This window comes from uncultured Imperialibacter sp. (assembly GCF_963974565.1).
GTDB lineage: Bacteria > Bacteroidota > Bacteroidia > Cytophagales > Cyclobacteriaceae > Imperialibacter > Imperialibacter roseus.
This window is the reverse complement of sequence record NZ_CAXBCJ010000014.1, coordinates 1-57,671: the sequence shown is the minus strand read 5'-3', so window position 1 is coordinate 57,671 and position 57,671 is coordinate 1. Positions and strand designations below refer to the sequence as shown.

General features: G+C 47.3%; 48 protein-coding genes, 1 rRNA gene and 1 pseudogene (1 of these 50 running past the window's edge). 32 read left to right on the top strand and 18 right to left on the bottom strand.

The window, feature by feature from the left end; genetic code table 11:
- Nucleotides 1-657: the final stretch of a family 78 glycoside hydrolase catalytic domain gene (locus tag AAC052_RS18745; protein WP_339815003.1), read on the top strand. 3,003 nt of this gene lie to the left of the window's left edge; the window shows 657 of its 3,660 coding nt (coding positions 3,004-3,660); the start codon falls outside the window, past its left edge; it ends in the stop codon at nt 655-657.
- A gap of 26 nt (nt 658-683) precedes the next feature.
- Here AAC052_RS18745 and AAC052_RS18740 read toward each other — a convergent pair whose 3' ends face one another.
- Genes AAC052_RS18740 through AAC052_RS18725 form a run of 4 tightly spaced genes read right to left on the bottom strand, consistent with a single transcriptional unit; the run spans nt 684 to nt 3,017 of the window.
- Nucleotides 684-1,025: a hypothetical protein gene (locus AAC052_RS18740; protein ID WP_339815002.1), complete on the bottom strand. Its 342-nt coding sequence runs from the start codon at nt 1,023-1,025 to the stop codon at nt 684-686.
- Nucleotides 1,022-1,669 carry an alpha/beta hydrolase gene (locus AAC052_RS18735; protein ID WP_339815000.1) on the bottom strand — a complete coding sequence of 216 codons (648 nt, stop codon included), beginning with the start codon at nt 1,667-1,669 and terminating at the stop codon, nt 1,022-1,024. The genes AAC052_RS18740 and AAC052_RS18735 overlap by 4 nt, the downstream gene beginning before the upstream one ends.
- A gap of 40 nt (nt 1,670-1,709) precedes the next feature.
- Nucleotides 1,710-1,925 carry a hypothetical protein gene (locus tag AAC052_RS18730; RefSeq protein WP_339814999.1) on the bottom strand — a complete coding sequence of 72 codons (216 nt, stop codon included), beginning with the start codon at nt 1,923-1,925 and terminating at the stop codon, nt 1,710-1,712.
- A 60-nt stretch (nt 1,926-1,985) separates the two neighbouring features.
- Complete coding sequence (locus tag AAC052_RS18725) at nt 1,986-3,017, bottom strand: GntR family transcriptional regulator (RefSeq protein WP_339814998.1); 1,032 nt, start codon at nt 3,015-3,017, stop codon at nt 1,986-1,988.
- Nucleotides 3,018-3,259: 242 nt separating this feature from the next.
- Between AAC052_RS18725 and AAC052_RS18720 the strand changes: the two genes are divergently transcribed.
- From AAC052_RS18720 to AAC052_RS18680, 9 genes are all read left to right on the top strand, one after another.
- The gene (locus AAC052_RS18720) at nt 3,260-5,368 is read left to right on the top strand and encodes a bifunctional aldolase/short-chain dehydrogenase (protein WP_339814997.1); all 2,109 of its coding nucleotides are present in this window, start codon (nt 3,260-3,262) and stop codon (nt 5,366-5,368) included.
- Nucleotides 5,369-5,473: 105 nt separating this feature from the next.
- The gene (locus tag AAC052_RS18715) at nt 5,474-6,748 is read left to right on the top strand and encodes a TIM barrel protein (protein WP_339815065.1); all 1,275 of its coding nucleotides are present in this window, start codon (nt 5,474-5,476) and stop codon (nt 6,746-6,748) included.
- A 1-nt stretch (nt 6,749) separates the two neighbouring features.
- Nucleotides 6,750-8,132, top strand: coding sequence for an FGGY family carbohydrate kinase (locus AAC052_RS18710; RefSeq protein WP_339814996.1), 1,383 nt, complete (start codon nt 6,750-6,752; stop codon nt 8,130-8,132).
- A gap of 3 nt (nt 8,133-8,135) precedes the next feature.
- Nucleotides 8,136-8,876 (top strand): (Fe-S)-binding protein, encoded by a 741-nt coding sequence (locus AAC052_RS18705; RefSeq protein ID WP_339814995.1) that lies wholly within the window; start codon nt 8,136-8,138, stop codon nt 8,874-8,876.
- The gene (locus AAC052_RS18700; RefSeq protein ID WP_317489717.1) at nt 8,873-10,237 is read left to right on the top strand and encodes a lactate utilization protein B; all 1,365 of its coding nucleotides are present in this window, start codon (nt 8,873-8,875) and stop codon (nt 10,235-10,237) included. The genes AAC052_RS18705 and AAC052_RS18700 overlap by 4 nt, the downstream gene beginning before the upstream one ends.
- A complete protein-coding gene (locus AAC052_RS18695) occupies nt 10,234-10,809 on the top strand; it encodes an LUD domain-containing protein (RefSeq protein WP_317489716.1) in 576 nt (191 codons plus the stop codon). Before AAC052_RS18700 ends, AAC052_RS18695 begins: the two co-directional genes overlap by 4 nt.
- Nucleotides 10,810-10,909: 100 nt before the next feature.
- On the top strand, nt 10,910-11,230 hold the full coding sequence (locus tag AAC052_RS18690) for a nucleotidyltransferase domain-containing protein (protein ID WP_339814994.1): 321 nt from the start codon (nt 10,910-10,912) through the stop codon (nt 11,228-11,230).
- A 205-nt stretch (nt 11,231-11,435) separates the two neighbouring features.
- Nucleotides 11,436-11,624, top strand: a complete 189-nt coding sequence (locus AAC052_RS18685; RefSeq protein ID WP_339814993.1) for a hypothetical protein — start codon at nt 11,436-11,438, stop codon at nt 11,622-11,624.
- A gap of 149 nt (nt 11,625-11,773) precedes the next feature.
- Nucleotides 11,774-12,391, top strand: a complete 618-nt coding sequence (locus AAC052_RS18680; protein ID WP_339814992.1) for a DUF2202 domain-containing protein — start codon at nt 11,774-11,776, stop codon at nt 12,389-12,391.
- A gap of 103 nt (nt 12,392-12,494) precedes the next feature.
- Here the strand turns inward: AAC052_RS18680 and AAC052_RS18675 are convergent, their stop codons facing one another.
- Both AAC052_RS18675 and AAC052_RS18670 read right to left on the bottom strand, forming a co-directional pair.
- On the bottom strand, nt 12,495-13,952 hold the full coding sequence (locus AAC052_RS18675) for an aldo/keto reductase (RefSeq protein WP_339814991.1): 1,458 nt from the start codon (nt 13,950-13,952) through the stop codon (nt 12,495-12,497).
- Nucleotides 13,953-13,960: 8 nt separating this feature from the next.
- Nucleotides 13,961-15,457, bottom strand: a complete 1,497-nt coding sequence (locus tag AAC052_RS18670; protein WP_339814990.1) for an APC family permease — start codon at nt 15,455-15,457, stop codon at nt 13,961-13,963.
- A 319-nt stretch (nt 15,458-15,776) separates the two neighbouring features.
- Here AAC052_RS18670 and AAC052_RS18665 point away from each other — a divergent pair, with 319 nt between their 5' ends.
- On the top strand, nt 15,777-16,271 hold the full coding sequence (locus tag AAC052_RS18665; protein WP_317488151.1) for a methylglyoxal synthase: 495 nt from the start codon (nt 15,777-15,779) through the stop codon (nt 16,269-16,271).
- A 101-nt stretch (nt 16,272-16,372) separates the two neighbouring features.
- A complete protein-coding gene (locus AAC052_RS18660) occupies nt 16,373-17,851 on the top strand; it encodes an FGGY family carbohydrate kinase (protein WP_339814988.1) in 1,479 nt (492 codons plus the stop codon).
- Between the two features lie 55 nt (nt 17,852-17,906).
- Here the strand turns inward: AAC052_RS18660 and AAC052_RS18655 are convergent, their stop codons facing one another.
- Complete coding sequence (locus tag AAC052_RS18655) at nt 17,907-19,421, bottom strand: hypothetical protein (protein ID WP_339814987.1); 1,515 nt, start codon at nt 19,419-19,421, stop codon at nt 17,907-17,909.
- A 281-nt stretch (nt 19,422-19,702) separates the two neighbouring features.
- On the opposite strand from AAC052_RS18655, the gene xylA reads away from it, so the two are divergent.
- Together xylA and AAC052_RS18645 are read left to right on the top strand one after the other, a co-directional pair.
- Complete coding sequence (gene xylA / locus AAC052_RS18650; RefSeq protein WP_317488154.1) at nt 19,703-21,031, top strand: xylose isomerase; 1,329 nt, start codon at nt 19,703-19,705, stop codon at nt 21,029-21,031.
- 106 nt (nt 21,032-21,137) lie between these two features.
- The gene (locus tag AAC052_RS18645; protein ID WP_339814986.1) at nt 21,138-22,223 is read left to right on the top strand and encodes an aldose epimerase family protein; all 1,086 of its coding nucleotides are present in this window, start codon (nt 21,138-21,140) and stop codon (nt 22,221-22,223) included.
- Nucleotides 22,224-22,532: 309 nt separating this feature from the next.
- Here AAC052_RS18645 and AAC052_RS18640 read toward each other — a convergent pair whose 3' ends face one another.
- The 3 genes from AAC052_RS18640 to AAC052_RS18630 form a co-directional block, all read right to left on the bottom strand.
- Nucleotides 22,533-22,997 (bottom strand): RES family NAD+ phosphorylase, encoded by a 465-nt coding sequence (locus AAC052_RS18640; protein WP_339814984.1) that lies wholly within the window; start codon nt 22,995-22,997, stop codon nt 22,533-22,535.
- Nucleotides 22,998-23,489, bottom strand: a complete 492-nt coding sequence (locus tag AAC052_RS18635; RefSeq protein ID WP_317488157.1) for an antitoxin Xre/MbcA/ParS toxin-binding domain-containing protein — start codon at nt 23,487-23,489, stop codon at nt 22,998-23,000. It abuts the gene before it with no gap.
- 116 nt (nt 23,490-23,605) lie between these two features.
- Nucleotides 23,606-24,478 (bottom strand): AraC family transcriptional regulator, encoded by an 873-nt coding sequence (locus AAC052_RS18630; RefSeq protein ID WP_317488158.1) that lies wholly within the window; start codon nt 24,476-24,478, stop codon nt 23,606-23,608.
- A 255-nt stretch (nt 24,479-24,733) separates the two neighbouring features.
- Between AAC052_RS18630 and AAC052_RS18625 the strand changes: the two genes are divergently transcribed.
- From AAC052_RS18625 to AAC052_RS18615, 3 genes are all read left to right on the top strand, one after another.
- Nucleotides 24,734-28,210: a PVC-type heme-binding CxxCH protein gene (locus AAC052_RS18625; protein ID WP_339814983.1), complete on the top strand. Its 3,477-nt coding sequence runs from the start codon at nt 24,734-24,736 to the stop codon at nt 28,208-28,210.
- Between the two features lie 152 nt (nt 28,211-28,362).
- Entirely contained in the window at nt 28,363-29,214 is an 852-nt protein-coding gene (locus AAC052_RS18620) for a sugar phosphate isomerase/epimerase family protein (protein ID WP_317488160.1), read from the top strand.
- A 114-nt stretch (nt 29,215-29,328) separates the two neighbouring features.
- Nucleotides 29,329-30,444 (top strand): Gfo/Idh/MocA family oxidoreductase, encoded by a 1,116-nt coding sequence (locus AAC052_RS18615; RefSeq protein ID WP_339814982.1) that lies wholly within the window; start codon nt 29,329-29,331, stop codon nt 30,442-30,444.
- A 65-nt stretch (nt 30,445-30,509) separates the two neighbouring features.
- On the opposite strand, the gene AAC052_RS18610 is transcribed toward AAC052_RS18615, so the two are convergent.
- Genes AAC052_RS18610 through AAC052_RS18595 form a run of 4 tightly spaced genes read right to left on the bottom strand, consistent with a single transcriptional unit; the run spans nt 30,510 to nt 36,031 of the window.
- Nucleotides 30,510-31,703, bottom strand: coding sequence for a hypothetical protein (locus AAC052_RS18610; protein ID WP_339814981.1), 1,194 nt, complete (start codon nt 31,701-31,703; stop codon nt 30,510-30,512).
- A 2-nt stretch (nt 31,704-31,705) separates the two neighbouring features.
- Nucleotides 31,706-32,515 carry an outer membrane beta-barrel protein gene (locus AAC052_RS18605; RefSeq protein WP_339814980.1) on the bottom strand — a complete coding sequence of 270 codons (810 nt, stop codon included), beginning with the start codon at nt 32,513-32,515 and terminating at the stop codon, nt 31,706-31,708.
- Between the two features lie 34 nt (nt 32,516-32,549).
- Nucleotides 32,550-34,250: a DUF1501 domain-containing protein gene (locus AAC052_RS18600; RefSeq protein WP_339814979.1), complete on the bottom strand. Its 1,701-nt coding sequence runs from the start codon at nt 34,248-34,250 to the stop codon at nt 32,550-32,552.
- Nucleotides 34,251-34,252: 2 nt separating this feature from the next.
- Entirely contained in the window at nt 34,253-36,031 is a 1,779-nt protein-coding gene (locus AAC052_RS18595; protein WP_339814978.1) for a DUF1800 family protein, read from the bottom strand.
- Between the two features lie 270 nt (nt 36,032-36,301).
- Here AAC052_RS18595 and AAC052_RS18590 point away from each other — a divergent pair, with 270 nt between their 5' ends.
- From AAC052_RS18590 to AAC052_RS18525, 14 genes are all read left to right on the top strand, one after another.
- Nucleotides 36,302-37,918 (top strand): sodium:solute symporter, encoded by a 1,617-nt coding sequence (locus AAC052_RS18590; protein ID WP_339814977.1) that lies wholly within the window; start codon nt 36,302-36,304, stop codon nt 37,916-37,918.
- A 120-nt stretch (nt 37,919-38,038) separates the two neighbouring features.
- Nucleotides 38,039-39,352 carry an L-fucose:H+ symporter permease gene (gene fucP, locus AAC052_RS18585; RefSeq protein WP_339814975.1) on the top strand — a complete coding sequence of 438 codons (1,314 nt, stop codon included), beginning with the start codon at nt 38,039-38,041 and terminating at the stop codon, nt 39,350-39,352.
- Nucleotides 39,353-39,362: 10 nt separating this feature from the next.
- Nucleotides 39,363-39,716, top strand: a complete 354-nt coding sequence (locus tag AAC052_RS18580; RefSeq protein ID WP_317488168.1) for an L-rhamnose mutarotase — start codon at nt 39,363-39,365, stop codon at nt 39,714-39,716.
- Nucleotides 39,709-40,473: an SDR family oxidoreductase gene (locus tag AAC052_RS18575; RefSeq protein ID WP_339814974.1), complete on the top strand. Its 765-nt coding sequence runs from the start codon at nt 39,709-39,711 to the stop codon at nt 40,471-40,473. The genes AAC052_RS18580 and AAC052_RS18575 overlap by 8 nt, the downstream gene beginning before the upstream one ends.
- Nucleotides 40,474-40,477: 4 nt before the next feature.
- A complete protein-coding gene (locus tag AAC052_RS18570; RefSeq protein WP_339814972.1) occupies nt 40,478-41,332 on the top strand; it encodes a fumarylacetoacetate hydrolase family protein in 855 nt (284 codons plus the stop codon).
- Nucleotides 41,333-41,344: 12 nt separating this feature from the next.
- Entirely contained in the window at nt 41,345-42,178 is an 834-nt protein-coding gene (locus tag AAC052_RS18565) for an amidohydrolase family protein (RefSeq protein ID WP_339814971.1), read from the top strand.
- Nucleotides 42,179-42,429: 251 nt separating this feature from the next.
- A complete protein-coding gene (locus tag AAC052_RS18560) occupies nt 42,430-42,870 on the top strand; it encodes a hypothetical protein (protein WP_339814970.1) in 441 nt (146 codons plus the stop codon).
- Nucleotides 42,871-42,926: 56 nt separating this feature from the next.
- Nucleotides 42,927-43,706 (top strand): SDR family oxidoreductase, encoded by a 780-nt coding sequence (locus AAC052_RS18555; protein WP_317488172.1) that lies wholly within the window; start codon nt 42,927-42,929, stop codon nt 43,704-43,706.
- Between the two features lie 100 nt (nt 43,707-43,806).
- The gene (locus AAC052_RS18550) at nt 43,807-44,817 is read left to right on the top strand and encodes a zinc-binding alcohol dehydrogenase family protein (RefSeq protein ID WP_339814968.1); all 1,011 of its coding nucleotides are present in this window, start codon (nt 43,807-43,809) and stop codon (nt 44,815-44,817) included.
- A gap of 67 nt (nt 44,818-44,884) precedes the next feature.
- Nucleotides 44,885-46,366, top strand: a complete 1,482-nt coding sequence (locus AAC052_RS18545) for a tagaturonate reductase (protein ID WP_339814967.1) — start codon at nt 44,885-44,887, stop codon at nt 46,364-46,366.
- A 9-nt stretch (nt 46,367-46,375) separates the two neighbouring features.
- Nucleotides 46,376-48,028, top strand: a complete 1,653-nt coding sequence (locus tag AAC052_RS18540; RefSeq protein WP_317488175.1) for an altronate dehydratase family protein — start codon at nt 46,376-46,378, stop codon at nt 48,026-48,028.
- Nucleotides 48,029-48,112: 84 nt separating this feature from the next.
- Nucleotides 48,113-49,153 carry a sugar kinase gene (locus AAC052_RS18535; RefSeq protein WP_317488176.1) on the top strand — a complete coding sequence of 347 codons (1,041 nt, stop codon included), beginning with the start codon at nt 48,113-48,115 and terminating at the stop codon, nt 49,151-49,153.
- A gap of 66 nt (nt 49,154-49,219) precedes the next feature.
- Nucleotides 49,220-49,876, top strand: coding sequence for a bifunctional 4-hydroxy-2-oxoglutarate aldolase/2-dehydro-3-deoxy-phosphogluconate aldolase (locus AAC052_RS18530; protein ID WP_317488177.1), 657 nt, complete (start codon nt 49,220-49,222; stop codon nt 49,874-49,876).
- A 27-nt stretch (nt 49,877-49,903) separates the two neighbouring features.
- Nucleotides 49,904-51,661 carry a glycoside hydrolase family 9 protein gene (locus AAC052_RS18525; protein ID WP_339814966.1) on the top strand — a complete coding sequence of 586 codons (1,758 nt, stop codon included), beginning with the start codon at nt 49,904-49,906 and terminating at the stop codon, nt 51,659-51,661.
- 44 nt (nt 51,662-51,705) lie between these two features.
- Here AAC052_RS18525 and AAC052_RS18520 read toward each other — a convergent pair.
- The 3 genes and pseudogenes from AAC052_RS18520 to AAC052_RS18510 all read right to left on the bottom strand — a co-directional run.
- A pseudogene (locus AAC052_RS18520) lies at nt 51,706-51,963 on the bottom strand (sulfatase/phosphatase domain-containing protein); the annotation flags it as partial.
- Nucleotides 51,957-53,195: a sulfatase-like hydrolase/transferase gene (locus AAC052_RS18515; RefSeq protein WP_339815064.1), complete on the bottom strand. Its 1,239-nt coding sequence runs from the start codon at nt 53,193-53,195 to the stop codon at nt 51,957-51,959. The gene AAC052_RS18515 and the pseudogene AAC052_RS18520, both read right to left, overlap by 7 nt.
- Nucleotides 53,196-53,414: 219 nt before the next feature.
- Nucleotides 53,415-55,862 carry an ABC transporter permease gene (locus tag AAC052_RS18510; protein ID WP_339814965.1) on the bottom strand — a complete coding sequence of 816 codons (2,448 nt, stop codon included), beginning with the start codon at nt 55,860-55,862 and terminating at the stop codon, nt 53,415-53,417.
- Between the two features lie 243 nt (nt 55,863-56,105).
- On the opposite strand from AAC052_RS18510, the gene ygiD reads away from it, so the two are divergent.
- A complete protein-coding gene (ygiD, locus tag AAC052_RS18505) occupies nt 56,106-56,930 on the top strand; it encodes a 4,5-DOPA dioxygenase extradiol (RefSeq protein WP_339814964.1) in 825 nt (274 codons plus the stop codon).
- A 500-nt stretch (nt 56,931-57,430) separates the two neighbouring features.
- Here the strand turns inward: ygiD and rrf are convergent.
- Nucleotides 57,431-57,542: ribosomal RNA gene (rrf, locus tag AAC052_RS18500) — 5S ribosomal RNA — on the bottom strand.
- Nucleotides 57,543-57,671 lie beyond the last annotated feature (129 nt).

Genomic DNA, 57,671 nt, shown 5'->3' with positions numbered 1-57,671 from the left:
ACTATTGAACGCCAAAACACCGATGACGGTGGAGCCACCCGACCAGCTTACTCGCTCATGACCGGATTTATTGGCACGGCCTCACTCACCGAAGCGCTTTCAGAAAACGGCAGGAGTGACCTGGCTTACAAGCTACTGCAGCAAACCAGTTACCCTTCCTGGCTCTATTCTGTCGTCAACGGTGCCACCACCATCTGGGAGCGGCTCAACTCCTACACTGTGGAAAATGGCTTTGGTGGCAACAATAGTATGAATTCCTTTAACCATTATTCATTCGGAGCTGTGGGTGCGTGGATGTACAACTATTCTCTTGGCATCCAAAGAGACCCCGATAGCCCGGCTTTCAAGCATTTCATTCTACAACCCACTCCTGACCCCACCGGGCAAATGACCTGGGCGAAAGGATATTATGACTCGATGTATGGAAGAATTGAAAGCAGCTGGAAAGTGGAAGGCAACAAACTCAGCTACACCACTACCGTGCCCCCTAACACTTCGGCAACACTCTATTTGCCTACCAACTCATCAAAAGACATTACAGAAGGAGGAAAGTCGATCAACAAAAACACAAAAGGGGTAACTTTTGTGAAAATGGAGAATGGAAAAGCGGTGTTTGAATTGGGTTCGGGCAGCTATGAGTTTGTGATTGCTAAATAGCTAGTTTACAACGATTAGCTAAAGCTCTATTTGCTGACAAATCTAAAAAGAAACGACAAGGCCAGACAAAAAAAGCCGAGGGTAGGGTAGGCGAAGGCTTCGCTTATAGAACCGGCCACCAATGATGGACTAATGTCTCCTGCACTCTCAATTGCCTCCATAGCTTCACGATATTTTTGAATACATGCTATAATGCCGATCACTGATGCCGCTGCCCCCAGATAGACAATCCTGGCGGGGTTGTCAGCATATGGCTCCTTCCTTATTCTGAGTACAAAAAAAGCCTTCATCCCCAAATAGAGGATGTAAAAAAGTAGGAGATAAAGCAACGGCGAAAAGCCCATCTCAATAATGGGGGGAAATTTCATAGTTGTTGGCTCGTTAGTGTTTTCAATATTATTCGCCCAATCTGATCCCCCTTACTCACAATCATTAAATGCCCACCACCACTAATCGTAAAATCGGCTGTTTTCAAAGGCAAAATCCTGTCTCTATCTCCGTGAATGTGGTAAACCCCTTTCACAAGAGTCTCATTCTGCCAGTTTACAATTTTATCGACTGCCCAACGTAAAAATTTAATGTTTGTATCGATTATAATTCCTCGTAGTAATTCCTTTTCACCTCTCGTCTCTACCCCAAAGAGCCAAAAAGCAAGCGCATTAACTTTTGTCAAAAAAACAGAAGGAATAAGTCTATTGATATTTAATCGTCCAATCCACCTAAAATAGAAAGGGATATCAAGCCTTGTTTTGGCTGACGAAATAAGAATTATCTTCTCTGTATCAATTAGCTTACCAAGCTCAATTCCAATTATCCCACCAAAAGACACACCAATCAAAACTGGGCAGGGATCATTAATCTGAGTTAATAGCCTTCTTGCGTAGTCTTCAATTGCCTCGTTACCCAGAGGTTCGATCCAATTTATATGCTTGACTTTGAAGCCAGAAAAATCAACAAACTCGAATACTCTCTTGTCAGCTCCCAGCCCACTTAGTAGATAAATCTCATTCATTGCGAATTGCCATCATGGAGAAGCTGTCTACGCAATCGAACTAAGACTCATCCTCCAATTTACCTACTCTTTTGGAGAGTTTGAATATCTCCTGCATCAGCGCCTCTTGTCGTGAGTTGGTTTGATTAAAATCACGTCGGAGTGATACCATTTCTTTATTGAACGATTCCATTCCCTCTTTAAATTCCTTCTCCATCTTATCGGTTCGGGAGATGTACTCCATCAAAAGCTCGATTATCTTATCTTCATTTTTCATCTTAAGAAGTCAAAACCGAATTGAATAAACTTAAATATAGAAAAAAAACTAACCTCAACCTCACACCGATTTCCTCTCTATAAACCGAAAGTCGTTCTTCACCTCAATAGGCTTATTCTCCAACATCGCCTTCGCCGCCAGCTGCCCCATTTTCCGAAAATCGGTCGTAATCACAGAAATTCCGTCGCTAAGCACTTCTTTCAACGGGGTGTCATTATAAGAAATGATGCCAACATCTTTGGCCAGCTCCATCCCATTGGCCCGCTGAACCTTGATCAGGTTGACAAGATCACTTTCTTCAATGACCACATAAGCCGTGTTGCTTTCAATGTCGTCTTCGGAACCTACCTCACTGATAATCTCATGGGGCACATTGCTGAACCCACAAAACCTTCGGAAACCAGTGACAATATCTCTGGTGTAGGGGTATGTCTCGTTTTCAGGAAACACAAGAATAAGCTTTTTGTAGCGGCTCAGCTTTTCTTTGGCTTCCGACAGGGCATTATAAATATCCATTTTGAAGTCCTGATAAACGCAGCCACTAAAGTGATTTACTCCTTCTATGCGGTTATCCAGAATGATTATTTTCTCCCTGGGTATTTTGGATAGCAAAGAATTCAGCTTTTCCACATTCAGGTCGGCAAAATGAGGCATTATCACAAAATAGCTGTAGCCAGTGAGGTGCTCTGTAAGTATCTTCTCGAAAAGTTCGAAATCGCAGTGGTAAACAAAAAAATCAATATGCGCCTTTTCCCCCAACTCCTGTGCAATGGAGTTGTATATCTCCTTCTTATAAGTACTCAACTTATTGAAGAGCATGAGCACCTTGAGTTGCGATTTAGGTGCCGAGTTGCTGATATAGTATCCCTTGCCCTTCACAGCCGCTATCACGCCAAGCTCTTTCAGTTCATTGTATGCCTTCTCCACTGTATCCCGGGCAAGAAGGTAATCGTAGCTCACCTGATTGATGGATGGCAGCTTCTGTCCATACTTGATTTTGCCAGCTTCAATACTGGAAATAACGCTGCCTACAATCTGCTTGTACTTAGGCACACTCGACTTCTCTCTGATATCCAGCAATAGCTCTTCCAACGCACTATTAGGGTTTATTCACCAACAATCAATGTTACAAATATATTAAACACAAAAAAACCACCCATGCAGTATAGTGCATGACAGTGATACAGCCACAGATGTTGACTTTTGATGTACAATGTCCCAAAACGGATGTCATGCTGCGCCTGTCGAAGCATTTTCTTCACGACAGCGCTTACGGCAAACTGAAACCGACATTACTTAATTTGTTTGTATCAAATCACACAATTCGAAATACAATGAGTGCACCCGCAAAAACATTCAAGCATGTCAACTACCTATGGGACGACGCCAAAGCGGCCCAGCTAAAAGGCGATGAAGTTGCCCTCCTCCTGTATCGCTCCAACATTCTCGGTGCCGACCTGCGCATCACCAACTACGGCGGCGGCAACACCAGTTGCAAAACCATGGAGAAGGATCCGCTTACTGGAAAGGAAGTGGAAGTGATGTGGATCAAAGGATCCGGCGGAGACATAGGCACGCTTACACGCAGTGGATTGGCCGGGCTTTACAACGACAAGCTCCGGTCACTCGAAAATGTATACCGCGGCCTTGAGTTCGAAGACGAAATGGTGGCACTTTTCAACCACTGTATCTACGACCTCGACTCCAAAGCACCTTCCATCGATACGCCACTGCACGGCTTCCTGCCTTTCAAACATATAGATCACCTGCACCCCGATGCAGCCATAGCCATCGCAGCATCGAAAGACGGAGAGCAAATAACCAAAGACCTTTTCAAAGGGCAGATTTCGTGGGTGCCATGGCAGCGACCCGGTTTCGACCTGGGTCTGCAGTTGAAGCAATCGCTGGCAGACAACCCTGGCATAAGAGGCATTATGTTGGGCGGCCACGGGCTGTTCACCTGGGGCGACACAGCCTATGACTGCTATATCAATAGCCTTGAGGTAATCGACATGGCCAGCGAGTACCTGGAGCAGAACTACGGCAAAAAAAGACCAGTTTTTGGTGGGCAAATACTGGAGTCCCTTTCTCCTGAAAAGAGAAAAGACCAGGCAGCGCAACTAGCCCCGGTGTTAAGGGGCCTTGCGTCAAGCTATGATCGCATGGTTGGCCACTTCACTGATGATGAAAAGGTGCTGCAGTTTGCCAATAGCAAAGACCTTGAGCGCCTGGCTCCTCTCGGCACCAGCTGTCCCGACCACTTCCTGAGAACCAAAATCAGGCCGTTGGTGCTCGACTTACCAAAAGACGCAGACCTGAGTGACAAAGCGGCCATCAAAAAGCAATTGGAACCCTATTTCCAGGCGTACAGAGAGATGTATGCGAAATATTACAATGAACACAAGCGCAGCAATAGCCCGGCCATGCGTGATCCAAACCCGGTCGTTATTATCTGGCCTGGCGTGGGCATGTTCTCTTTTGCGAAAAACAAGCAGACAACAAGGGTGGCATCGGAATTTTATATCAACGCTATCAACGTGATGCGTGGGGCCGAAGCCATTTCTGAGTACGTAGCCCTGCCTTTGCAGGAGGCTTTTGATATCGAGTACTGGCTATTGGAAGAAGCCAAACTGCAACGCATGCCTAAAGAGCAGCCCATGTCCCGCAAAGTGGCGCTCATTACCGGAAGTGCTGGCGGTATTGGAAAAGCCATTGCTGACAAGTTGGCCGCCGAAGGCGCCTGTGTGGTCATCACTGATATCGACGAAGACAGGGCCGCCGCAGCCAATAAAACTTACAAAAGGGACGTGTCGACCTACGCAAAAATGGACGTCACAAATCCAGAAAGTATCAAAGTGGCGTTCAAAAAAGCGTGCCTGGAATTTGGAGGCGTTGATGTTATTGTGAACTCAGCTGGATTGGCGATCAGCAAGTCAATAACTGATACATCGGAGCAAGACTATGACCTGCTGATGGACGTGCTTACCAAGGGACAGTTTTTGGTGTCTCAAGCGGGTGTCGACATTCTGCGTGCACAAGGGCTAGGCGGCGACATCGTGAATATTGTCAGCAAGAACGCACTGGTTTCCGGACCAAACAACGTAGTGTATGGCTCCGCCAAAGCAGCGCAGGCACACATGAGCAGATTGCTTGCCGCAGAGCTTGGGCCTGAGAAAATCAGGGTAAACGTTGTGAACCCGGACGCTGTAATTGAAGGCAGCAAAATATGGGAAGGCAAATGGGCTGAAGGCCGTGCGAAGGCCTACGGCGTAACGGTAGAAGAATTGCCTGCTTTCTACGCTAAGCGTACTTTGCTGAATGAGATCATCGGCACGGTAGACATTGCCAATGCAGTCTTCGCATTTACCGGCGGCTTGCTTAGCAAGAGTACCGGCAATATATTGAACGTCGACGGCGGCGTGGCTGCTGCTTTCGTCAGATAAAAAGTAAAACCCTCCAAGGGTTGTAACCTCTTGGAGGGTTAGCAAATCGACATTTCGAATTAGGCCTTTCCAACCAATCTCGTAGGGATGACATATTGGTACCCCATGATCACAAAAAACAATATCCTCGAAAATAACACGGCCAAAAAAGCCCTCCACCAAAAGCGCTTCACTCCCCTCGCCGGTACTCTGACAGACCAGGGCATCGACGTCAAATCTGTTTTAAAAAAGCTAGATGCCTTCCAAATCGCCATCCCCAGCTGGGCACTTGGCACTGGCGGCACACGGTTTGCTCGTTTTTCCGAAGGTGGCGAGCCTCGGTCTCTGGAAGAAAAAATTGACGACGTAGGTTTACTGCACATGCTTAATGCTTCCAGCAACGCCATCAGCCTGCACATTCCCTGGGACATTCCAAAAGATGCCAAGGCCATCAAAGAACTAGCCTCCTCTCACGGGCTGCTTTTTGACGCTGTCAACTCAAACACCTTTCAGGATCAGCCTGACGCCAAAGTGTCGTACAAATTTGGTTCGCTGTGTCATGTCGACAAGCACGTAAGGGATGAAGCCATCGCCCACAACAAAGAGGTGATTGATCACGGCGTGGCGCTGGGTTCCAAAGCACTCACGGTTTGGTTGGCAGACGGCTCGTCGTTTCCGGGCCAACTGAATTTCAGAGAAGCACTGCAACGCACGCAGGATTCTCTGCAACAAATATATGACCACCTTCCCGCCGACTGGAAAGTGCTGGTGGAATATAAGCCTTACGAGCCCTATTTTTATTCAATGGTGATACCCGACTGGGGCACCTCGCATTTGCTGGCGAGCTCCTTAGGCGAAAAAGCTTTGAGCCTTGTCGACCTCGGCCACCATCTGCCCAATACTAATATTGAACAGATTGTAGCCATTCTCATGATGCAGAAAAAACTCGGCGGCTTCCATTTCAATGACTCTAAATATGGAGATGACGATTTAACCGTTGCCAGCATCAAACCTTACCAATTCTTTCTTATATTCAACGAACTGGTAGACGGTATGCATAACACACAGAACCCCGAACTTTCTTGGATGATCGACGCAAGCCACAACCTAAAGGATCCCATTGAAGATTTGATTCAGGCTATCGAAGCGATTAAAATTGCTTACGCACAGGCCCTCATCGTTGACAGAGCAGCGCTAAAAAAGGCTCAGGCGGCCAATGATGTATCGGCAGCCCAGGAGGTGCTTCAAAATGCCTTCCGCACTGACGTAAGGGCACTGGTAGCAGAATCCCGCATGCGGATGGGGGGTGCTTATGATCCACTTCTCACATTTAGAGAAAAACAGATAAGAAAAGAACTCATTGCCAAACGGGGGTTAAAAACTGTTGCTACCGGACTCTGATATGGGAAAGCCAGTCACGCTGATATTTGATATTGGAAAAACGAACAAAAAGCTCTTCCTTTTTGACGAGGATCTCTCCGAAATTAAGCATGAGTATATTCGCTTTGAGGAAATTCCCGATGAAGATGGATTTCTCTCGGAAGACCTCCCGTCACTCGTTAAATGGATAAAAGATAGTGCTGACAGGGTATTTAATAATCCGGACTATGAGGTCAAGGCGGTCAACTTCTCCACCTATGGCGCTTCGATGGTTCATCTGGACGAGAAAGGAGAGTTAGTCACCCCTTTTATCAACTACCTGAAGACTTTTCCTGAAGACTTACTGAACGAGTTCTTCTCAAAATACGGCACTGAAACTGACTTTTCGGTAAAAACCGCCAGCCCTTCGATGGGTATGCTCAACTCTGGCTTACAGCTATATTTTCTTAAGTACAAAAGGCCCAACGCATTCAAAAGGCTCCACAAGAGTCTTCATTTTCCACAATACCTCAGCTATCTGTTTACAGGAAATCTCTCAACAGACTTTACAAGTCTGGGCTGTCATACCGGGCTTTGGGATTTCAGCCAAAACAAGTATGCCGACTGGCTGGAAAAAGAGGATCTGGTGCGCTACCTTACCCCTCTTGAAGAATCAACCAAAACAACCCATGTCGACATAAATGGAAACTCTGTCAATGTGGGAATCGGTGTTCACGACAGTTCCTCTGCACTGGTTCCCTATATCCAGGCCAACGACGATCCGTTCGTGCTGATTTCTACAGGCACGTGGAGCATTTGCATGAATATTTTCAACGACAAGGTGTTGACCGCTGAGCAGTTAAAGGCTGATTGTTTGAATTTCCTCTCAGCCAAGGGCATCTCCATCAAAGCGTCTCGATTATTTTTGGGGAAACACCTCAGCAACCAGGCAAAGCTCTTGAGCGAATTTTTCGACATTGACTATCAAACTTATAAGTCTGTTGCATGGCGAAAAGATTTCAAAAAAAAGAAAAAAACGGACAAAGAGCTTTTGTTTGATCACAGTGTGCTGCATCCTGAGCGATTCGGTTTTGTAAACAACCCTCGGCAGGACCTTTCTATTTTTGAAAACTATGAAGAGGCTTATTTCCATCTGATGGACGAATTGACAGATTTGCAAATTGCTTCTCTCAAACTGGCCATTGGTGACACTGATATCAAAAGAATATTTATTGATGGAGGCTTTAGTTCCAACGAAGTATTTGTTAAGATGCTGGCCGACAAACTGCCCACTTATAAAATTTACTCCACTTCTTTTGCCCTGGGCACTGCACTAGGTGCTGCTTTGTTGGTAAATTACCGGACGATCACCAAGGAATTTCTTAGTAAGAACTATAATGTTAAAAAGCATTCTCCCTCGAGTTAGTCCATGAAAGTTGCCCTCTTCATTCCCTGTTACGTCGACCAATTCTACCCTCAGGTTGGTATTGCCACGCTGGAACTGCTGGAAAAGCTTGGCTGCGACGTGGATTACCCAAGGAACCAAACCTGCTGCGGTCAGCCAATGGCGAACTCAGGCTATGAGTCAAAAAATGAAAAGATTGACGAGCTCTTCATCGATAACTTTGCAGGATACGATTACGTCGTTTGCCCCTCGGGTAGCTGCACCCTCCACGTAAAAGACCACCTGCATTCCGCTGGCAGGGAAATTGAAGCTGGCTCGATTAGAAACAATGTGTACGAGTTGGTAGAATTCCTTCACGACATTCTAAAAGTTGATAAAATTGAGACCGCCTTTCCCCACAAAGTGGGACTTCATGCCTCATGCCATGGGCTGAGAGGCTTAAGAATTGCGGCGGCTCCGGAGCTAAATATTCCGCCATTTAATAAGACTGCCAGCCTCCTTCAAAAAGTGGAAGGGCTTCAGCTGGTTGACCTTCACATGCCAGGAGAGTGTTGTGGTTTTGGCGGCACGTTCGCAGTGGGCGAGGAGGCGCTGTCTGTGAAAATGGGTAACGACAGAATTAAAGACCATACGAGCCACGAAGCTGAGTTCATCGTGGGTAACGACATGTCGTGCCTGATGCATCTGCAAGGCATCATCAGTAGAAACAAGATGAGGGTGAAGGTGATGCACGTGGCGGAGATCTTAAACGGAGTATCAGCATGAGCCATAGTAGCAACACCGAAACTTTCCTCAAAGACAATAAAAAAGTCGATTGGCACAACGAAACGCTTTGGTGGGTGCGGAGCAAGCGTGATGTATCGAGCAAGCAGATACCGGAATGGGAGCAGCTACGGGAACTTGCGTCCGGCATCAAAGACAGCGTACTTTCCAACCTCGCCAGCTACCTGGAGGAGTTCGAGGAAAATGCCGTAGCCAATGGCATCAACGTGCATTGGGCTGCCGATGCCAAGGAGCACAACGAAATTGTCACCTCCATTCTTCAAAAACACAAAGCCCAAAAGCTGGTAAAAAGCAAATCGATACTCACAGAAGAGTGTCACCTCAACGAGCACCTGGAAGCGCATGGGTTTGAGGTGGTCGACACCGACCTTGGGGAGCGCATCATCCAGTTTGTGCGGCAGCCTCCCAGCCATATCGTGATGCCTGCCATCCACTTAAAAAAAGAAGACATCTCCGAAATATTCCACGAGCACCTACAGACAGAAAAAGGTAACAACGATCCACAATACCTGACGGAAGCCGCCCGGCAGCACCTCCGCAATAAGTTCATGGAGGCCGATGTTGCCCTGACAGGGGTGAATTTCGGCATTGCAGAAACCGGCGGTTTTGTCGTGTGCACCAACGAAGGCAATGCCGACATGGGCGTGCACCTGGCACCTGTTCACATTGCCTGCATGGGCATCGAAAAGCTGATTCCGAAGCTGGAGCATCTCGGAGTTTATACCCGACTGCTGGCACGCAGCGCTACGGGCCAACCCATCACCAACTACACCAGCCACTTCCACCGGCCACGACCAGGCCAGGAAATGCACATCATTCTGGTAGACAATGGCCGCACGGAGCAGCTCAGCAGGGAGAAGTTCCGCAACAGCTTGAAGTGCATACGCTGCGGCGCCTGCATGAATACCTGCCCGATCTACCGCCGCAGTGGTGGCTACAGTTACGACGCAACAGTGCCCGGCCCTATCGGCTCCATCTTATCGCCGGGAGTGGATTTAAAGAAGCACCAATCGTTGCCCTTTGCGTCTACTCTATGTGGCTCCTGCAGCGACGTGTGCCCAGTGAAGATCAATATCCATGAGCAGCTCTATGAGTGGCGCCAAGTCGTTGCCGATGAAAAACTGGACGGAGCCGGGAAAAGAATTTCGATGACATTCGCTGCCAAAGTGCTCTCTTCGCCATCGCTCTACAACATGATGGGAAGGCTGGCCAGGAAGTCGCTGGCGCTACTGCCAAAGTCTCTGATCAACAACCCGCTCAATGCGTGGGGCAAGCAGCGAGATTTGCCGGCACCACCCAAGGCCAGCTTCAAAGAGTGGTACGCCAAAAACCGGAAATCATGAGCAGCAGAGAAAAGATATTGAGCAACATCCGCAAGCTGGAACTTGAGCCAAAGCCGCTGCCTGAAATTCCAGCATTTGAGATCAGTAAAGACCTTGAGGCTACTTTTACCTCTTCACTGGAAGCCAACCACGTAACTGTTATTTCATGTAGCAGTGAAGAAGAGGTCAAAGCCGCAGTTGATGCACAGACCAAGACCTACCAACAGGTGGTTACCACACTGCCTGACATTTACTCTGCTGGAATAGATTTAGCCACAGTCAAAAAGCCCTCGGACTTGCGACACGTAGACGCTGGCATCATTGCCGGAGCATTCGGCACAGCAGAAAACGGAGCCATTTGGGTGCCGGAAGAACTGGCAGGGATAAGAGCCTTGCCATTTATTGTGGTGCATTTAATTGTGGTAATCGACCGCAAAACGTTGGTAGGCAATATGCACCAGGCCTACAAAAAAATTGAAGAAATTCCTGGCTTTGGCGTCTTCATCGCTGGCCCTTCTAAAACGGCTGATATCGAGCAGTCGCTGGTGATAGGAGCCCACGGGCCGAAGAAGATGACGGTGATTATTTACTGAGACAGGGCAGCCGTCGTGCCCACAACCTGTTGGAGGCACAACCAAAGCAAGAAGCCCTTGCAGGTTACCTTAAATCCCGCAACCTTCGTATATTCATATCATGAATCAAAAAGACCAAACTATTTTAGCTAAAATCAAATCGGCTATTTTCAGGAAAGACCCTGAAGCTGAAGTGATTCTTTTTGGCTCAAGGGCAAGGGGTGAGGAAGGCAAAAACTCTGACTGGGATATTCTTATTTTATTAAAAGCGCCCAATATCGATCGTAAAACCGAGATGGCCTTTCGTGACGAGTTGTTCAATGTTGAACTTGAGCTGGGTATTCCAATTTCCACTTTTGTGTACTCCAAAAAGGATTGGGAGACTCGACATTCAGTCACACCTCTTTACCAAAATATTCAGAAAGAAGGAGTGCTCTTATAATGACTGGCTCCAAAGAAGATTATATCAATTATCGAATTGAGAAATCTTCAGAAATATACGACGACGCACTGCTATTGGCGCAAAACCATAGATGGAATTCTTGCGTCAACAGGCTCTACTATTCCTCCTATTATCTTGTGAGCGCCTTACTCTACAAAAATGGAGTAAAGGCAGAAACGCACAACGGTACCAAGACTCAATTTTTTTGAATTTCATTAAAAACGGCCCACTGGATAAGTCTTTCGGAAGACTATATGCCCACCTATTCGATTGGAGGCAAGAAACGGATTACGCTGACTTTATCGACTTCAATGAAGAAACTGTGCTGCCGCTACTTGAGCAAGTGAGAAAATTAAATGACGAAATTCACCTGTTGATCGAGTCTAAACTATAACAGCCTCGATTAGTTCCATACCCGGTAATTCTCCACTTCCCAAAAGCTCACCTCGATTTTGCTCAAATCACCTCCTCTGTGACCACAGTCACTGCAAAACTTTCTCTCCCTGGTGATATTTGAGAAAGGAAATCCAAAATCAGCGACTCATGAAAAAGCTAATGATATTCGTGGCTATACTTGCTGCAATGGCATCGTGCCAAAACTCAAATGATGGTTCAGGTGAAGTGATGCTTACCCCACTTACCACGCAAGAAAAGGCAGACATCCTATTTCTGAGAGAGGAAGAAAAACTAGCAAGGGATGTGTATTTGTTTTCCTTTGATTTGTATGGACACATCATTTTTAACAACATCTCCAACAGCGAACAGACACACATGAACAGTGTTTACACCTTGATCGTGAAGTACAATCTCACCGACCCAACAGAAGGTAAGCAACGGGGAGAATTCGAGAATGAAGTTTTACAAAACTTATACGACAGCCTGTCTTCGCAATCATCCGTTTCATTACTGGAGGCTTTGAAAGTTGGGGCTGGCATCGAGGATTTGGACATTAATGATCTTGATGGCAATATTAGCCATACTACAAAAGCTGACGTCCTTCAGGTGTACTCCAGTTTACAATGTGGCTCAAGAAATCACCTGAGAAATTTTGCCCAGCAACTCGAAGGCATTAATGGCACATACGAACCTCTATTCATTAGCCCGGATGACTATAACACCATAGTAGCCTCTCAAAACGAGAGATGTGGATTGGCATACTAATCTAGCTTTGTTTCCGCCAGCTAACGCCTTGGGCACCACTGCGCTCCGAATCACAGCCGTCGTGCCCACAACTTGTTGGTGGCACGACCTGCCGGAACACCCGCTACTCCACCATCGCCTCAGCTTCTATCTCCACCAAATATTCCCTTCCAACCAAATTGGCCTGAACCAGTGTATTGGCCGGCTGAATATCTTTGAAGCGTTTGCCATGAACTCTGGCCACAGCCTCCCAGTCATCAATATTTCTGACAAAGATTCTGGTCCTCACCACCTCTTCCATGCTTGCGCCCAGCGACTGCAAGGCACCTTCTATTTTATCAAGCGCAAAGGTGGCCTGCGCCGCAGGGTCATTTCCACCTATAGCCTTGGCCCCATGAGTAGCAGTCGTGCCTGAAATCAAGATCCTGTTTCCCTTTTTCACGGCACGGCTAAACCCTGCCAGGTCTTCCCATTCCGTGCCACTCAAAGCTTTAATTCTTCCATCACCGCCTTCGGTGGTCGGATAGGGAACCGGGATCGCCTCAACATGGTGGCTGAGATCGCCCGACGCTGTTAAAAAAGGTGGTTTTCTGTACTCGTCTCCACAATCGCCGGGAATGGGGCTAAACCCTGCGATCACGTTTTCAATAGCTTTCTTGCTGTCGGCATCCAACCGGAAGTCAAACAACCTGAGGTTATCCATCACGTGCTCACTTTCTCCCAGTCTAGCGCCCACAATCACGCCGCCAACAGCAGGCTGCTCCAGCATATACCGGGTGGCCACATTGGCCATCGACACATGGTACTTCTCAGAGAGCTTCGAAAGCACCTGTAGCAAATCCTGCAGTTTCTTCCAACCTCCAGCCACATCCACAAAGCGCTTGTATTTCATTTGTGACCAGGTCAAACTTGCCTCCTGCTTGGGCTCGGGCTTACCCAGCCATTTCTCGGTCAGGAAACCGCCGGCCAATGTGCCAAAGGCCAGAATTTTCACCCCATGCTTTTCACACACGGCAGCCATGTCTCCTTTTGCTCTTTGATCAAGCAGAGAATAAGACACCTGGTTCGATACCACTTTGATCCCACTTTCCAGCACCATATTCAAATGGGCTGCATCGAAGTTCGTGAGGCCAATTTGCTTCAGCAGCCCTTCTTCTCTCAGTTCTTCCAGCCAATACAGACAATCTAGCCAGATTGGGTCAGCGTAGTTCCAGGCATGAAACTGCATCAGGTCAAGCTGCTCCATATTCATGCGCACAAGCGCTGTGGCCACGGCCTCCCTTACTTCTTTTTTAGTAACATGACCTGGTTTTGGCACCCACTTGGTCAGTAGATTTACCGGCCGGTAGTCAGCGTATTTCTTTTTGTAAATTCCCGCAATTATTTCGGCTGAGCCATAGTGATCTGCCATATCGAAGGTGACCAGTCCGGCATCGCCGTAGGCTTTCATCGACTTGGCAGCCGCTTCAAGATCCAGCGTTTTGCCGTCTCTTTCCATGTCGGCTACCTGCCACAACCCCGTAAGTACTCTCGATATCTTAAGGTCAGGTGCCAATTCACAATATTCCACTCTATTACTCATAGCTAATCTTATTCAGGGGGTAGTTGCGAAAACCTCTCCGACAGGTTGACGCCCTGTTTGGTTAGTTTTCCTTTTTCACGAAAATAAATCATTGTAGCGACAATCATCACCACTATCCATATAAAGGTAGAATGGAAATACCATGCACCCGGACTGCTTGCCAGGTCTTTGACGATATGTACAATGAGCAGGCTGCCCAGCAAAGCAGCGCCTGCCACAGCAATGAAAACCTGCTTCCATCGCTCCTTCACCACTACAATGCCCTTTGCAAGTGTTGGGTTTCTTCTCTGCAAAGTGTAAACTGAGACCACCATCAAAAGGAAGTTAACGAGCATGGAGGTCACCATAATATCTATCCCTAAAAAGAAATCGCTCGCCAGGTGGCATCCCAAGATCCCGATCGAGGCCATAACTCCGCTGACGACAATGGCCGTCGCAGGCGTTTTCCGCACGGGGTGTACCCGAGCGACACTCCTGGGGAATATGCCGTCCTCGGCCCAGGCAAACATGAGTCTGGAAACCGACAGGATCATGGCCGGCAAGTCGTTGATCAGCGCAATGGCAGCGCCAGCCAAAATAAGCACACCCCAAACAGGCGGCAGCACATAGCTCAGCAGGCCAGGAGCCGAAATGTCTTTTTTCATAGATTCAGCGGCAATGAAATCCCACGGCACGCTATGATAAACAGCCCATGTAAATAGGAAGTAAAACGCACCCACAGTCAGAATGGCGATCGCAATCGCAATAGGCAGCGACTTGCCCGGGTTTTTCGCCTCTCCCCCTGCCTGCGCTATTGAGTCGAACCCGATAAAGCTGGAAAACAGCAGGGCCGAGGCTGTAACAAAAATCTTCCAATCGAAAGGCTGAATGGCCGCCTCTGCTATTTGTCTGCCTTCCTTGGCCTGAATGGCGGCAACAAAATCGGCTTGGTCATGTGAAAAGCCTACCACAATGACAATAGCGCCAAGGCCAAACATCAAAAACATCAGCGGGATCAGTGTACGCTCATAAAGTTTAATGCCCTGAATATTGACAAGAACAAAAATCCAAAGGAAGGCAAATGAAATAGCAAGGCGAACCAACCCCAACTCCAAAATTTCTCCTATTTCTGCCCACCCAAGGCCAAAGGCGACATCTCTCAGGAAAGGAACGACCACGTAGGACACAACTCCGATGGCCACGGAAAGGCCAAACCATTGGGAAAAGCTTGCAACAAAACCCATATATGGATTGAGGGATCTGCTTACATGGACATAGCTGCCACCCGCCCTGGGCATAGCCGAACTGAGTATGGCATAGGCCATGGCCGCAAGAATAGCAGGCACGGCAGCCACCAAAAAAGCCGGAAGCACATAAGGGCCGATCCCGGGCACATTTCGCTGTATCATGAAAGGCACCACGTTGATGCCCGCCCCCATCATCGAGCAAATACCAGTAGCTGCAAGGCCCAGAATGCCCATTTGCCTTGTCAGTCCTGTTTTCACTCCACCATCTTTTTTTGCCATCTCACATCATTCAAATCTACCGTCTCCTGAGGATATAGTTAAACCTTTTGACGGTCACCACAAAATCATTTTTGATGATGCACCTTCGATGTTCCCATTTCAGCGAAAAATCTTTTTCAGAAAGGAAAGTTCTCTGCAACGGTTTGTTAAGAACTTTGCAATCGATTTCTCCGAAAAACACAACCTCTAATGGCCTGATTACGTTGCAATGAAACGAATCTTTTATTAAGAAAAAGGGTTAAATTTGTACAAATCATTGAGAAGTTGACACTGCAAGGTGTTTGAACGGAAATTGATTGACTTGAAAGTTGACACAACAATGGATACGATAGATAAAAAGAATATAGCGCTTGTTGCGCACGATTATAAAAAGAAAGACCTGATTGAGTGGGCACTCTTTAACAAGGGTGTATTAGCTGGTCATTCTCTTTTCGCCACCGAGGCTACCGGGAACCTTGTAGAAAAAGAGCTTAACTTGCCTGTGACCAAGGTAAAAAGTGGCTCTATGGGTGGTAATCAACAAATAGCCACTAAAATTTCTGAAGGAGAAATAGATATTCTCATCTTTTTCTGGGATCCCTTAGCACAGTTGCCAAGCGACCCTGAAGTGAAGGCGTTGCTGCGAATAGGCATGGCCTGGAACATTCCCGTTGCCTGCAACAGAGCAACAGCGGACTTCCTTGTTTCATCTCCACTGCTAAATTCTTCGTATCAAAAACAACAGCCCGACTACAAAGCGCAGGGAAAGGAAAACCTTTCCGAGTCTTTCTTTTCAGACACTGACGAGAACTACGGCCTGCTGTTGACCATTTAGCAGCTTACATCACCGAAGCTTAATCAAACACCCGATCCGTAAAATGAAATGGATTTGGGATAGGTTTGCTATTTTAGCACACATTTAATCAAATTTGCACCATGTTATTATTAGGTATAGATATAGGAACTTCTTCCGTCAAAATTTCTGTAGTGGACGCCCAAACGCAAAAATGCATTGCTTCCACTCATTATCCGGAAACGGAGGCGACGATTTTGTCGCCAGAGCCAGGTTGGGCGGAACAATCCCCCAACATGTGGTGGGAATACACACAACAGGCCATCACAAAGCTTAACGCTACCAAAAAATATAACCCCAAAGACATTGGGGCTATTGGCATTGCCTACCAAATGCACGGGCTCGTGATAGTGGACAAAGACCAAAAGGTGCTGCGTGATTCGATCATTTGGTGCGACAGCCGGGCTGTGGAAATAGGCGATAAGGCGTTCAAAGCCATCGGCAAAAGCGTGGCGCTTTCTTCGCTCCTTAATTCGCCAGGGAATTTCACCGCATCGAAACTGGCCTGGGTGAAAGAAAACGAGCCTTTCTTGTACGACAAAACATACAAGCTCATGCTGCCTGGCGATTTTATTGCCATGAAGTTTACGGGCGAAATCACCACGTCAGTTTCCTCTCTTTCTGAAGGAATTTTCTGGGACTTTCAAAAGGACGAGCTTTCTGACCCGGTATTCAACTACTTCGGTTTTTCAAAAAGCCTGGTGCCCGACATCAAGCCTGTGTTCTCGGAGCATGGCACAGTAAGCTACGCCGTTGCCGAACCGTTAGGCTTGAAAGCTGGCATTCCGGTCACCTACAAGGCGGGAGATCAACCCAACAACGCCCTGTCGCTCAATGTATTTGAGCCGGGCGAAGTGGCAGCGACCGCAGGCACATCCGGCGTGATCTATGGTGTAACTGACCAGGTAAGCTACGATCCGCAGTCGAGGGTAAATACGTTTGCCCACGTTAACTACGCCAGTGAGAAAAAGAGGTTGGGCGTGCTGCTGTGCATCAACGGTACGGGCATAATGAACCGCTGGATAAAATCTGTGGCTGGACAGCACCTCACCTATGAGCAAATGAATGAAGAAGCGGCCAAAGCCAAGCCAGGCAGCCGGGGCCTCTATGTGATGCCTTTTGGCAACGGCGTGGAACGTATGCTCGAGAATAAACTAATAGGTGCCCACATCCACACCATTGACCTCAACACTCACGGCCCGCATGAATTATTCCGGGCAGCGCAGGAAGGTATTGCGTTCTCGTTCCGCTACGGACTCGACATCATGAGAGACAATGGCATGAGCCCGAAGGTGATCAGGGCTAGTTATGCCAACATGTTCCTGAGCGATGTGTTCACAGAGGCATTTGTGAACGTAACAGGCGTGCCTGTAGAACTCTATGAGGGTGATGGCAGTGTGGGTGCTGCGGTAGGTGCCGGCTTGGGCGCTGGCGTTTACGCCGACCAGAAAGACGCCTTCAGGAACATGAAAAGGCTTCGGGTAGTGGAGCCTTCAAAAAATACCGACTATGAGCCGCACTATGAAAAGTGGCTTGGAATTCTGAAAAGCCATCTTGGTTAATAGAAAAGTGGCTGCTATCGTTAAACAATAGCATCCCTTTTAGTTATTTGGCCTGTCAGTTTTCGTATTCGTAAACAGTCTTTGAAGTATACGTGGCAGTTGGATTCTGGTAGCCAACATACTTCACCTGTTTCTCCATAGGGTAGCCGCTTTGATAAGTATAGGTGTACTGGCCAGGCACATATATTGGGAAGCTCCCTGCATAACTTTGAGTCTGGCCATTCAAGTTGTTCTTACTTGACTCACGAAGAAAATAATCCGTGATTCCCAGCAAATAGTGGGGGTTGATAAAGGAATCGTAGTGCTTTTGGCTGGAGCTAGTTCCCGTTGTGCTACCCACACCCGAATATTCCGAGACGATGTTTCCCTTGTCAAATTCGTAGTAATAGGTAAAGAAATTCCCATTGTCAAAACTGTACCGTATGCCAGTAAACTCATCCGTCTGCGAGTTATATAACCAGACAGCTTCCTGACCTCCGTTTAATCCTGTTTGCACAACTTTTGAAACCTTGCCATCGCTTCTGTAATAGTACTGCTGCGTATCAAGCAGCGTGTTGTCCATAGTCCTTTTGACGTTATCCAGTCGGCCGTTCTTATACTCGTACCAGGTGATTAGCTGGAGTACCCACTCATTGGTATCGTGATTAAAGTGATAAAAATCTCTCCTGGCTAGCTTGCCTTCTTCATTGTAAATGTAATCTATATGGCTTTCCAGCTTCGAACCCTCAGCCAGCAGCATATACTCAGTCTCACTCTTCAGCCTTTTGGGTGCCTTTTGCCCTTCCAGTTTCACTGCACGTTTCTCAAAAAGTTCCTCTCTTGTCAGCTCTCTTTCGTAAACATCGCCCCAGTGTGTCCAAGTAATGTAATAGTTGTCGAATCTTGTCGGAATACTGATATTCTCCACGCCTTCAATATCTCTGCCAACTGACCACGAATTACCTTCGTCGTCGGTAGCTGTAATTAATACCGACGGCTTGATACCGTCATAAACAAACCCACCAACATTAACAGATGCACTGAAGGAAACAAGGGTCACTTCATCGCTCTTTCCGCCAAAAACCTCGACAGCGTAACCAAAGTCAGCTGCATCTTCCACCACAAAAACCTGACCCACTTCTGTGTTAGCCACAATTGTACCCCCTGCTTTTCCGTCAACCACCAGCGGCAAGCCCATTTGGAGCTCTTCTCCCTTCAGCGATCCTTCGTGCGGGGTTGCCAGCACCACTTTATCCTCAGCATTGAAAACCACAAAGCTGGAAAGCCGGTAGGTGGCCGAAGGTATTTCAAATGCCTCAGTGAAATAACTCCCTGCCTTGAGGGAAAGTGCTACTTTCTTATTGCTCACCACCTCTACCTCATTGTTGTCCGTCATGGCAATTACAGCATATGCTGGTTGCCTTTCGGATGCGTTGAAAAGTGGAGGCGGGTTAAAAGAAAGCTTTATTGATGCTTTTTGACTTCCTGGGTTTTCATTTTCACCTGGAAGTGCATCGTCGTCGCCAGAACAGGCAGCAAACATACCCACCAGGGCAGTGGCTGCAAAAAAGTTAAGAAATTTGACCTTCATGTTTATTTGAAAAATTAAAAATATTGGTACTCGCTTTAAAAAATTCACCCGGTAGAAGTTTCGGTCAGTAGATGTGGATGGTAAAGCTGAAGAGTAGACGGAAATCGAAATCGAAAGGTTGGAGATGTCGCAAACAATTTTTGATCATGACGCAATTGAGGCTACCATTCCCAGCGGAATAACAATCGGGAAAAGTTATAAAGTGGAAAATTTTTCGCCTTCATCTCATTATTCTGCTAACTTAACGCCCTGTTTTTTAAACCCCCAAAAACACTTGAAACATGGCAATAACTCTTGGAGAAAAAGAATTTTTTAAAGGCATAGGTCAAATCAAATTTGAAGGACATGGCTCCGACAACCCTATGGCCTACCGCTGGTATGACGAAAACAAAGTGGTAGCAGGCAAAACTATGAAGGAGCACTTGCGGTTTGCAGTAGCCTACTGGCACTCCTTTGTTGGCAGTGGTGCCGATCCTTTCGGTGCACCTACGCATATTTTCCCCTGGGATGTGAAAGGCGATGCGGTAGAAAGAGCAAAAGACAAGATGGATGCTGCTTTCGAATTCATGACAAAATTGGGCCTTCCATACTATTGCTTCCACGACGTGGACGTGGTTGACTATGGAGATAATGTGGTTGAAAATGAAAAAAGGCTTCACGCACTTGCCGAGTACGCCAAGAAAAAACAGGCGGCCAGCGGTGTAAAATTACTCTGGGGCACAGCCAACCTGTTCTCCCATGTCAGGTATATGAATGGTGCTTCTACCAACCCGGATTTCCATGTGCTTACCCATGGTGCGGCACAGGTAAAAGCCGCTTTGGATGCAACAATCTATCTTGGAGGCGAAAATTATGTGTTCTGGGGAGGTCGTGAAGGCTACATGTCGCTACTGAACACTGACATGAAGAGAGAGCAGGATCACCTGGCGATGTTCCTTCACAAAGCCAAAGATTATGCCCGTAAGCAAGGCTTCAAAGGTACTTTCTTTATTGAGCCTAAGCCATGCGAGCCAACTAAGCACCAGTACGACTACGATTCAGCCACTGTTATTGGCTTCCTTCGTCAGCACGATTTGCTTAACGACTTCAAACTGAATATCGAAGTAAACCATGCTACATTAGCTGGCCATACATTTACCCATGAACTGCAGGTGGCCTCCGATGCAGGCTTGCTTGGTTCTATTGATGCCAACAGAGGCGATTACCAGAACGGCTGGGATACTGACCAGTTCCCTAACGATATCACCGAGGTTACCGAAGCTATGATGATCATTTTGCAAAACGGAGGCTTTGGCGGTGGTGGCATCAACTTCGATGCGAAAATCAGAAGAAACTCTACTGATATGGAGGACTTGTTCTATGCCCACATTGGTGGTGTTGACATCTTCGCCCGTGCGCTGGTAGCTGCCGACAACATCTTACAGAAGTCGGAATACAAGAAGATTCGCAAAGACCGTTATGCCTCATTCGATAGCGGAAAAGGCAAGGAGTTTGAGCAGGGTAAGCTCTCTTTGGAAGATCTTCGCAACTATGCTGCCGAAAACGGAGAGCCTGCAATGACCAGTGGTCGCCAGGAATATATCGAGAACCTGATCAACAGGTACATCTAGACCAAAACCAGCCAGAGCATCAAAAGCGATGCTCTGGCTTTACCTTACTAATATGAAACCTACTATACTACTTTGCTTATTGGCCCTGGGCCTAAACGCTTGCACAATGCCTACTAAAGAAAAGACTGAAGAGACTGCAACCGCCTCCCGCATATCTGCTGCCGATTGGGGTGAGGTAGATGGCAAAAAGGTTCAGCTATTTACGCTGACCAACGAAGCCGGTTCAGAAGTAAAAATCACTAATTATGGTGGCATCGTCACCGAGTGGAACTTCCCTGAAAAAAATGGGAAAGTATCCTCTATTGTATTGGGTTTCGATAGTTTGAAAACATACCTGGCTGGCCATCCGTTTTTTGGGGCAATCGCCGGCCGCTATGCCAATAGAATCGCCAAAGGACAATTTTCCATTGATGGTGAAACTTACACCCTTGCCAAAAATAACGGAGAAAATTCTCTCCATGGAGGTGTAAAAGGCTTTGATAAACAGGTTTGGACTGCCAATGCTATAGATGGTGACGAACCTTCACTTGAGCTGACCTACCTTAGTGCCGATGGCGAAGAAGGTTATCCTGGTAACCTCAATGTAAAGGTGGTTTACACGCTCACTGTCAATAATGAGCTAAAAATCGATTACACAGCCACCACTGACAAGGCTACTGTTCTCAACCTGACGAACCATAGCTATTTCAACCTTACGGGCAGCCCAGCTAATACAATACTAGATCACGAGCTGAGAATTAAAGCTCAGAGATACACACCGGTTGATGGAGGGTTAATTCCCACAGGTGAGCTAGCACCAGTTGCCGGAACACCGTTTGACTTTTTTGATGCAGCCAAGATAGGCGAACGGATTGAACAAACCGGAGGTGATCCGTTTGGTTACGACCATAACTTTGTTCTGGATGGGGAAGCGGGGCAATTGAGAAATGTGGTTATCGTGACGGATTCTGTCTCGGGAAGGAGGCTGGATATGGCGACCACGCAACCAGGTGTGCAATTCTACACCGGCAATTTTCTCGACGGCAGCGTTAAAAGTGATGAAGGTATTCCATACGGCAGAAATACAGGTTTTTGTCTGGAAACACAGCATTTCCCCGACTCTCCTAATCAACCTGATTTCCCAAGTGCTTTGCTGAAACCAGGGGAAACTTACCATCAAACCACAGTGTACAAAATAAGCCTGATGGAGTAGTTACCACATTGGCGCAGAAATAGAAAGCACTGCCCTAAGGGCAGTGCTTTTGTTTCTATAAAATTTCTTCTCTAAACCCACCAGAACTTTCTGGGATCAAGCGGAAAATCTGGGGGATAAAACTCGAAAGGAGTGTTATTCGATTCAGCAAATAGGCGGCAATAAAAAAGCAAAACTGGTTCAATGCGTCTCGCCCGACCGGGCTTCTCCAGTCGGACAGGCTTGGACCTTTTGCTTTTTTTTTGCAAGCGGAAAATACCCATGCGAAAAATCAATCCCCCCAGAAATACAGATTGATCCACTTTCTGGTCAGCCCCATTCATTCAACTCGAATAACACGTCTTCTTCAGCTATGATCTCCATCGATTTCATAGCTTCCGGGTGCAATGGGTTAATCAAGAGGTTATGCTCCGTCGAATAGCTGGACAATGGAATACGGCATGAGGGCACTTTCAAAAAGGGTGACATCATACGCTGCGCCCAATTGGTACCAAAAGCCTGAGTAGACGTCGGGTAAGGTCGACGACCCCAGTCAGGTGGCAAGTCCTCCGACATCAGGTGAGGTGCGTCCGCATTTATCTTAATGGTGATCAATACCCACGACCCGTTCGCCACTACTGGCCCCTTGATAGCCAGCAGTTCCATAAACGTGATGGCGCTGACATTGCTGGCGTAAATGATAGGGGTGCCGGGGAAATTCCATCTACCGCCAGCCCTTCCATAGCCCAATGGGGTTGAGGCAAATGCCTTATTGATCAGTCGAAAGTATTTCACCTACAAAACGTTGCCCCACAACAGCGCCTCCATGGCATTGTCAACCAGCTCTATTCCATAGGGGCTTTTGATTAACTCAATAGGCTTTTGATTGCCCAAGGCCTGGTTGACAGTAGAGAGCCATTCTTTCAATTGCTTCTCCGAACCAAAAACCTTCACCCCCTTAGCGATGATGTGGTCAATATCATACATGGCTTTGGATCTCATTTTACCTATCGTTTTATCACCTTTATCCCACCTGAACAATGTGCTGGGATCAACTTCCAGCACTCCGGACAGCTCCTGCTGACTGTAGCCAAGGTATTGCACCATTGGCTTAATGCGCTCATAAACAAGCTCAGGCTCTTTGGCCATCAACGGCGGATCATCATTCTGAGCATAAGGCTTGAGAAAATGGTAAGCTTCCGTGTCTACATTAATTGTAGCCACTTCGTTATTCACGCTTGCTATCCGCCACGAACGCCTTTCAGACCTATTGCTTTCCTCAGCCATAAATTGTTTTCTTTTCGCCCACTCCAACTTATGGAGTTATTGCATTTGCAATACTAATATACGCTTTTTGCAATAGGCTAGTTACAACAATTTAACTTTTTTCAAGAGCCATCAGGTTAAATCACTTTCCGATACTCTTTTCTATACTCCAGCGGAGCCATGCCCGTGATCTCCCTGAACTGCCGATTGAAGTTGGAAAGCGTTTTGTATCCACATTCAAATCCAACGGCCGCCACCGATAGCTCGCCGTCCACAAGCATGTGACAGGCCTGCCCCACTCTTACCTCACTTACAAATGACGAGAAAGTCTTGTTCGCCCTCGTTTTAAAATACCTACTAAAGGCGACCGGGCTCAGGTTCGCCAGCGATGCCGCTTCTTCAAGCGTAATCTTCTGTCTAAAGTTGTCAATGACGTAGTGATGAACCAGATTCATCCGGTCTCCGTCAGACGCTTTCAATTGAAAACTGGCCGGGCCCGACGACACATATCTGTACTCCTTCGAATGTGCAAGTGCACTAAGTATCTTCAAAAACTGAATAACGCTTTCGATCCCCTCCGAATTCACCATTTTGAGCATCCATTCTTTTACCTGACTCCGTGTATGTCCATAATACTCCAGCCCTCGCTTTGCTTTCTCGAAGAGATACTTCAAACCAGCAAGTTCCTCTTTTTCCAACATTTGATGGCCTAGAAAATTCTCATCGAAGTAGATAACAATACCTCTTGTCGACAGCTGACTGTCTTTAGCAAAATAAGACTCATGGCACCGCCACAGATGGGGCAGATTAGGGCCGGAAAGCAACAGATCGCCTTCCTTGAAGGGCTTGATCGTATCCCCGACAAACCTGGTTCCATGGCCCTTGAGGACTACAAAGAGTTGATACTCCGGGTGAAAATGCCAGTTGGGGTCGAAATACGCATCCTGCAGGTCTTTGATAACAAATACCCTGGAATCTGGAATGGCCGATTTTTGAATAGGTACTCTCATGGGGCAAATGCGATACGGTCTGGTTTCAGTGCCACAATTTTCTCATAAAAAAGAATAAATGACTGATAAGTAAGTTAAAATAAAGTCAGAACAGGTCAAAAAAGTGAGAGCATTAATGAATTCTATTTTGCAATATTGATAGTCAAAAATGAACTGCGTTGTCAGATTGACAGATCACATGCATTTTAAATACGCCTCATTGTTGAATAAATAAAAATCATCCAAGCGTAATCGGTAGTCGAAAACAACTAAGTAATGAAATACACAATACCTACTTTAACCTCTGCCAGAGCAGTTCTCGGGCTTCTCAGTTTGGCAATGACCTTGTTCTTTACCTCGTGCAGCAATAACAGTGGCCCGAGGAGGCTGGAAATCCTTTTTCTGGGACATGCGAGTGAGCACCATCCTTCAGAAAAATATGCCCCCATCCTGGCTCAGGCTGTCGCACAACGGGGCATCAACATCTCCTATACGAACGATCCCAATGATTTGAATGCCACCAACCTGGCCAAATTTGATGGGCTTATCCTTTATGCCAACCACGATTCAATTACTTCCTCACAGGAAAAAGCTTTGCTGGATTTTGTTGAAGGCGGTAAAGGTTTTATCCCCATCCATTGTGCCACCTGGTGTTTCCGTAATTCGCCAAAAGTGGTCAATCTGATGGGGGGCCAGTTCAAGACACATGAGACAGGCACTTTCACAGCCGACATCCTGATGCCGGAGCATCCCGTGATGCAAGGTCTATCGACTTTTGAAACATGGGATGAAACCTACGTGCACGACAAGCTCGCCAGCGACAACACCGTGCTGATGGAAAGAGTGGAAGGCGATCATCACGAACCATGGACATGGGTAAGAAACCAGGGCAAAGGCAGAGTGTTTTATACCGCTTACGGGCACGACGAGCGCACATGGAATAACACTGGCTTCCAGGACCTTGTAGCAAATGGCATTTTCTGGGCTGTGGGCGACGAGGTGGCACAGAAGGCTAAACAATTCAAAATAGCTCAGCTCAGCTATTCAGACGCCGTAATACCCAACTACGAAAAGAGAGACCCGGCACCAAAACTTCAAGCACCATTGTCTCCCGATTCGTCAATGACACATATCCAAATACCTCCCGGGTTCGAGCTGTCGCTTTTCGCATCAGAGCCTGATATCATCAACCCAATTGCCATGGCCTGGGACGAAAAAGGCCGCCTTTGGGTGGTTGAAACCGTTGACTATCCCAACACCGTGCGTGACGAAGACGGTGTAGGTGACGACAGAATCAAAATTCTGGAAGACACCGATGGTGATGGCAAGGCCGACAAGTTCACAGTATTCGCCGACAAGCTCAACATACCAACCAGTATAGTATTTGTGAACGGGGGCATCCTGATTTCGCAAGCACCCTTGTTCTTGTTTTTGAAAGACACAGATGGTGATGACAAGGCCGATGTAAGAGAAGAAGTAATGGGAGGCTGGGGAGTATCGGACACTCATGCCGGGCCTTCCAACTTGAGATACGGGTTCAACAACAAAATTTGGGGCACCGTAGGCTACTCTGGCTTTGAAGGCAAAATTGGGAACGAAGATTTTGAGTATGACCAGGCAGTCTTCAACCTCAGCCGTGACTTCAAACACATGTCGCACCACACCCGCACAACCAACAACACATGGGGACTGGGCTTCACCGAAAACAACGATATTTTTGTTTCGACCGCCAACAATACCCACACGGCATATGTCAATGTACCCTATGCCTTCACCAAAAAGGTGAAAAACTTCTCGAATGACTTCGCCACCAAGCTGGACGGCCACTACGCTATGCATCCTGTTACCAAAAACTACAGGCAAGTCGATGTGTTTGGCGGGTTCACAGCTGCAGCCGGGCACAACTTTTATACGGCCCGCCGCTTCCCTAAAGAATATTGGAACAGGGTTGCTTTCATAGCCGAGCCAACCGGCAAGCTGCTGCACAAAGGCATATTTGAAGTAGACGGCGCCGGCTTCAAAGAAAGCGACGGCTGGAACATGATGGCGGCCTCCGACGAGTACATGTCACCTGTGCATGCGGAAGTGGGCCCTGATGGCAACCTTTGGGTACTCGACTGGTACAACTTCATCATCCAGCATAACCCTACCCCGACTGGCTTCGAAAATGGGAAAGGAAATGCGCATGTGAACCCACTCCGTGACCGCACCCATGGCCGGATTTACAGGATTTCCTACAAAGGTGCTCCGGAGGCCGAAAAGATCGTTCTCGATCGCAAAGAACCGGCCTCCCTCATTAAAGGCTTGAAAAGCAGCAACATGTTTTGGCGGCTTACCGCCCAGCGTCTGATTGTTGAGGAAGGTGACCAAAACATCCTTCCACAGCTTTATGAATTAATTGGCTCGTCCAAAGAAGATGAGATAGGCGTAAATGCCCCGGCCATTCACGCCATTTGGGCAATTGAAGGCCTTGGCGCACTGAATGGAACAAATGAGGAAGCTACACGAATAGTGACCAACGCCTTACGCAATGCAAATCCGGGCGTTAGGAAAGCTGCCATTCAGGCCTTGCCAAAAAATGCTACGACAGTGGAATCGTATTTCAACGCCGGCTCATTTAATGATCCCAACCTGAATACAAGACTGGCAGCATTTATTGAGGCTTGTTACATGGCTCCTTCCAATGAGCTGGGTAAAATGTTTTTTGAAGCTAGCCTCAACGAAGAAAATGCAGCCGATCAGTGGCTATCCAAGGCTGTGAGGGCCGGGTCGTTAGCTCACAAAAACGGTTTCATTGCGACCTACCTGCAAAACACTACCGAGCTTAAGCCCGATGGCCTCACAGAGCAAATCTATTCCAGCACCAGCTTCACGCTCCTGAACCTTGGAGGCACCAAGTATGTAGCTGCAGCTGACTTCCCTTCAGTGGTTGGCAAAGAAATTTACCTCAGCGGCAATATCTGGAAAGGCAATACCATACTCAACGGGATGCTTATCCAACATGGGGACAAGACCAACGGTTACGGAGTCTTTGCCGACAACGATGACTTCATTGTCGTGGTCAACCAGAATGGAAAAACATATACCGGAAAAGGCACGACCGATATGCCGGTGAGCTTTAAATGGGAGTTCCAGCTAACCAAGGCAGGTGCCACCTTTATCGTGAACAACGTCCCGGCGGTTTCTGTGAAAACCGGAGGATTGTTTGACAAGGAGCTGAAACAGGGGCTGCGCATCGACAAGGAAGCTGATGGCATGACTGGCGTGAAAAGCGGCACCATAGAACGCTTCACCCGGGGCATTTACAACCTGGTGGCAGAAGTGGGCGGCGACAATAACCTATCCGCTTCTCTTGACGCCGACAAGGTGATCGTGCTGAAGACAATTCCAAACAAAATGGAATATGACCTCAAAACACTTGAAGTAGAGGCAGGCCAGACGGTCGCTATTATTTTTGAAAACATCGACTTCATGCAGCATAACCTGCTGATTGTGAAACCAGGGACACTGGAAACAGTGGGAGCCGCTGCAGACAAAATGGCCGCAGACGCCAATGGCGCTGAGAAGAGCTACATTCCTGATGTTCCGGAGCTGCTTTACTCAACCAGGCTGGTAAATCCTGGAGAAAAAGTAGTATTGACCTTCACTGCGCCATCGGAGCCTGGCGACTATCCGTACCTGTGTACATTCCCGGGCCACTGGAGGATCATGAATGGCATTTTGAAAGTAACAAACGGCAAATCAGCCGACTAAATTGAAAATATCAAACTCACGTCAGCGCACTTGCTTCAGACGTGAGTCTTGATTTCCTTTATCCATTACCAAACTTACCTACCGGTCTCAGAACCGTCCACCCCGGCAAATGTCGGGGTGGAACCTGAGGCTTCTAAAAGAATTAAAGGCTAATGAATGTACAATTTGCAGCAAGCACCTGGCTTTGGACGAGTCCTTTCAGCTCCGATTCTGTTTCGCTCTTTTCGAAAATCCGAAAAATAGGTTTCGATGCGGTAGAAATAGCCGTGGAAGATCCTGCGTTGATTGATACTGGCATATTGAACCGTGCCCTCAAGGACAATGACATCAAGCCCATCATTTGTGGAGCCTTCGGGCCAACAAGGGATCTCACCAATGAAGACCCGGCCATCCATAAAAACTGCTTCAACTACATTGAGCAATGCTTCGACATCTGCGAAGCCGTAGGAGCTAAGTTCGTAGCCGGGCCTATGTATTCAGCAGTTGGGAAAGCACGACTTGTACCTCCCGAACAAAGAAAAAAAGAGTGGGATCTGGCGGTTACTAACCTGAGAAAGGTGTGCGAGAGTGCTCAGAAACGAGGGTTGTCAATAGCATTGGAGGCACTGAACCGTTTCGAAACCGACCTCATCAATAATTCGGAGGACCTGATGAAGCTGATCAACGACATCAATCATCCGGCGGCGAGGGTATTGATCGACAGCTTCCATATGACGATAGAAGAGAAGAACCTGGCCGATGCAGTGAAAACGGTCGGTGATAAGCTCATTCACGTGCAGGTTTCAGAAAACCACAGAGGCATTCCGGGTACTGGCATGACCAATTGGAATGATTTGAAAACTGGACTTGAAGCTGTTGGCTACAATGGTGTGATTTCGATAGAAAGCTTCACTCCCAATGTGCAGGAACTGGCGGGTGCCGTTTGCATTTGGAAGCCGTTCGCTCCTACACAAGATATCTTTGCGGAAGAAGGTCTAAGATTCTTAAAGCAATGGGCAAAATAATTATCTTTTATTCCACTAAACATTTTCGGAGCGTCATGCCTGTCTTTCCAAGCCGGGAAGGCAGGCATCTCGAAATCTTACAAAATTTTAATAGCATATTTTACCCTAACTACTATGGCAAATAAACCCATCAACATCGCAATCATAGGACTCGGCTTCGGAGCCGAATTCATCCCCATCTATCAAAAGCTGCCAGGCGCCAACATGTATGCCATTTGTCAGCGCAACAAAGAAAAGCTGAATGAAATCGGCGATGCCTTCGGCATCGAAAAGCGCTACACCGACTACGACGAGCTGCTGAAAGATCCAAACGTTGACGCAGTGCACATCAACACGCCCATTCCAGACCATGCAAAGCAGTCAATTGCGGCACTCAAAGCTGGCAAGCATGTAGCCTGCACCGTGCCAATGGCCACCACCGTGGACGAATGTCGCCAGATTGTGGAGCTGGTAAAGGCAACCGGCCTCACCTATATGATGATGGAAACGGTGATCTACAGCCGTGAATTTCTGTTTGTGAAAGAAATGTACGAGAAAGGTGAAATGGGCCGCATCCAGTTCCTTAGAGCCTCTCACCAGCAGGAAATGGCTGGCTGGCCTGGCTACTGGGAAGGTTTGCCTCCCATGTACTACGCCACCCACTGCGTGGGCCCAGTACTAGCGCTGACCAAAGGCGAAGCAGAGCAGGTGTCGTGCCTGGGTTCAGGCCGCATCGACGAGAAACTAATTCCTGTCTACAATTCTCCTTTCGCTATCGAGACCTGCCATATCAAGTTCAAAAACTCGGACCTGGCAGCTGAAATCACCCGTTCTCTGTTCAACACTGCCCGCCAGTATCGTGAGAGCTTCGACGTGTATGGCTCCAAAAAGTCATTCGAGTGGACTTTGATCGAGCACGAACCAAGCGTGATCCACACCGGTGAGTCACCTGAGAAAGTGACTATACCTGACTACGCACATTTGCTCCCGAAAGAAATCCAGTCGTTCACCACTGCTGGCGTCTACGACTCCGACGACAACCAGCACCTATCCTTTATACAAGGCTCTGGTCATGGAGGTTCTCATCCCCATCTGGTCAACGAATTTGTCAATGCCTTGCAGGAGAAAAGAGAGCCGTATCCAAATGCCCGTCAGTCAGCCAATATCACTTGTGTGGGTATTTTGGCGCACGAATCTGCCATGAAGGGCGGCCAGCCAATTAAAATGCCGGATTTCACGCTATCAAAGTAAAATAACACAGATAAAAAGCCTTACCCGAGCGATCAGGTAAGGCTTTTTTTGTGCTCTCCAGAGAGTTACTCCTCCGTCTTCAGCACCCTCTTCTCCATATCAGTCTCAGAAATCTTCTCAACAAATATTCTTCTGAAACGTCCGGCAACGTAAGTCGTACCCAGCACCACCAAATGGTTCTCTTCATCCACGGTTAATGAAGATAGGGTAAACGGATTGGCATAACCAATGTGGGTAAGGCCAGCAAAATTGCCCGAGTTCTTTTCGTACATGTACAGGGCTATTTGCCGACTTTTGGTTTCCGCTGCGTAAATAATGTACTGAACTTCGTTCAGCATATAGTTCTTCAGCACAACTGGGGTGTGCGGTCTCCATTCGGCCGCATTGCTGGTGTATAAATCAACGCTCGAAGAAAGACCTCCCGTGCTCAGCGTAACGGATGGATAAATGTAGTTGTCGTCAAACTGGTAGCCCGAAATGGCAAACGTGCTTCCGTTTATTGGAAGCACGCTTCTGATACCGGCATCGGTAAACTGCCCCTGCACTACACCAGCTGGGTCGCCCGAAAAATTGGAGAAAACCAGCGACATGCTGTAATTAAAAAAGCCATTGAAATAAACGAGTGAACCGGATACCTCGCCACAGAAAAAGGACAACGATTTATCATCCGGTTGTGTATAATGATTAATAATGGCTTCTTCCACATCACTGCCGGGGCCAATAGTATAGGCTGCGGTTGAGCCAACACTTCCGGTTCTGTCGACTTTTGAAATCACCGATAGCTTATCATCAGGATTGTAGCTCAACAGCAAAAACTGATTGTCGGATGTTAATGAGCCCGCCAGCGGATAAAGCAAACCATTCAATGGTGTAGCGGTAATGTTTCCGAAACCCGGAGTAAAGGAAACCAGACTGGCCTGAAGGCTTACCGGATCCATGGCGAAGAAATAGAAGAAAGTATCGATCTTCATCAGGTCGGAAGTGGGAGCAATGGTGTTTTCTGAAAACTCGTAGCTGCTCTCAAACTCCCCTTCTTTGTCAACCTGCACCAGCTGAATGCCTGGAAACTGAGTTCGGTCCAGCGTTGTGGTAGCAAGGATCACATAGCTGTCCGTGCCCTCTTCCACGTCAAGCGGCCTGTAGTCAACATTATAGTTGCTATGATCGTAAATCCGGGTAAAAGAAGTAACCGGAACCTCATCATCCTTTTTGCAACCAAGCAATACCAGCAGGGCAATTAAGTAGTATAGTTTCTTCATAATCAAAGGGCCTGGAATTGTTTGTCGATAAAGCGGAGCGGGAATACAAAGCTCACGCTGCCTACAATATGACTCAAATGGACATCATCATTCTGGTCGCCCAGTGACGACAACTCATTTTGGCTGGTACCCTCCCGGGTCACGCTATTAAGCGATTGGTTGTAGGTGATCTCGATCACTGTGCGAATGTTCCAGTAGTCAAAGCTGGCACCACCACCAGCCACCCAGCCGTAGTAGTTTTGAAAAGCGTCTTTCACTCCAAGATTAAGCGTACCGCCATCGATGGTTTGCGGTGCCCCGAACGAATAGTCTGTTTGGATAATCTTTACCTGACGCTCAGCACCTACTAGGAACGAGTAGAAACCTCCTCCAAGTACGAACGGCCGTAGCTTTCCATTCTGGATCAGGTCATACTTAACAAAAATCGGCACGTTGATCACATCGACCCTTTGCTCCGACTCATAGATAGTGGCAAATCTTTCTGACTCCTGCTCTCCATTCCATTCAAGACTATTCGTATACCGGTACCTGCTTCTTTGATACATAGGATGAAGCCCAACAGAAAAGCCACGGTGATAAAAAGTCATCTCAATGCCTGCCTGCCCACCTGGTAATGCGTAGCTTTCATAAGTCTTCGTCAGCCTGTCCGACGGGTAGTCAATCGGGCTGAAACCAGAAAGCTGCGACTGCGCCATGGGGTTGGCAAGGTTGCTTCCAAACTTAACACCCAGCCAGAACTGTGTATCAAGAAACCCATACTTGGGTTTATTAGGCTTCGGCTTTTTCACCGGTTGTGCCTCGGCTACTGCCATAACAAACAATAGCAGCCCAGGCAACAACAGCCACCTAATTGATAATGAGTCTTTTTGCATCATTCAATTTTTCAGAATTAACTTTTATAAGATACACCCCGGGCGACAGCTTGGGCAAGTGCACTTTTATTTCCTGCGACCCTGGTACCAAACGCTGCTTGAAAGCCAGCACCGTGGCGCCAGTTTCGTCGATAAGTTTGAAAGCTGCCTCCTGCACATCGTTCACTTTCACTTTCAGGTTCACTACATCAGATGCCGGATTGGGATAAACACTCTCAATTTTAAAGTTAACAGAAAGATTCTGTTGCGTGCCAAGAATCACGTCTTTGATAAGATCCATCGGCTCGTAATTTCCACCTGTTTCCTTTGGCCCTTCTATCAGGTCTTCAAAAAAGATATCGTTTGCTACAACACTCTTGTCAACACCCATCCATTCATGCAGGATATTAGCATAGATCTGCCTGAAGTCGTGCTGCATTTCTACATTGCTCTTTGTCAGATCCGGGTTTGTACCATAAACACCCGGTTTCACCCCGCTGCCAAACATCATTACCGGCCCGCCTGTGCCATGGTCGGTACCGTAACTGCCATTTGAGCCTATCCTTCTGCCAAACTCTGAAAGGGTCACTGTCAGTACTTTATCCTCAATGCCCCGGGAAAGTAGGTCTCGCTGAAAGGCCCTGATGGCTGAGGTAATATGGTAGAGCAAGGCCCCGTGTACTCCCATGGTCGAGTCATAGTCCTCCACCTGATTAGCATGGCTGTCAAAGCCACCAATTTTCACGAGAAACACCTTTGTTTTCAGCCCACCGCCAAGCAACCTTGCTATGAGCTGAAACTGCCCGCTCAACGGGTTTTTTTTGCTGCCGCCAGGTGCATTGAAGGGATACCTTTCCGGGTAAGTAACGCTTGTTGCCGATGCACTCTCGTAAATCTGCAGCAGTCGCTTAATATAGGTTTCTGATTTATCTTCAAGGCTGAGTATCCAATCCATTTCCTTTCCGTAGGGCGAAGTTCTCAGAAACTCAGGAGGAATACCCCTTGGGTCTATTCCCTGATCCTCAAAGCCTGAAAGTTGATCTACAAGGTTTGCTAATCCGGTAGGACTTCCTCCTAGACCAATGGATGTTGGAATGTTGCCGTCCTGGTGAAAAAGCAAGGATACATCATTGCCCATTTCAAGCGCCAAAGGGTCTGGCATTGCTGCATTCGGGAAATCCTCCGGATACTTCTGCGGGGCATAAAGGCTGGTGAGATAACGTCCTGCCCAACCTGAATTAAAGTAATCGTCGGATGTGCCACCCATCATCCAGATGTCGGTGCCACGGAAGTGAGACCCGTTGTTATTTTTGTAGGACACCCCCTGAAACATGGCAGCCTTCCCAACATCGTACATATACTTAAAGTCCAGCATGTCTGGATGGAGCCCCACCTGGTCTGCAGACAGTAGCGTGCTGTCGAGAGGAATAAGCGTACGGTTGCCAACTTTGTTAGGTATAGCAATATTGGCTCTCCGGCTGTAGTATTGGTCGTATTGCTCTATGGGTATAAAAGTGTTGAGCCCGTCGTTGCCGCCGTTCATTTGCAAAATAATCAACACCCTGTCGTTGTCGCTCTGCGCTGCCAGCCTTTGAAGAGGTTCGTAGGAAGCAAGCAATTTGATAGGTACACCCTGAAATGCGATGGGCATTCCAGCTGCAAAACCTAGTTTCCTGATAAAATTTCTCCTCCTCATAATTACATCAATTGATACTCCGGTGACTGCAACATGGCATTCAACAGATTGGTGAGCTGGTTTGAAATCACTTCCGTATCCACTCCATTTTGCCACCTGAAAGTCCAGGAGGCTTCGGGGTCGGGGTCGATCTGCGGGCTAAAAAGAAAAGCATTCATAAAGAAATTGAGGCGCTCTACAGTTATTTCATTGGTTGCGTTGGCATCAAAAGTTAGGTTTTCGGACATCGGCAGAAAGTACCCAGCCAGCGCAATGACCAAAGCCCTGGCATTGGCTGCTGTAGCATTTGGTATATGGGTCTGCACAAATTCAAGTGCATTGACCTCACCAAGCTCCATGGGGGTTTCCATGGTAAGGTGTTGCCTGATAAAGTTGTACCTATTGGTCAGATAGTTAGTAGTAATCCAAGCCCGGTTGAACAAAGGAAACTGATGATACGCAGAGTAGCCAGCCACCTCGAACGGCTCGTAGTAGTCCATTCCCTGCACATCCACGCTACCTAAAAGAGATCCTGTGAATGAGTAAAACCCTTCCAGGTCAGTGGCATAGTCAGGAGCTTGCACACCAAATGAGCGCATGAAACCCACCACCATGTCTAAAGGTGACTTGATGATACCACCAAAGCTGTCGTCGTCAACACCATCGCCGGCTTCATAAAACTCCCTGCTTGTTAAAAGTGTCTCCAGTGTTGGCTGTAGCTTAAAGTCATTGGCCGTAAAAACATCGGCGATGTCCTGAATGACCCCGCTCTGAATCCCGGCGTTTATTTCGTGGTAAATAAAGAACCGATAAATCTTCCTGGCGATATTTCTTGCCGTCTCCGGCTGGGCATAGATCATTTCAATCAGCTGGTCTACCTCGTCGATCATGCTTTCCTCGTTGGGTTGCCCGTTTGGCTGAAGAGTTATGTCGGGCTGAATGGTGGCTCCCCCCATTCTGGTACTAAAAGTCTTAATGCCGTTGTCATGGCTACCGCCGCCGCCTTTTATTACACCTCTCGGCAAATTTGTGTCCACATCGACAGATAAAAAGCTGTCGTCGGTGTTAAAGCCAGAAAGCACTCTTGCCGCCTGCTGCACATCTTCCTCGGTGTAGTTAATGTAATCACCCTGAAATTCCGCTTCTGGCAATGTTCCCTCCAGGCCTCGCCCAATGGAGTACAGCTCCATCAATTCCCTGGCATAGTTCTCATTAGGGCTGCCCTTTACGTTCAGTCTGCCATCCAGAAACACCAGCATGGCATTATCAAGGCAAATCTTTTTCGTAAGTCCTTTGAAACTTTTAACCAATATCCGATCTGGAATAACCAGCTCCGGGTCGCCCGGCACCAGTCTATCTTCTTTGTCAAAAGCGTAAAACCTAAAGAGTGCATTCTGGAAATAAAGTGCCCGACTGCTATTCACCACCGATTTCTTTGTGGTAAAATGAGTGTGCATAAAAACCACCAATCGTTCCCTGAAAGCATAGGCCAATGATTGCTCATTGGATATACCTGCGCTAAGCATTTGGCCTATATGCCATCTTAAAAAGTACTGCTCAAGCTCGAACCCTTCGCTATTGGCATCGGTAGTGCCTGACACTACCCACTCCTGCCCTGTCAAAGGGTCTATGGGCAAAGGAGGCTCTGGAATATCAGTCATAAATAACCTGCCAATCGCTTCCTGTGCAGTGAGACTGGCAAATTCATCCACCTGCGTCAGTGTAGCACCAAAACAGGCCCTTCTCAGTAGGTGTGCAGCCCTTTTCTTGCCCAGCGTTCCTGATAACGGTGTTAGCGCCATATACTAAATTGTAAACTGGTTGTTGGAGTAAAACTCAAATTAGTTATAATTCTTATTAGATAAAGTATACTTGAGAAAATTAAACAAAGACATAACATTGACTATTTGTTGTTTCACATGCTCAAGGGTGTTGCATCAGAGCCAGTCTGGCCCCAACTTTTGATCGGAAAGTGCTTTCCAATACACATTTTAAGCATTTAATTTTACTTTCGCTCACTACTTATAATTAAAAAATGCATTTTAACAGTTACACTCTACTTAAACCTACTTATGAACAGTTTTGAAACGCTAGACTGGATAGTCATTGTCGGCTATTTTGTGGTAATCGGTGGCCTCGCCGCCTGGGTCATTTCCCGAAAACAAAAAACTACTGAAGACTACTTCCTTGCAGGCCGCAACATTGGATGGTTTGTGGTTGGCGCCTCCATTTTTGCTTCCAACATCGGTTCGGAGCATGTGGTCGGTTTGGCCGGCACCGGAGCAGGCGACAAAATACCTATGCTTATTTATGAGCTGCATGCCTGGATTGTGCTCATGCTTGGCTGGGTATTTCTTCCCTTCTACATCCGCAGTGGTGTTTTCACCATGCCCGAGTTTCTCGAAAAAAGGTTCAGCCCGGGAACACGCTGGTTCCTGAGCGTCTTTTCATTAATAGCCTATGTGTTAACAAAAGTCTCCGTAACGGTGTATGCCGGTGGAATTGTGATCGCCTCCTTACTGCAAATCGACTTTTGGTTTGGCGCTTTAATGACAGTTATTCTTACTGGAATTTACACGGTATTGGGTGGTATGAAGGCCGTGGTATACACCGAAGCGCTACAAACTATTGTGCTTGTTATTGGCGCAGGCACACTTACGTTCATTGGTCTCGATGCCGTTGGCGGTTGGGAAGGCATGCGGTCAGCGCTGGAGCCAGGCTACCTCAACATGTGGCGCCCACCAAGCGATCCTGACTTTCCGTGGCCAAGTCTGGTTTTCTCCAGCACCATTGTCGGCATTTGGTACTGGTGCACCGACCAGTACATCGTACAAAGAGTGTTGTCAGCCAAAAACATCAAAGAAGGACGCCGGGGCACTATATTCGGCGGGCTATTAAAGTTGCTTCCAGTGTTTCTGTTTCTTATTCCGGGCGTGGTTGCACTGGCCTTGAAAAACCGTGGTGAGCTTTCGTGGGACACACCTGACCAGGCCTTTGCCACGTTGTTGATGGCCAAGATGCCAGTGGGCCTCAAAGGGCTTGTGGCAGCAGGCTTGCTGGCCGCCCTGATGAGTTCACTTGCCTCAGTGTTTAATTCGTGTTCCACGCTTTTCACGGTTGATATTTACAAAAAGCTAAGGCCCGAAACCCCAGACGACAAGCTGCTGAAAGTAGGCCGGATAGCCACTGGCATCGTCGTTGTGCTGGGCATCCTTTGGATTCCTATCATGCAGAACATTTCGGGTGTATTGTATGAATACCTGCAATCGGTACAGTCGTACATTGCGCCACCAATTGCAGCTGTGTTCTTATTGGGCATTTTCCATAAAAGAATCAATTCGAGGGGCGCATTAACTACACTTATCGTTGGTATGGCCGTGGTTTTTATCAGACTCTCACTGGAGTTGGCAAGCGATTCGCTTAATCCTAACAGCTTCTTGTATGCCTTCGGAAACGTGAACTTCCTTACGTTTTCATCGTGGTTCTTTTTGTTCTCCATTTTGGTCTGCCTGGTCGTCAGTATGACTTCTGCCGCACCATCAGCCGAACAAATAAAAGGGCTTACGTTTAGCACTTTGAGCGCTGAACAAAAAACCGAAAACAGGGCCAGCTACAACGCCTGGGATATTGTTTTCTCGCTGGTAGTGCTGGCCATTGTGGTCTATATCATGACCAGCTTTACGGGATAATTAGCCATCGGCCCTGTTTTATGAACTTATACAGGAAAAGCGCTTCGAAAGAGGCGCTTTTCTTAGTATGTTAGAGAGGCAGATCAGTTAGCTGCCATTTTTATAACACCTACCTATTTTATGTCGAGCAAGCAAAACTACACCCTGGGGTTTGTCTTAGTGACTTCCCTATTCTTTCTGTGGGGCTTCCCCAACGACCTTACCAACCCAATGGTTGAGGTGTTTAAAAATGTGCTAAACATTTCCAATGTAAAAGCCTCTTATGTCCAACTCGCCTTCTACGGAGGCTACGGCACCATGGCCATCCCAGCAGCACTGTTCATTAGAAAGTACAGCTATAAATCGAGCATTATTCTCGGGCTCTTTCTTTTCATGCTGGGATCGCTGCTCATGTATCCGTCGGCGCTGCTTGTGAGCTACAACTTGTTTTTAGTATCATTCTATATCCTCACGTTTGGCCTGGCATTCCTTGAAACCACAGCCAACCCAATGATCCTGGAACTGGGGCCAGCAGAGACAGCCACGCAGCGGTTGAACCTGTCACAGGCTTTCAACCCTATCGGCGCACTTACGGGGCAGGTGATTGCACGGATTTATGTCGTCGACAGGCTTGATACAAAAATTGGCGCCGATGCCCCCACGGAATTACTGTCTTTAGAACAGAAACAGCAAATCATTGAGCATGACCTCTCCATTGTAAGCACTCCTTATATCGTGCTTGGTTTCGTGGTGCTCGCCATCATGATTTTGTTTATGGTGGTGAAAATTGACGATCCCGCCAGACATGTGGACAAGCTCGATTTAAGAACGACATTCAAAAAACTATTCGCTAACAAGGACTACTACGAAGGCGTTTTCGCTCAGTTTTTCTACGTTGCCTGCCAAATCATGGTGTGGACGTTTATTTATCAGTACGTGACAAATTTGAATGAGTCACGACCGCTGGATGATCAGCTAAATGCAACGGTTTATGTGGTAGCTTCCACCATCTTGTTTTTGACTGCCCGCTGGATATGCACATTTCTCTTTCGCTATATCAATTCGGCCAGACTGATGCTCATTTTTGCTATGCTTGGGTCTGTGCTTTGTATTGGCGCCATACTTATTAATGGCATGGTAGGCTTGTACTGCCTGGTGGGTGTTTCCTTTGCCATGTCGCTGATGTTTCCAACGATCTATGGTATTGCCCTCAGAGGCATGGGCGATGAGGCAAAACTAGGGTCAGCCGGACTGATACTGGCCATAGTGGGTGGTGCTTTGATGCCACCTCTTCAGGGAGGCATCATCGATTGGGGAGGAACCGGATTAAATGACTTGCAATTGTTTGGCTCCATTCCTGAGGTCAACTTTTCTTTTATCTTACCGTTATTCTGCCTCCTTTTAGTAGGCATCTATTGCCTGAGAGTAATGAAAAGAAATAAAGCACTTTCGTAAACGACTGAAAATGCAGACTTTTTATCTGACACTTGACCTGAAAGATGATCCACAACTCATAGCTGACTATGAAAGGCATCACCAGCAAGTGTGGCCGGAAATTTTGGACAGCATCAAAGAAAGTGGAATAGAGCAGATGGAAATATACCGCTCAGGCAACCGGCTCTTTATGGTGATGAAAGCGAATAGTACTTTTAGCTTCGAGAAGAAGGCTGCAATGGATGCCACAAACCCGAAAGTACAGGAATGGGAAAAATTGATGTGGAGATACCAGCAGGCACTGCCCACAGCTAAACCTGGCGAAAAGTGGCTTTTAATGGATAAAATATTTTCTTTGACTGAACAACTGAATAAGAATGTATAATCTTAAAAATAGAACAGCCGTCATTACAGGAGGTGCCAGTGGTATTGGAAAAGCAACTGTCTTTGCCTTTGCAAGAGCCGGTGCTAACGTGCAAATCATTGACGTGAACCAAGCCAATGTCGACGCCACCCTCGCCGATTTAAAATCTGAAGGGCTTACAGCGCCTGCTCACATCTGCGATATTAGTAAACAAACGGAAGTACGGAAGCTTTTTACAACCATCGGCGACATCCATATCCTGGTGAACAATGCCGGCATTGCCCACATTGGCAGAGCCGACACAACCAGCGAAGATGACTTCCAACGGGTGATGGATGTGAATGTAAAAGGCGTCTACAATTGTATTCATGAGGCTATACCAATCATGAAAAAGCTTGGGGGCGGTGTAATTCTCAATATGGCCAGCGTGGCTGCGCAAATGGGTATCGCTGATCGTTTTGCCTATTCCACCAGCAAGGGGGCTATCTATGCCATGACATTGTCTGTTGCCAAAGATTACCTTGCCGACAATATCCGGTGTAATAGCGTTTCTCCCGGCAGAGTGCACACACCTTTTGTAGATGGGTTTTTGGCCAAAAACTACCCGGGCAAAGAGCAGGAAATGTTCGACAAACTTTCAAAAACACAGCCGATAGGCCGAATGGGGAAACCTGATGAAGTTGCCCATCTGGTCTTGTATTTGTGTTCCGATGAGGCTTCCTTTATCACCGGAACTGATTACCCAATTGACGGCGGATTTATAAAACTTAATACCTAGATAAATGCAACTACTAAGATTCGGCCCGGCGGGCAAAGAAAAACCAGGTGTAGCCATCGACGGCCAGCACTATGATGTATCACCCCTCGGTGAGGACTATGACGAAAAATTCTTCGGAACCGGTGGGCTGGAAAGACTAAAAGGCTTTGTTTCTCGAAACAAGACGTCGCTCGACAAAGTGCCTGCTGGTGCCAGGCTCGGCAGCCCCATTGCCCGGCCTTCCAAAATTGTCTGCATAGGCCTCAATTATGCCGATCATGCTAAAGAATCTGGCGCCAAAATTCCCGAAGAGCCAATCCTGTTCATGAAGTCTACAACATCACTTGTAGGACCAAATGATGAGGTAATGATTCCGAAAAACTCTGTAAAAACTGACTGGGAGGTGGAACTGGCCGTCATCATTGGAGCGAAGGCAAGCTACGTTTCAGAAGCAGATGCCATGAAACACGTGGCCGGCTATTGTTTGCACAACGACGTGTCGGAACGTGAGTTCCAGCTGGAGCGTGGTGGCACCTGGGACAAAGGCAAGGGCTGCGACACATTTGCCCCCCTCGGACCCTATGTGGTCACTCCCGATGAAATAAAAGACATCAACAATGTGCGTCTTTGGCTGTCCGTTAACGGAAAAATGATGCAGGACGGCTCCACCTCAGACCTAATCTTTAAGGTGCCATTCCTCATCTCTTACCTGAGCCAGTTCATGACCTTGCTTCCAGGTGATGTTATTTCCACAGGAACACCAAAAGGTGTTGGACTAGGTTTCAATCCGCCGATTTACCTGAAGCCTGGCGACGTAATGGAGCTGGGCATCGACGGCATGGGCGTGTCGAAGCAGAAAGTAGTTGCGTGGAGGGCCTGACTGCCTGCAAAAATGCCAAAAATTGATGCTCATCAGCACTTTTGGAAGTACGATTCGGCCCGACATGGCTGGATCAACGGCTCCATGAAGGTGATACAGCGGGATTTTATGCCCGATGACCTGGAGCCGGTGCTTCATGCGCACGGCATCGATAGCTGTGTGCTCGTACAAGTCGATCAAAACCAGCAGGAAAATGAATTTCAGCTGGCAAACGCACAAGCCAACGATTTTATCAAGGGCGTAGTGGGCTGGGTGGATTTACAAGCTGAAGACATAGAGCAGCAGCTCGCCTCGCTTAGCAAGTATAAAAAATTGAAAGGGTTTCGACACATCCTCCAGGGAGAAGCCGACGACGCCTTTATGTTGCGGCCGGCCTTTCGAAATGGGATCGGGAAGCTCAGGAAATTTGGATTCACATATGATATCCTCATTTTCCCAAAGCACCTGAAAAATGCCTGCCAGCTAGTCAAAGAGTTTCCCGATCAGCCGTTTGTGTTGGATCATCTTGCCAAGCCCTACATCAAGGCGGGCAAGATTGAGGAATGGAAAAAGGATATTAGTGCACTGGCCCAGTTCAACAACGTTATGTGCAAGGTATCTGGCATGGTCACCGAAGCTGATTGGAAAAACTGGCAAAAGGCTGACTTTACGCCTTATCTTGATGTGGTGGTTGAAGGCTTTGGAATGGACCGCCTCATGTTCGGCTCCGACTGGCCCGTTTGCCTTTGTGCAGCCGACTACACGCAGGTGGTTGATCTCGTCGACGATTATTTTTCCAGCTTTTCAAAGAGCGAGCAAGCAGCTTTTTGGGGCGGAAATGCTGCGAGGTTTTATAATCTAGAGTGACTTCTTTTGTAACCCTCCAAGGGGTTTCGAAACCCTTGGAGGGTTTAACGAAAATGCTGTTTAAAATGGCAAAACCAACAATTCCTCTTCGGCCAGATAAAACATATCACATTTGGACGCATGCCAATGGAAGTGAGAATATTTTCAGAATAGACGAAAATTCTCGCTACTTCCTTCAAAAATACAGCCTATACATATTTCCAATAGCTGACACTTTTGCTTACTGCCTAATGCCAAATCATCTACACCTAATGGTAAGGTTTAAGCCTGCGGAAGAGATAGCCCCGGTGGTTGAATTAAAAAAGTCTACTATTGAAGTCACACCCAATAGCATTCAAAAATTTCTTAGTAGTCAATTTTCTCACCTGTTGAATGGCTATACCCAGGCCTACAACAATATGTTTGATCGTAGAGGCAGCCTTTTTATACCTAATTTCGAAAGGAAAGTCGTTGAATCTAAAACCTATTATACACGGCTAATTACCTACATTCACCTTAACCCTATTCATCATGGGTTTGTATCTAACCTGAATGATTGGCTACATTCATCATGGCATAGTTACAGTTCGAGCAAACCAACACAGCTAAGGAGAGAGGAAGCTTCGGAATGGTTTGGCGATAAGGGGCTATTTACCCAAATGCATGAGGAATTTTTAAAAGAAGACGTTTGGAGAGATTTTGATTTTAATTGATTGCTAACAACCCTCCAAGCGGCTCCAGGCCCTTGGAGGGTTTACATAAATAGACCATGAATCTACACCTAAAAGACAAAGTAATCATCGTCACCGGCGGCGGAAGAGGCATAGGTGAAGCCATTTCCAAAACCCTGGCGGAAGAAGGTGCCATTCCCGTCGTCATAAGTCTTGATGAGCAAGACAACCTGAAGGTGGTGGCCGACATAGAGAAGTCAGGAGGGAAAGCTTACCAGCGCTCGACGCAATTGACCAGCCCGGAAGAATGCGAAAAAGCCGTGCAATTTGCTTTTGAAAAAGCTGGGCGGATTGACGGCTTAGTGAATAATGCTGGCGTTAACGACAGTGTGAACCTGGAGCATGGCAGCTACGAAAAGTTCATGGCAAGCATCCATAAAAACGTGGTGCACTACTATATGATTGCTCATTATGCCCTGCCCTACCTCAAAGCGAATAAAGGTGCCATCGTGAACATCGTGTCGAAAACCGCCGAAACCGGGCAGGGTGGCACATCTGCCTACGCAGCGGCCAATGGCGGACGCAATGCCCTCACCCGTGAGTGGGCAGTGGAGCTGCTGAAATACGGTATTCGTGTCAATGGCGTGGTGGTGTCTGAGTGCTGGACGCCCATGTACGAATGGTTTGTGGCCCAGCAGCCCAACCCAAAAGAGTACCTGAAAAAAGTAACAGACCGGATTCCGCTGGAAAACCGAATGACAACACCGGAAGAAATCGCCAACACAGTTGCGTTTCTGCTTTCTGACAGATCGAGCCACACCACCGGACAACTTATCCATGTCGATGGCGGCTACGTTCACCTCGACAGAGCACTTTAATTCGTGAGGATATGCAATCAAGTAAGGGACAACGCCATCTATCTCGTCATCTATTTGACAACCCTATGAACTCTTCTAAACTGAAATAGAACAACTCCTGATGAAATCTCTTATTTGCACTACACCCGGCCAATTCGATTATCAGGATCTTCCAGAACCGTCCTTTTCCAAGGGCAACACCATCCTGAAAATCAAAAGGATAGGCATCTGCGGTACTGATCTTCATGCCTACGAAGGCACACAGCCCTACTTCAATTACCCGAGAATCCTGGGGCACGAACTAGCAGCTGAGATAGCCGAAACAGACGCTCCAGGCTTCTCAAAAGGCGAGCAAGTTACCTTCATCCCCTACTTCAACTGCGGCACCTGCATTGCCTGCACTTCTGGCAGGCCCAACTGCTGCGAAACCCTTAAAGTAAGTGGTGTGCACATCGACGGCGGCATGGCTGAGTACCTTTCTGTCCCTTCTTATTTTTTGGTGCATGGCAACGATCATACCTTAGAAGAACTGGCTCTTGTGGAGCCGCTGGCGATAGGGGCCCACGCAGTAAGACGTGCGCAAATAAGAAAGGGCGAATTTGCGCTGGTGATTGGTGCCGGGCCTATTGGGTTGGGCATTATGGAGTTTGCCAGAATAGCCGGTGCCAAAGTCATAGCAATGGATATCAACGACCAGCGACTAGCCTTTTGCAAAGAAAAAAACATTGTGGCCCTTACAGTTAATCCTTCAGAAGGAAACCCCGCCGAAACCATAAAGGACATCACAGGCGGTAGCATGCCAACAGTGGTTTTCGATGCCACTGGCAGCCTTTTTGCCATCAATAAAGCTTTTAGCTACATGGCTCACAGCGCCCGGTACATACTCGTTGGTCTGCAAAAAGGAGACATCACATTTAGTCATCCGGAGTTTCACAAACGGGAAGGCACCCTGATGAGCAGCCGCAATGCCACCCGGGAAGACTTTGAACATGTGCTGGCCTGCATGAAAAGCAAACTCATCGACCCGGGTACCTATATCACACACCGGGTCGCCTTTGATAAAGTAAAGAAAACTTTCGACTCCTGGCTCGATCCAAAAACAGGCGTCATCAAAGCGATGGTAGAGATATAAAACCCGTTTTTCAGCTTTCTCTAAAATTATGTAACTAGGGGCCGTTTCGACCTCCCAACCGATTTCAATGAAACTTACCAAACAAACCCTTCAAGAAATTGAATTCCCGAAAGGAACCGCTGTGCCTCCCTCCAACGTCTTTAACCTCCCGGAAAAAGTGCTGCAGTTTGGCACAGGCATCCTGCTTCGTGGACTTATCGACTACTTCATCGATAAAGCCAACAGACAAGGGGTTTTCAACGGTAGAGTTGTCGTTATTAAGTCGACAGACCGGGGAGGCGCCAACGAATTCCAGGAGCAGGACGGGCTATATACCCATGTAGTCAGAGGCATTCAAGAAGGAAAAACTGTTGACCAAACAATTGTCAACAGCAGTATCAGCCGGGTGCTTTCCGCTAAAAGCGAGTGGGAAGAAATCATGAAATGTGCGGTCAATCCCGACATAGAGGTCATTGTTTCCAACACCACCGAAGTGGGAATTGCTTTACTTGACGGAGATAAAATCACGGCCAAGCCTCCAACATCATTTCCTGGTAAGCTGCTGGCCATATTACAGGCTCGCTACACTGCCGGCCTACCAGGATTTGTCATCGTGCCCACAGAACTTATTGTCGACAATGGACAAAAGCTGAAAGACATCGTGCTTACTTTGGCAAAACAAAACCAGCTGGACACAGCTTTCATCAAGTGGATTTCCGAAGCCAACCACTTCTGTAGTTCTCTTGTCGACAGAATAGTGCCCGGAAAACTTCCCGATACTGACCGCAATTTCGACTACGCTGATGACCTGGCCATTCTTTCTGAACCCTATAGTTTGTGGGCCATCGAAGCGTCTGATCCAAAAGTAAACAATGTGCTTTCTTTTGCCAAAGCAGACAAAGGCGTAGTGATTGCACCAGATATTACAAAATACCGGGAGCTGAAGCTGCGACTGCTCAACGGAACGCACACCCTTTCAAGTGGCATAGGAGTGCTCGCTGGCATCGAAACGGTGAAAGAAGGCATGAAAGACAATGCACTGTCTGGCTTCATTGAAACCCTCATGATGCAGGAATTGGCCCCAGCCATCAGCGGGCCATCACTTTCGGTAGACGAAGCCAGAAGCTACGGACAAACCGTTCTTGACCGGTTTCGCAATCCATTTATCCAACACAAATGGCTCAGCATCACCTTGCAGTATTCTTCCAAAATAAAGATGCGAGACCTGCCGATTCTGTTAAAGCACTACGAGCAAAAGAGCGACGTACCCTCACTTTTCGCCCTTGGTTTTGCAGCGTCCATTTGTTTTATGAAATCAGAAGCAAAAGGGTCTGAGTACTATGGAACCGCCAATGGAAAAGAATACCTGATCCAGGATGACAAAGCTGGCTACCTGAGCGACCTTTGGAAAAAGTACGGTGCTGAGAAAATAGCCAATGCTGTACTCAGGGACGAAAGCCTTTGGAGCGCCGATCTCACCAGGCTACCCGGCTTCGAAAAAGATGTCACCGAAAAACTCTCCCTTATTTCTTCCGGCGGAATGAGGGCTGCACTGCAAACTGTTTTGTAAATTTCTGCCATGAACGCTAAAGTCCTTAAAGTACACCCAGCCGACAACGTCATCGTTGCCCTCACCGACCTTGCCCAGGGCGACACAGTGAGCCTGGACGGGGCCAGCTACACACTCAAAGAACCCATTGCCGCCAAGCATAAGTTCACCATGAATGACATGGCTCAGGGCGATAAAATCAAAATGTACGGCCTGGTGGTAGGCACTGCTAAAAATCCCATTGCAAAGGGCATGAGAATTTCCGTTGAGAACACCACGCATGCAGTGGGCGACCTTCATGCAAGAGAGAAAAAAAACAACTGGGTCGCCCCCGATGTTAGCAAGTGGAAAAGCAAAACTTTCATGGGTTATCACCGGTCGGACGGATCTGTCGGCACTGCCAACTACTGGGTAGTGGTGCCGATGGTTTTTTGTGAAAACAAAAACGTTGACTCGTTGAAAGAGGCACTTCTGGAAGAACTTGGGTTCTCTAGCCCAAAAAAATACAAGCAGTTCACAAAACGACTGATTTCTATGTACCAGTCGGGGCAGAGTGTTTCCGACATACAGGAAGTGGCTTTTGACGAAACCACCATTGGTGTTAGCAACAACCCACTTTTCCCCAATGTAGACGGCATCCGCTTCCTCACCCACTCCATGGGCTGTGGCGGCACCCGGCAGGATGCGCAGGCACTTTGTGGTTTGTTGGCTGGCTATATCACCAACCCCAATGTTGCTGGTGCAACGGTGCTAAGCCTTGGTTGTCAAAATGCACAAGCGAGCATTTTGAAAGAAGAAATTGACAAGCGCTCCCCTAAGTTCAACAAGCCTTTTCAGGTGTTTGAACAGCAGAAAATGGGCCGTGAAGCAGACCTTATCGGTGAGGCTGTGAAACAGATCTTTACAGGACTGATCATCGCCAACCAGTCACATAGAGAGCCCGCATCGTTGAGCAAACTTTGCGTGGGGCTGGAATGTGGCGGTTCCGATGGATTCTCGGGCATCTCGGCCAATCCGGCTATCGGCTATACTTCCGATCTCATATCAGCCCTGGGCGGCTCCGTCATCCTTTCGGAGTTTCCTGAGCTTTGCGGAGTAGAACAAGAACTTTGCGACCGCTGTGTCGACGAAGCCACAGCCAATCGGTTCGTCGACCTGATGACTCGCTACAACCAACGAGCCCACGAGGCAGGTTCCGGCTTCGACATGAACCCCTCGCCAGGCAATATCAAGGATGGCTTGATCACTGATGCTATCAAATCGGCAGGAGCGGCGAAAAAAGGTGGCACTTCGCCGGTAATGGATGTGCTCGACTACCCCGAAAAGGTGCGCAAGCAAGGCCTTACGCTACTTTGCACACCTGGCAATGATGTGGAATCAACAACGGGCATGGTTGGCTCCGGCGCAACAATCTGCCTCTTCACAACTGGCCTGGGCACGCCTACAGGCAATCCGATAGCCCCGGTCATCAAGCTGTCGAGTAATACCAAGCTGTATGAAAAAATGCCTGACATCATTGATATCAATACAGGCCCCATTATCGAAGGCAGCGAAACTATCGAACAAGCAGGCGGGCGCATCCTCGATTACCTGATCAAAGTGGCTAGTGGCGAAGAAAAATGTGCAGCTGATCGAAATGGCCAGGAAGATTTTATTCCCTGGAAGAGGGGTGTTTCCCTTTAATTTCGTCTAATAACCAAATGGCCATACGGGGCATTAGAATAAAGAAAATGTTTTAACTTTCATCCGAATTAATTCACTCCGACAATGAAAAAAGTAGTAACATTTGGCGAGATCATGTTGAGGTTGTCACCTCCGGGTTTTCTTAGATTTTCACAAGCCAACTCCTTCGATGTAGTTTATGGAGGCGGCGAATCAAACGTGGCCGTTTCCCTGGCTAACTACGGTGTACCTGTTGATTTTGTGACCAGGCTCCCCAAAAACGATCTTGGCGAATGTGCGTTGATGGAGATGCGCAAGCGAGGTGTGAATACGCAAAACATCATTTTCGGCGGAGATCGTCTGGGGATCTACTTTCTGGAAACCGGCGCAGTGAGTCGTGGCAGCAAAGTAGTTTACGACAGAGCCCACTCGTCAATGGCCGACATCAAGCCGGGCATGATCGATTGGAAAAAGGTATTTGAAGGAGCTGGCTGGTTCCACTGGACTGGTATTACGCCCGCCATTTCGCAGGGCTCAGCCGACGCTTGCCTTGAAGCGGTAAAGGTGGCCAGCGATATGGGCATCACTATTTCTACTGACCTCAACTATAGAGCTAAACTTTGGAAATATGGTGTACCTTCTGAACCCATCATGACTGAGCTTACTTCCTATTGCGATATTATCCTAGGCAATGAAGAAGACGCTGAAATGCACTTTGGCATCAAGCCAGAAGGACTGAATGTAACCACACAGGGGCATGAAGTAACAGCGCAAGCCTTTCTTTCGGTGTGTAAGCAAATGATGGTGAAGTTCCCAAAGGCTAAGAAAGTAATTACTACGTTGAGAGGTTCTATCTCTGCATCACACAATTCGTGGGCTGGGGTATTGTACGACGGCAAAAAAATGTTCGAATCGAAGCAATATCAGATCACTCACATTGTTGATCGTGTTGGTGGCGGCGACTCCTTCATGGGCGGTTTGATCTACGGGTTGCTGCAGTATCCTGACAACGATCAGCATGCGCTTGATTTCGCAGTTGCCGCTTCGTGTCTGAAGCATACCATCGTTGGTGATGCCAACCTGGCTACCAAAAGCGAGGTGGAAAAACTCATGGGAGGCGACGCTTCCGGTAGAGTAGCCCGTTAGTGAATGTGCCGTTTCGGCGGCACAATTTTATTTCCTTGTTTTACGAATCCATATCAAAAAAGAGAAATGTCCAATAGACCAGACGCCATAGCCGCTATTAAGGCCCAAAGAATGCTTCCATTGTTTTATCATTCCGACAAAGAAGTGAGCATCAGAGCCATTGAAGCCCTTTATAAAGCCGGAATTCGTACGATAGAATTCACCAATAGGGGAGCGGAGGCTTTCGGTGTTTTCGAATACCTGAAAAAGCAATCGTCTAAGGATTTTCCCGGGCTACTCCTCGGCATAGGAACCATCAAAGATGTGGGAGCGGCTCGTAGTTTTATCGGCATTGGTGCCGACTACATCATCTGCCCAGCCATGAACCCTGATGTGGCAGAAGTGACACACAAGGCTGGTTTGCAGTGGATTCCTGGCTGCATGACACCAACCGAAATTGCTGGCGCCGAGCTAAATGGTGCTAAGTTGGTAAAACTGTTTCCAGGCAACCTCCTGGGCCCCGAGTTTGTATCTGCAGTCAAAGCAGTTTTCTCCGATCTTCTTTTTATGCCAACAGGGGGTGTAGAGGCTGAAGAAAGCAACCTCAAAGGCTGGTTCAAATCAGGCGTGTGTGCCGTGGGTATGGGTAGTAAACTGGTTAGCAAAGACCTGCTCGATGCAAAAGACTACGCCGGACTAGAAAGGAAAACGAAAGAGGCGATTGAGTTGATCAAGAAGATTTAAAGTTTCACTCCTGAAAACAGGAACAACATGAAATACGTCCGAAGTGTCCTTAACCTTATTTTGTTATTGGCCATTTCTTTCGCTTGTCAGCAACAAAATAAGTCAGAGCCCGCCGAGGGCTCTGGCATTTACCTTAACCAAATTGGGTTTTACGTTGGCGCTCCTAAAATCGCTATCATTAAAGGTGCAGCGGCGGATAAATTCACTGTCGTTGACCTTAACTCAAACAAGGCAGTTTTTGAAGGACAGCTAGGTGAGCCGAACCAATCGTCATTTGGCAATTACACCACTCGTGCCGCCGATTTCACCATACTCGACAGGCCGGGTAGCTATGTCATTCAGGCGACTGGCCTGGCCGACTCCTATCCCTTTGAAATAGAGCCGAACGTGCTGAATGAAGTCAGCAAAGCTTCCATAAAAGGCTTTTACTACCAGCGTATGTCAACTGACCTGCCGGAAATCTATGCTGGCAAATGGACCAGAGCAGGTGGCCATCCCGACACTGCCGTTTTTGTACACCCCTCGGCGGCAACATCCGAAAGGCCCACCGACTTCAAACTGTCAGCCCCCAAAGGCTGGTACGATGCCGGCGACTATAATAAGTACATTGTCAACAGCGGCATTACAATGGGTACTTTACTGTCCGCTTATGAAGACTTCCCTGCCTATTACAGCAAGCTTGATCTGAATATTCCTGAAAGCAACAATGATATTCCGGACCTTCTTGACGAAACACTTTGGAATCTTCGCTGGATGCTGCGGATGCAAGACACCGACGGTGGAGTTTACCATAAACTGACCACGGCCAAATTTGAGGGCATGGTGATGCCTGAAAATGCTACCAACAAAAGATGGGTTGTGCAAAAAAGTACCACCGCCACGCTGGATTTCGCTGCCGTAACCGCTCAAGCAAGCAGGGTCTTTGCAAACTTTGAATCTCAGCTGCCCGGTCTTGCCGACAGCTGTCTGGCCGCCTCCAAAAAGGCGTGGAAGTGGGCACAGCAAAACCCGGAGGTACTTTACAATCAAGACGAAGTGAACAAGGCCCACGACCCGGACATAACTACCGGAGCTTACGGCGACAAATCAGTAGGTGACGAGTTCATTTGGGCGGCTTGTGAGCTTTATATTTCGACAGGTGACGAGGCCTACTATTCCGCCATCAACCTATTTCCTGATGAGAATCTGTCTTTACCTTCTTGGGGAAATGTGAGACTAATGGGATACTATTCGCTCGCCCGCTTTATCAATAAACTTCCGCACACCAGCTTTTCAGAAATAACTCCTTTAAGGGCTCAGTTGATAAATTTTGCAGACGGGTTACTAAATGGGTCAGCCGCCTGGCAAACGGTAATGGGTGGTTCGGAAAAAGACTTTGTCTGGGGTAGCAGTGCCGTAGCTGCGAACCAGGGTGTGGCTTTGCTTCAAACCTACCGATTGACCAACGACAAAAAGTATCTGGAAGGGGCCCTGAGTAACATGGATTATCTGCTTGGCAGAAACGCAAGCGGGTATTCCTTTGTAACGGGCCATGGCGACAAGAGCCCAATACATCCTCACCACCGACCGTCAGTTGCCGATGGGATAGACGAGCCTGTTCCCGGCCTACTTTCCGGCGGTCCCAACCCCGGACAACAGGATGGCTGTGAAGGCTACCCTTCAAATATTCCTGACGAGTCGTTTGTCGATAATGATTGTTCTTATGCTTCCAACGAAATCGCCATCAACTGGAACGCACCTTTGGTTTACCTCCTGGGGGCTATGGAAGTTCTTTACAATAACTAGTCAGCCTTACCACCCATTCAGTTTAGCTCACGCTCCGGACAGAATTATAAGCGATCACCGCCTATGAACTCCTCACCCCGTGTTAAGTCAATGATCTCGGGCTGTTCGTTCAGCTCAATCTGCTTTTCTATCAGTTTGGCTTTCAACTCTTCGACTACATCACCATATTTTGGATCATCAATGAGGTTATTCATCTCCTGAGGATCTTGTTGTAAATCATACAGCTCCCAGGTGTCGACATCATGGTAAAAATGAATAAGCTTATACCTGTAGTTTCTAATGCCATAGTGTCTTTTTACTTTGTGCCAGCCATGAGGATACTCATAATAATGATAGTATACCGACTCCCGCCATTCGGGTCTTTCACCCCGGCCTCAAACAAAGGTCGCATTGACAGGCCCTGCATTTCTTTTGGTATCTCTACACCAGCGTAGTCAAGAAAAGTCGGTGCAAAATCAATATTCATCACCAGCTCCTCAATAGAGGTTCCTGACCTGATCCCCTTCGGATATTTGATAAGCATAGGCGTTCTGAACGATTCCTCGTACATAAACCGCTTGTCGTACATTCCATGCTCGCCCAAATAAAACCCTTGATCCGACGTGTACACAACAATGGTGTTCTCCGCCAGGCCTTCCGCCTCAAGGTAGTCCAGCACTCTTCCAACATTTTCGTCCACAGACACAATGCACTTCAGGTAGTCTTTAATGTACCTCTGGTACTTCCAGTTCCATAGCTCCTTTCCGGAAAGATTAGCCGACTTGAAAGCCAACCCAACGGAGTCGTAGTAAGCGTCCCAGGGCACTCTCTGCTCCTCAGTCATTCGATTCAACATCGCCGCATAGGAAGATTCCGGGTCAGAAGGGCCAACAGCGCCACCCGTGCCGGTTTCTTCTTCATAATAATCTGGCGTCAATTTAAGGTCGTTAGACAGCCACATATTGGTGATTTGCTGATCTTGTTCAGCCAGGGCTTGCCTGCCTTTGTAGTCATCATACAGCGTCGCAGGAATAGGCAGATCTTCCTCAAAAAGCCTAAAATGTTTAATGTTTGGCTGCCAGTTTCTATGTGGGGCCTTGTGTTGAAGCAACATGACAAAAGGCTTTGACTTATCTCTGCTTTGCAGAACCGAGAGCCCCTCATCAGTAATCACATCTGTGGTATAGCCATTCACGACGGTGGTGTCATTTTCTGAAACCAGTCTCGGGTTATAATACTCCCCCTGGTCGATAAGTATCTTCCAAAAATCAAATCCCTGTGGCTTCGACTTCAAATGCCATTTCCCTATCAGATAGGTTTGGTAGCCAGCTGTTTTAAGCAGCTTCGGAAATATCATCTGACTGCCATCAAATTCATCCCGGTTGTCTCTCAAGCCATTAAGATGGCTGTATTTCCCTGTAAGTATGGCCGCACGACTGGGAGCGCAGATGGAGTTTGTAACAAAGGCATTTCGCATCAGAGCACCTTCCTGAGCAATCCGATCAATATTTGGCGTCCTGATAAGTTCTTTGCTATAGGCACTAATAGCCTTCATAGCGTGGTCATCGGACATGATAAAAAGAATATTGGGTTTCGGCACTTCCTCCTTGCTTTCCTGCGTGCTGCTTTCATTTTGAGAGCAACCAAAGGCCAATACAGACAAGAGAGGTAGTAGAAATCGTTTCATAATTTTTGAGCTTCCTTTAGTGGAAGCTCAAAATACGAATGATCTTAAAAAGATGCTGCATCAGCAGAAAAAGGCAACTGCTTTTCTTCACTCATTCCTAAGTGATCTCACAGGGTTGGCCGTGGCTACCTTCATCGTTTGGAAACTAACTGTAAGTACAGAAATCACCAATACGGCTAAACCAGCTAGTACAAATACATCTATGCCGATTTCCGTTTGATAAGGAAAGTCGTTGATCCAGTTCTGCATGAAAAAATAAACAATTGGGGCAGATGCAACAATGGCAATTCCAATGATGATGAGATAGTCTTTTAGTAGTAAAAAGAAGATACCCGCCACTTTCGAACCGAGCACTTTTCTTATCGCAATTTCTTTGGTGCGCTGCTGGGCAGTAAAAGTAGCCAGGCCAAGCAGGCCAAGGCAGCCTATCAGCACGGCTAACACTGCAAAAGTGGTGAAAAGCTTGCCAAACTTTCGCTCATTTTCATACTGTGTATTGAAGTAGTCATCAAGAAAAAAATAGTCAAAGGGATTACCTGGAAATGCCCTTGTCCATGCCGCTTGCACCTCCTTGATTGCACCCTGCAAGTCATTCGTTACCAGCCGTACGGAATAAAACTCACCGCCATATAATGTGCAGTAGAAAATACTTGGCTCCAGGGCGTTCTTGAATGACTTCTGATGATAGTCATTCACCACACCTACTATCTTGGGTGCCCAACGAAACCCTGGTACGTCAACAAACTTCCCTACTGCATCGGCCGGAGAGCTGAAGCCAAGCAGTGAAACCGCCGACTCAGTAATAATAACCGAAGTGTCTTGGTCTGCGGTGAATTCCCTTGCGAAGTACCTGCCTGCTATCAGAGAGGGTTCAAAGACATCCTGATAATCATAATCCATACTATTGAAACGCAGTGGCACAATGTTGTCGTCCGACGTTCCGTATTTTTTCACTCCCACTATGTAATCTCTCTGCTTCCCCGGAACCGTCGCCGTCGTGCTTACAGCATTCAGCGTAGGGCTTTGCTTTATTTCATTCCTGAACACGTCGATGGAAGAATTGAATGCTTCCCTGTCCCTTGGAGCTATCCCCGGCCTCTCAACAACAAGTACCTGATCAATATTGACTCCAATGTCCTGACTCTTCATGTACTTGAGCTGATTAAACACGATCAGAGTACCGGCAATGAGTGAAACAGAAGCAACAAATTGGAGCAAAACAAGCCCTTTCCTAAGCATGACACCTCGCTGGCTGGTCGCCATCTTTCCTCGTAAAACTTCAACCGGAGCAAAGGATGACAAAACAAAAGCAGGGTAAAAGCCGGAAAGAATAGTACCAACAAGCCAGATAACTGCCACCATCAGAACAAACCAGTCAGACACAAAATAAGAAGCTGTAAGTGACAAGCCGGACACATTGTTATAAATACCCAGGCAAGCCAGCGAAATGATCAACGCCAGAACGAGTGCAATCAGATTTACCATGGCCGACTCAACCATAAACTGAGCAATAAGTTGATTTTTATACGCCCCCATTACCTTTCTGATGCCTACTTCTCTGGCTCTTTCCAACGCCCGGGCCGTTGCCAGATTGACGTAATTAATCCATGCAATTATGATGACGAAAACGCCAATTAAGCCGAGAAATAAAACAATATCGGCATCGCCGTTCGTCTCCGGCTCGTCCGCTAAATTGCTATGGAGATGAATATCTTGCAGTGCCTGGAGACTTAGTTTATCTTCTACCGCTATGGTTTGATCCTTCGGCTTATACTTATCAAGAACAGCAGGAAATTTTCCCTCAAATGCTTCCAGATCGGTTCCAGGCCTTAGCTTTACAAAAGTGTACATATCCTTTCTAGCCCAACTGGTATTATATCGCCCGGGAGCATATTCTCCTCTTGCATATAATGTTTTATAGGAAAAAAGGACATCAAACTTTAGATGGGTATTTGGAGGAAGGTCTCTGAAAACGCCAGTCACCTCACAAAGCTCATTGTTGAAATCATCATCCTGCATCCGTATCAACTTTCCGATAGGATTATCGTTCCCAAAATACTTTTTCGCCTGTGTTTCAGAAATCACGGCCTTAAAGGGCTCAGCCAATGCCGTGGCAGCGTCGCCTGACACCATCTCATATCCCATCAACGACAGAAATGAGGAGTCAGCATAAAGAAACCTACGTTGCTTGAAAGCCACCGGCTCGCCCGCCTCTGGCGTATAGGTGATAATCACATTGTTCTTATAGCCCAAATTGTAGAGACGGGCGTAATTTGTCACCTCTGAAAATTCATGAAGAAATGCAGGCCCGGCACCAGGATAGTTCTCGGCACTAGAAACTACCCGTTCACCGTTCCTGAACACGTCAAGCTTGACCCTGTAAATATTATCGGCCTCTGGAATAAAATTTTCGTAGCTCCGTTCAAAGTGTACATACTGAGCTATTAACATGAAAACCGCCACACCAATTGAAAGGCCAATGATGTTGAGTGCCGAAAAGAAACGGTTTTTCAGCAGGCTTCTAAACGAAGCCATAATGAGATTTTTAACCATGATTGATTAGTCCTGATAAATAAAAAGCTTGTTGATGAATCAACAGAAGAGTTTTTGCCCAATGCATTGTTAATTTAGTAAAGACTTCATTTCAGGCCAATGGTTACAAGAAATATTAATCTGCTACAGGTCAGTGATTTATGTTGAAGACGCCGGGAACCAATTAAGACAATTATATGTACATACATTTAATAGTATTAAGAATCACTATCAAATTCCGCTGCCATGAACAGCCTAAATGACCTAAGAAAATTTAGTGGAACACTGAAGGCTTCAGAAAAAATGCCAGTAGTTTTCGTTGGACACGGTAGCCCTATGAATGCTATTGAAGAAAATACGTACACAAAGGGTTGGCACTCCTTGGGTTATGAGCTACCGAAGCCAGCCGCCATCCTTTGCATTTCAGCACACTGGGAAACAAAGGGTACTTATGTAACGGCAATGGAACAACCAAAAACCATTCATGACTTTGGAGGATTTCCCAGGGAATTATTTGCCGTTCAATACGCTGCACCTGGCAGCCCCGAACTCGCAGAGGAAACAAAAAAACTTGTTGAAAAAACCGACATTTTATTTGACCACGATCACTGGGGGTTAGACCACGGCTGCTGGAGCGTGGTCAAAAATATGTACCCCGATGCTGATATCCCCATTATCCAGATGAGCATAGACCACTTCAAGTCTCCGCAGTGGCACTACGACTTGGCCAAAGAACTGGCTACCCTGAGAAAAAAAGGTGTCCTTATTTTAGGTAGTGGTAACATGGTACACAACCTGCGCCTTGTCAATTGGAATGACATGTTTGCCAAATATGACTGGACTGAGTCAATCAATGCTCAGTTCAAGAGCCTCATATCGGACAGAAATCATACCCCGTTAATCAACTATCAATCTCTGGGGAAAGAAGCCCAACTGGCTATTCCCACCCCTGAGCACTATTTACCAATGCTTTACATATTGGGCTTGCAGGAACAAAAAGATGAGATTTCATTTTTCAATGATGATTCGTGGGGCCCTATCAGCATGACCTCATTTAAGATCTCTGGCTAATAATGCCTTAGATAATCAAATAGAGGAGAAACAGAAGCACCAGGAATATAGCCATCCATTTAACCACTGGGGAGTACTGGTCAAACTTGTGTCCGCAGATAGGACATACTTTACTGCTCCTATCAATATCCATGGCACACGATGGACATTCTTTCTTTTTCATCCTAACGCTTTTCGTTGAAGGTAACAAAATCATCCTAAACGCAAAAAAGCCTCTAAGATTACTCTTAGAGGCTTTGACAACCTTGCGGGTTGTTTGATAAAATCAGGCAACGACCTACTCTCCCACCTTGCACACAGGCGGACGGCCAGTCTACCATCGGCGCAGACAGGCTTAACTTACACTCTTTCTCGATACTCCCTAGGTTTCCCGCTTGATCCATTATACTCTTTCACGATACTCCCCAGATTTTCCGCTTGACTCTAAATCATCCTAAACGCAAAAAAGCCTCTAAGATTACTCTTAGAGGCTTTGACAACCTTGCGGGTTGTTTGATAAAATCAGGCAACGACCTACTCTCCCACCTTGCACAGCAGTACCATCGGCGCAGACAGGCTTAACTTCTCTGTTCGGAATGGGAAGAGGTGGACCCCGTCGCTATAGTCACCTAAAGCTCTTAGTAAGTGCACTAACGCTACAACTCCAACTTCTCTGTTCGGAAGGGGAAGAGGGGGGACGCCTAGTCTGGACCCCGTCGCTATAGTCACCTAAAGACCTTCGTGATCTTTTCAACTTGCTCC

Bases quoted from the DNA above. Each gene is read 5' to 3' on its own strand.
- AAC052_RS18670 (WP_339814990.1), bottom strand. From the start codon at position 15,457: ATGGCAAAAAAAGATGGTGGAGTGAAAACAGGACTGACAAGGCAAATG.
- AAC052_RS18620 (WP_317488160.1), top strand. From the start codon at position 28,363: ATGAATGTACAATTTGCAGCAAGCACCTGGCTTTGGACGAGTCCTTTC.
- AAC052_RS18705 (WP_339814995.1), top strand. From the start codon at position 8,136: ATGAAAGTTGCCCTCTTCATTCCCTGTTACGTCGACCAATTCTACCCT.
- AAC052_RS18715 (WP_339815065.1), top strand. From the start codon at position 5,474: ATGATCACAAAAAACAATATCCTCGAAAATAACACGGCCAAAAAAGCC.
- AAC052_RS18735 (WP_339815000.1), bottom strand. From the start codon at position 1,669: ATGAATGAGATTTATCTACTAAGTGGGCTGGGAGCTGACAAGAGAGTA.
- AAC052_RS18645 (WP_339814986.1), top strand. From the start codon at position 21,138: ATGCCTACTAAAGAAAAGACTGAAGAGACTGCAACCGCCTCCCGCATA.
- AAC052_RS18510 (WP_339814965.1), bottom strand. From the start codon at position 55,862: ATGGCTTCGTTTAGAAGCCTGCTGAAAAACCGTTTCTTTTCGGCACTC.
- AAC052_RS18590 (WP_339814977.1), top strand. From the start codon at position 36,302: ATGAACAGTTTTGAAACGCTAGACTGGATAGTCATTGTCGGCTATTTT.
- fucP (WP_339814975.1), top strand. From the start codon at position 38,039: ATGTCGAGCAAGCAAAACTACACCCTGGGGTTTGTCTTAGTGACTTCC.
- AAC052_RS18675 (WP_339814991.1), bottom strand. From the start codon at position 13,952: ATGAGTAATAGAGTGGAATATTGTGAATTGGCACCTGACCTTAAGATA.
- AAC052_RS18710 (WP_339814996.1), top strand. From the start codon at position 6,750: ATGGGAAAGCCAGTCACGCTGATATTTGATATTGGAAAAACGAACAAA.
- AAC052_RS18700 (WP_317489717.1), top strand. From the start codon at position 8,873: ATGAGCCATAGTAGCAACACCGAAACTTTCCTCAAAGACAATAAAAAA.
- xylA (WP_317488154.1), top strand. From the start codon at position 19,703: ATGGCAATAACTCTTGGAGAAAAAGAATTTTTTAAAGGCATAGGTCAA.
- AAC052_RS18730 (WP_339814999.1), bottom strand. From the start codon at position 1,925: ATGAAAAATGAAGATAAGATAATCGAGCTTTTGATGGAGTACATCTCC.
- ygiD (WP_339814964.1), top strand. From the start codon at position 56,106: ATGAACAGCCTAAATGACCTAAGAAAATTTAGTGGAACACTGAAGGCT.
- AAC052_RS18655 (WP_339814987.1), bottom strand. From the start codon at position 19,421: ATGAAGGTCAAATTTCTTAACTTTTTTGCAGCCACTGCCCTGGTGGGT.
- AAC052_RS18635 (WP_317488157.1), bottom strand. From the start codon at position 23,489: ATGGCTGAGGAAAGCAATAGGTCTGAAAGGCGTTCGTGGCGGATAGCA.
- AAC052_RS18660 (WP_339814988.1), top strand. From the start codon at position 16,373: ATGTTATTATTAGGTATAGATATAGGAACTTCTTCCGTCAAAATTTCT.
- AAC052_RS18515 (WP_339815064.1), bottom strand. From the start codon at position 53,195: ATGAAGGCTATTAGTGCCTATAGCAAAGAACTTATCAGGACGCCAAAT.
- AAC052_RS18625 (WP_339814983.1), top strand. From the start codon at position 24,734: ATGAAATACACAATACCTACTTTAACCTCTGCCAGAGCAGTTCTCGGG.
- AAC052_RS18680 (WP_339814992.1), top strand. From the start codon at position 11,774: ATGAAAAAGCTAATGATATTCGTGGCTATACTTGCTGCAATGGCATCG.
- AAC052_RS18605 (WP_339814980.1), bottom strand. From the start codon at position 32,515: ATGGCAGTAGCCGAGGCACAACCGGTGAAAAAGCCGAAGCCTAATAAA.
- AAC052_RS18690 (WP_339814994.1), top strand. From the start codon at position 10,910: ATGAATCAAAAAGACCAAACTATTTTAGCTAAAATCAAATCGGCTATT.
- AAC052_RS18720 (WP_339814997.1), top strand. From the start codon at position 3,260: ATGAGTGCACCCGCAAAAACATTCAAGCATGTCAACTACCTATGGGAC.
- AAC052_RS18630 (WP_317488158.1), bottom strand. From the start codon at position 24,478: ATGAGAGTACCTATTCAAAAATCGGCCATTCCAGATTCCAGGGTATTT.
- AAC052_RS18695 (WP_317489716.1), top strand. From the start codon at position 10,234: ATGAGCAGCAGAGAAAAGATATTGAGCAACATCCGCAAGCTGGAACTT.
- AAC052_RS18530 (WP_317488177.1), top strand. From the start codon at position 49,220: ATGTCCAATAGACCAGACGCCATAGCCGCTATTAAGGCCCAAAGAATG.
- AAC052_RS18665 (WP_317488151.1), top strand. From the start codon at position 15,777: ATGGATACGATAGATAAAAAGAATATAGCGCTTGTTGCGCACGATTAT.
- AAC052_RS18535 (WP_317488176.1), top strand. From the start codon at position 48,113: ATGAAAAAAGTAGTAACATTTGGCGAGATCATGTTGAGGTTGTCACCT.
- AAC052_RS18615 (WP_339814982.1), top strand. From the start codon at position 29,329: ATGGCAAATAAACCCATCAACATCGCAATCATAGGACTCGGCTTCGGA.
- AAC052_RS18740 (WP_339815002.1), bottom strand. From the start codon at position 1,025: ATGAAATTTCCCCCCATTATTGAGATGGGCTTTTCGCCGTTGCTTTAT.
- AAC052_RS18545 (WP_339814967.1), top strand. From the start codon at position 44,885: ATGAAACTTACCAAACAAACCCTTCAAGAAATTGAATTCCCGAAAGGA.
- AAC052_RS18565 (WP_339814971.1), top strand. From the start codon at position 41,345: ATGCCAAAAATTGATGCTCATCAGCACTTTTGGAAGTACGATTCGGCC.
- AAC052_RS18600 (WP_339814979.1), bottom strand. From the start codon at position 34,250: ATGAGGAGGAGAAATTTTATCAGGAAACTAGGTTTTGCAGCTGGAATG.
- AAC052_RS18560 (WP_339814970.1), top strand. From the start codon at position 42,430: ATGGTAAGGTTTAAGCCTGCGGAAGAGATAGCCCCGGTGGTTGAATTA.
- AAC052_RS18540 (WP_317488175.1), top strand. From the start codon at position 46,376: ATGAACGCTAAAGTCCTTAAAGTACACCCAGCCGACAACGTCATCGTT.
- AAC052_RS18570 (WP_339814972.1), top strand. From the start codon at position 40,478: ATGCAACTACTAAGATTCGGCCCGGCGGGCAAAGAAAAACCAGGTGTA.
- AAC052_RS18580 (WP_317488168.1), top strand. From the start codon at position 39,363: ATGCAGACTTTTTATCTGACACTTGACCTGAAAGATGATCCACAACTC.
- AAC052_RS18610 (WP_339814981.1), bottom strand. From the start codon at position 31,703: ATGAAGAAACTATACTACTTAATTGCCCTGCTGGTATTGCTTGGTTGC.
- AAC052_RS18550 (WP_339814968.1), top strand. From the start codon at position 43,807: ATGAAATCTCTTATTTGCACTACACCCGGCCAATTCGATTATCAGGAT.
- AAC052_RS18525 (WP_339814966.1), top strand. From the start codon at position 49,904: ATGAAATACGTCCGAAGTGTCCTTAACCTTATTTTGTTATTGGCCATT.
- AAC052_RS18595 (WP_339814978.1), bottom strand. From the start codon at position 36,031: ATGGCGCTAACACCGTTATCAGGAACGCTGGGCAAGAAAAGGGCTGCA.
- AAC052_RS18555 (WP_317488172.1), top strand. From the start codon at position 42,927: ATGAATCTACACCTAAAAGACAAAGTAATCATCGTCACCGGCGGCGGA.
- AAC052_RS18575 (WP_339814974.1), top strand. From the start codon at position 39,709: ATGTATAATCTTAAAAATAGAACAGCCGTCATTACAGGAGGTGCCAGT.